The 57,671-nt window shown below is 61.8% G+C and carries 47 protein-coding genes (2 of these 47 cut by a window edge); 7 read left to right on the top strand and 40 right to left on the bottom strand.

The genetic code is table 11. The annotated features are described in order from the left end of the window. Positions 1–736, bottom strand: the 5' end (the start) of a protein-coding gene (locus SALLO_RS17245; RefSeq protein ID WP_169577934.1) for a SusC/RagA family TonB-linked outer membrane protein. The gene continues 2,306 nt to the left of window position 1, outside the view; only the first 736 of its 3,042 coding nucleotides appear in the window; its start codon is at positions 734–736; the stop codon falls past the left edge of the window. Between the two features lie 378 nt (positions 737–1,114). Between SALLO_RS17245 and SALLO_RS0113135 the strand changes: the two genes are divergently transcribed. Next, positions 1,115–2,098, top strand: a complete 984-nt coding sequence (locus SALLO_RS0113135; RefSeq protein WP_022836765.1) for an NAD(P)H-quinone oxidoreductase — start codon at positions 1,115–1,117, stop codon at positions 2,096–2,098. 70 nt (positions 2,099–2,168) lie between these two features. Continuing rightward, on the top strand, positions 2,169–4,367 hold the full coding sequence (ppk1, locus tag SALLO_RS17240; RefSeq protein WP_084696302.1) for a polyphosphate kinase 1: 2,199 nt from the start codon (positions 2,169–2,171) through the stop codon (positions 4,365–4,367). Here ppk1 and SALLO_RS17235 read toward each other — a convergent pair. From SALLO_RS17235 to SALLO_RS17215, 15 genes are all read right to left on the bottom strand, one after another. After that, positions 4,339–6,144 (bottom strand): hypothetical protein, encoded by a 1,806-nt coding sequence (locus tag SALLO_RS17235; RefSeq protein ID WP_051141394.1) that lies wholly within the window; start codon positions 6,142–6,144, stop codon positions 4,339–4,341. The genes ppk1 and SALLO_RS17235 overlap by 29 nt on opposite strands. Positions 6,145–6,597: 453 nt before the next feature. Continuing rightward, positions 6,598–7,008, bottom strand: a complete 411-nt coding sequence (locus SALLO_RS18985; protein ID WP_022836762.1) for a type II toxin-antitoxin system VapC family toxin — start codon at positions 7,006–7,008, stop codon at positions 6,598–6,600. Next, positions 7,005–7,229, bottom strand: coding sequence for a hypothetical protein (locus tag SALLO_RS17230; RefSeq protein ID WP_040605778.1), 225 nt, complete (start codon positions 7,227–7,229; stop codon positions 7,005–7,007). The genes SALLO_RS18985 and SALLO_RS17230 overlap by 4 nt, the downstream gene beginning before the upstream one ends. A 291-nt stretch (positions 7,230–7,520) precedes the next feature. Then, the gene (locus tag SALLO_RS0113110; protein ID WP_022836760.1) at positions 7,521–8,228 is read right to left on the bottom strand and encodes a DUF3775 domain-containing protein; all 708 of its coding nucleotides are present in this window, start codon (positions 8,226–8,228) and stop codon (positions 7,521–7,523) included. 146 nt (positions 8,229–8,374) lie between these two features. After that, positions 8,375–8,746, bottom strand: coding sequence for a type II toxin-antitoxin system VapC family toxin (locus SALLO_RS0113105; RefSeq protein WP_022836759.1), 372 nt, complete (start codon positions 8,744–8,746; stop codon positions 8,375–8,377). Positions 8,747–8,751: 5 nt separating this feature from the next. After that, entirely contained in the window at positions 8,752–9,009 is a 258-nt protein-coding gene (locus tag SALLO_RS0113100; RefSeq protein ID WP_022836758.1) for a hypothetical protein, read from the bottom strand. A 537-nt stretch (positions 9,010–9,546) separates the two neighbouring features. Further along, positions 9,547–9,774, bottom strand: a complete 228-nt coding sequence (locus SALLO_RS18310) for a DUF4926 domain-containing protein (RefSeq protein WP_084696301.1) — start codon at positions 9,772–9,774, stop codon at positions 9,547–9,549. 4 nt (positions 9,775–9,778) lie between these two features. Continuing rightward, the gene (locus SALLO_RS18980) at positions 9,779–10,108 is read right to left on the bottom strand and encodes a DUF6883 domain-containing protein (RefSeq protein ID WP_028567248.1); all 330 of its coding nucleotides are present in this window, start codon (positions 10,106–10,108) and stop codon (positions 9,779–9,781) included. Positions 10,109–10,722: 614 nt separating this feature from the next. Further along, a complete protein-coding gene (locus SALLO_RS0113080; RefSeq protein ID WP_022836755.1) occupies positions 10,723–11,148 on the bottom strand; it encodes a putative toxin-antitoxin system toxin component, PIN family in 426 nt (141 codons plus the stop codon). A gap of 433 nt (positions 11,149–11,581) precedes the next feature. After that, positions 11,582–12,208 (bottom strand): hypothetical protein, encoded by a 627-nt coding sequence (locus SALLO_RS0113070; protein WP_157621466.1) that lies wholly within the window; start codon positions 12,206–12,208, stop codon positions 11,582–11,584. Beyond that, a complete protein-coding gene (locus tag SALLO_RS0113065) occupies positions 12,208–12,438 on the bottom strand; it encodes a type II toxin-antitoxin system Phd/YefM family antitoxin (RefSeq protein ID WP_022836752.1) in 231 nt (76 codons plus the stop codon). The genes SALLO_RS0113070 and SALLO_RS0113065 overlap by 1 nt, the downstream gene beginning before the upstream one ends. A 196-nt stretch (positions 12,439–12,634) precedes the next feature. Next, entirely contained in the window at positions 12,635–12,991 is a 357-nt protein-coding gene (locus SALLO_RS0113060) for a type II toxin-antitoxin system PemK/MazF family toxin (protein ID WP_022836751.1), read from the bottom strand. Beyond that, positions 12,964–13,194 (bottom strand): hypothetical protein, encoded by a 231-nt coding sequence (locus SALLO_RS0113055; protein ID WP_022836750.1) that lies wholly within the window; start codon positions 13,192–13,194, stop codon positions 12,964–12,966. The genes SALLO_RS0113060 and SALLO_RS0113055 overlap by 28 nt, the downstream gene beginning before the upstream one ends. 914 nt (positions 13,195–14,108) lie before the next feature. Further along, a complete protein-coding gene (locus SALLO_RS17220) occupies positions 14,109–15,551 on the bottom strand; it encodes a DNA-processing protein DprA (RefSeq protein ID WP_022836748.1) in 1,443 nt (480 codons plus the stop codon). Positions 15,552–15,555: 4 nt separating this feature from the next. Next, positions 15,556–17,667 (bottom strand): RecQ family ATP-dependent DNA helicase, encoded by a 2,112-nt coding sequence (locus tag SALLO_RS17215; RefSeq protein ID WP_022836747.1) that lies wholly within the window; start codon positions 17,665–17,667, stop codon positions 15,556–15,558. 286 nt (positions 17,668–17,953) lie between these two features. Between SALLO_RS17215 and SALLO_RS17210 the strand changes: the two genes are divergently transcribed. Further along, complete coding sequence (locus SALLO_RS17210) at positions 17,954–18,529, top strand: phage integrase N-terminal SAM-like domain-containing protein (protein ID WP_051141392.1); 576 nt, start codon at positions 17,954–17,956, stop codon at positions 18,527–18,529. Positions 18,530–18,847: 318 nt separating this feature from the next. On the opposite strand, the gene SALLO_RS0113030 is transcribed toward SALLO_RS17210, so the two are convergent. The 15 genes from SALLO_RS0113030 to SALLO_RS0112945 all read right to left on the bottom strand — a co-directional run bounded on the left by SALLO_RS0113030 (position 18,848) and on the right by SALLO_RS0112945 (position 41,639). Continuing rightward, positions 18,848–20,158, bottom strand: a complete 1,311-nt coding sequence (locus SALLO_RS0113030; RefSeq protein ID WP_022836746.1) for a glycosyltransferase — start codon at positions 20,156–20,158, stop codon at positions 18,848–18,850. 69 nt (positions 20,159–20,227) lie between these two features. Next, entirely contained in the window at positions 20,228–20,629 is a 402-nt protein-coding gene (locus SALLO_RS0113025; RefSeq protein WP_022836745.1) for a hypothetical protein, read from the bottom strand. A gap of 286 nt (positions 20,630–20,915) precedes the next feature. Next, positions 20,916–21,287 carry a DUF4260 domain-containing protein gene (locus SALLO_RS0113020; protein WP_022836744.1) on the bottom strand — a complete coding sequence of 124 codons (372 nt, stop codon included), beginning with the start codon at positions 21,285–21,287 and terminating at the stop codon, positions 20,916–20,918. 547 nt (positions 21,288–21,834) lie between these two features. Then, positions 21,835–22,401, bottom strand: coding sequence for a TlpA family protein disulfide reductase (locus SALLO_RS0113015; RefSeq protein WP_022836743.1), 567 nt, complete (start codon positions 22,399–22,401; stop codon positions 21,835–21,837). Next, positions 22,398–22,757, bottom strand: a complete 360-nt coding sequence (gene ytxJ, locus SALLO_RS0113010; RefSeq protein ID WP_051141460.1) for a bacillithiol system redox-active protein YtxJ — start codon at positions 22,755–22,757, stop codon at positions 22,398–22,400. The genes SALLO_RS0113015 and ytxJ overlap by 4 nt, the downstream gene beginning before the upstream one ends. Positions 22,758–22,864: 107 nt before the next feature. Further along, positions 22,865–23,257: a cellulose-binding protein gene (locus SALLO_RS0113005; protein WP_022836741.1), complete on the bottom strand. Its 393-nt coding sequence runs from the start codon at positions 23,255–23,257 to the stop codon at positions 22,865–22,867. 51 nt (positions 23,258–23,308) lie between these two features. Continuing rightward, positions 23,309–26,929, bottom strand: a complete 3,621-nt coding sequence (locus SALLO_RS0113000) for an endonuclease (RefSeq protein ID WP_022836740.1) — start codon at positions 26,927–26,929, stop codon at positions 23,309–23,311. 148 nt (positions 26,930–27,077) lie between these two features. Beyond that, a complete protein-coding gene (locus tag SALLO_RS17200) occupies positions 27,078–28,655 on the bottom strand; it encodes a choice-of-anchor J domain-containing protein (protein WP_022836739.1) in 1,578 nt (525 codons plus the stop codon). 91 nt (positions 28,656–28,746) lie between these two features. Continuing rightward, entirely contained in the window at positions 28,747–29,766 is a 1,020-nt protein-coding gene (locus SALLO_RS0112985; RefSeq protein ID WP_157621464.1) for a choice-of-anchor J domain-containing protein, read from the bottom strand. 105 nt (positions 29,767–29,871) lie between these two features. After that, the gene (locus SALLO_RS0112980; RefSeq protein ID WP_022836737.1) at positions 29,872–33,234 is read right to left on the bottom strand and encodes a TonB-dependent receptor; all 3,363 of its coding nucleotides are present in this window, start codon (positions 33,232–33,234) and stop codon (positions 29,872–29,874) included. A gap of 221 nt (positions 33,235–33,455) precedes the next feature. After that, positions 33,456–34,166, bottom strand: coding sequence for a uroporphyrinogen-III synthase (locus SALLO_RS17195; protein ID WP_022836736.1), 711 nt, complete (start codon positions 34,164–34,166; stop codon positions 33,456–33,458). A 14-nt stretch (positions 34,167–34,180) separates the two neighbouring features. Continuing rightward, on the bottom strand, positions 34,181–35,146 hold the full coding sequence (hemC, locus tag SALLO_RS0112970; RefSeq protein WP_022836735.1) for a hydroxymethylbilane synthase: 966 nt from the start codon (positions 35,144–35,146) through the stop codon (positions 34,181–34,183). A 12-nt stretch (positions 35,147–35,158) separates the two neighbouring features. Further along, positions 35,159–36,562: a glutamyl-tRNA reductase gene (gene hemA, locus SALLO_RS17190; protein WP_022836734.1), complete on the bottom strand. Its 1,404-nt coding sequence runs from the start codon at positions 36,560–36,562 to the stop codon at positions 35,159–35,161. 335 nt (positions 36,563–36,897) lie between these two features. Further along, positions 36,898–38,568, bottom strand: a complete 1,671-nt coding sequence (locus tag SALLO_RS17185; protein ID WP_051141391.1) for a PKD domain-containing protein — start codon at positions 38,566–38,568, stop codon at positions 36,898–36,900. A gap of 164 nt (positions 38,569–38,732) precedes the next feature. Next, a complete protein-coding gene (locus tag SALLO_RS0112945; RefSeq protein ID WP_051141390.1) occupies positions 38,733–41,639 on the bottom strand; it encodes a TonB-dependent receptor in 2,907 nt (968 codons plus the stop codon). A 418-nt stretch (positions 41,640–42,057) separates the two neighbouring features. Here SALLO_RS0112945 and SALLO_RS17180 point away from each other — a divergent pair, with 418 nt between their 5' ends. Both SALLO_RS17180 and SALLO_RS17175 read left to right on the top strand, forming a co-directional pair. Next, entirely contained in the window at positions 42,058–43,572 is a 1,515-nt protein-coding gene (locus SALLO_RS17180) for a hypothetical protein (RefSeq protein WP_022836732.1), read from the top strand. A gap of 221 nt (positions 43,573–43,793) precedes the next feature. Continuing rightward, a complete protein-coding gene (locus SALLO_RS17175) occupies positions 43,794–45,272 on the top strand; it encodes a hypothetical protein (RefSeq protein WP_022836731.1) in 1,479 nt (492 codons plus the stop codon). A gap of 20 nt (positions 45,273–45,292) precedes the next feature. Here the strand turns inward: SALLO_RS17175 and SALLO_RS0112930 are convergent, their stop codons facing one another. The 3 genes from SALLO_RS0112930 to SALLO_RS0112920 all read right to left on the bottom strand — a co-directional run bounded on the left by SALLO_RS0112930 (position 45,293) and on the right by SALLO_RS0112920 (position 48,551). Beyond that, entirely contained in the window at positions 45,293–46,450 is a 1,158-nt protein-coding gene (locus SALLO_RS0112930) for an MFS transporter (RefSeq protein ID WP_051141388.1), read from the bottom strand. Positions 46,451–46,688: 238 nt separating this feature from the next. Further along, on the bottom strand, positions 46,689–47,867 hold the full coding sequence (locus tag SALLO_RS17170; RefSeq protein WP_022836729.1) for a FecR family protein: 1,179 nt from the start codon (positions 47,865–47,867) through the stop codon (positions 46,689–46,691). A gap of 123 nt (positions 47,868–47,990) precedes the next feature. Beyond that, positions 47,991–48,551, bottom strand: a complete 561-nt coding sequence (locus SALLO_RS0112920; protein WP_022836728.1) for an RNA polymerase sigma factor — start codon at positions 48,549–48,551, stop codon at positions 47,991–47,993. Between the two features lie 207 nt (positions 48,552–48,758). Here SALLO_RS0112920 and SALLO_RS0112915 point away from each other — a divergent pair, with 207 nt between their 5' ends. After that, positions 48,759–49,052 (top strand): hypothetical protein, encoded by a 294-nt coding sequence (locus SALLO_RS0112915; RefSeq protein WP_022836727.1) that lies wholly within the window; start codon positions 48,759–48,761, stop codon positions 49,050–49,052. Between the two features lie 171 nt (positions 49,053–49,223). Here SALLO_RS0112915 and SALLO_RS0112910 read toward each other — a convergent pair whose 3' ends face one another. Beyond that, on the bottom strand, positions 49,224–50,501 hold the full coding sequence (locus tag SALLO_RS0112910; RefSeq protein WP_169577933.1) for a hypothetical protein: 1,278 nt from the start codon (positions 50,499–50,501) through the stop codon (positions 49,224–49,226). Between the two features lie 366 nt (positions 50,502–50,867). On the opposite strand from SALLO_RS0112910, the gene SALLO_RS0112905 reads away from it, so the two are divergent. Then, complete coding sequence (locus tag SALLO_RS0112905) at positions 50,868–53,303, top strand: TonB family protein (protein WP_169577932.1); 2,436 nt, start codon at positions 50,868–50,870, stop codon at positions 53,301–53,303. A 67-nt stretch (positions 53,304–53,370) separates the two neighbouring features. Here SALLO_RS0112905 and SALLO_RS17940 read toward each other — a convergent pair whose 3' ends face one another. The 5 genes in view from SALLO_RS17940 to SALLO_RS17150 are tightly spaced (at most 6 nt apart) and all read right to left on the bottom strand, a layout consistent with a single transcriptional unit that may run on beyond the window. Then, positions 53,371–54,573, bottom strand: a complete 1,203-nt coding sequence (locus SALLO_RS17940) for a glycosyltransferase (protein WP_022836724.1) — start codon at positions 54,571–54,573, stop codon at positions 53,371–53,373. Further along, positions 54,570–55,466, bottom strand: coding sequence for a sulfotransferase family protein (locus SALLO_RS17160; RefSeq protein WP_022836723.1), 897 nt, complete (start codon positions 55,464–55,466; stop codon positions 54,570–54,572). The genes SALLO_RS17940 and SALLO_RS17160 overlap by 4 nt, the downstream gene beginning before the upstream one ends. Next, complete coding sequence (locus tag SALLO_RS17155; RefSeq protein WP_051141387.1) at positions 55,456–56,361, bottom strand: sulfotransferase family protein; 906 nt, start codon at positions 56,359–56,361, stop codon at positions 55,456–55,458. The genes SALLO_RS17160 and SALLO_RS17155 overlap by 11 nt, the downstream gene beginning before the upstream one ends. 6 nt (positions 56,362–56,367) lie before the next feature. Then, entirely contained in the window at positions 56,368–57,177 is an 810-nt protein-coding gene (locus tag SALLO_RS0112885; protein WP_084696297.1) for a glycosyltransferase family 2 protein, read from the bottom strand. 6 nt (positions 57,178–57,183) lie between these two features. Beyond that, positions 57,184–57,671, bottom strand: partial view of a lipopolysaccharide biosynthesis protein gene (locus SALLO_RS17150; protein ID WP_022836720.1) — the end only. Its footprint extends 991 nt past the window's final position; 488 of the gene's 1,479 nt are visible here — the last part of the coding sequence; the start codon falls outside the window, past its right edge; it ends in the stop codon at positions 57,184–57,186.

Raw genomic sequence — 57,671 nt, 5'->3', positions numbered from 1 at the left:
CGTTGGCCCCCTGCGACCCGTAGATGGCCGTTGCAGCTGCATCTTTCAGCACCTGAATCGACTTGATGTCGTTTGGGTTGATGAGCGACAACGGGTTCGATGAGGACGAGGCGACAATATCGCTGGGCGCAAGTCCCCCCGGCGTGGCATTCGTGCTCGTAATGGGCACGCCATCAATCACATACAACGGATCGCTGCTCGCGCTGAGCGATGTGGTGCCGCGGATGCGTACCTTAACGCCTCCACCGGGCTCGCCGTTGTTCTGCACGATGTTTACGCCCGACACGCGGCCCTCAATCAGGTCGGTAGGGCTCGAATTTTGCCCCACGTTGGCTTCTGCTACATCCACCGTCGACACCGCGCCTGAAATATCTTGCCGGCGCTGCGTGCCATATCCCACAACAACCATTTGCTCAAGAGCCTGCACCTGTGCTTCCATTGCCACGTCAATGGTTTCTTTCGTCCCGACCGGGATCTCCTCGGTCTGGAAACCAACGAAGGAGAAAACGAGCGTGGCATCGGGCCCCGGCACGGTGAGAGTGTATGTGCCCTGGCCGTTTGTAATGGTGCCAGTGGTGGTGCCTTTCACCGTAACGTTAACGCCCGGTAACGGATTGCCGGTGGCCGCTTCGGTTACGGTGCCGCTCACCTCGCGCTCTTGCGCCTGAACAGGCGCTACGCTGAACACAAGCAGCAGGAGGCTGCCCAAAGCATACGTTGTAAGTTTTCGATACATATCGCTTCGCTGCTCATTGTTGATAGAGGACAACGGGGTGCATCTCGCGCAACTTCTTTCTTCAACGATCGCCTGCATGACACGGCCCTGCGTGCACCGTGCCTCGGCATTGGGTGCGTCTCATGGCAAGGCGCGCTGCTGCAGAAAGCGCTTTCACCATCTGCCATGATATTATCCGTTCATTGTAATTGCAAACGAAGGCGGCGTCTTCGTGTCAATTATTTCACTTTTAGATCGGTCATCGTTTGGGGTGTTATAGACAACTGCCACAAGCCTTATGGGAATATTCCATGAGGGTGATGCTGCGGCTTTGGATCATTCGCCGGCCGCCCAAGGTGGTACAGGGCCCCCTTATCTTTTAACAAACGCCTCTGTTTTATGCGCGCCGTCCTTGTCTCCGAACCGGGTCCGCCGTCGAACCTCACCATCGGCCCGGTGCCCACGCCCGATCCGGGCCCCGATGAAGTCCGCGTACGCGTACAGGCCACGGCCCTCAACCGCGCCGACACGTTCCAGCGAAAGGGCCACTACCCGCCGCCGGAAGGCGCCTCAGACATCTTGGGGTTGGAGATGGCGGGCACCGTGGATGCGACCGGCCCGGGCGTTGTCGACTGGTCGGCGGGGGACCGCGTGTGTGCGCTCCTTTCTGGCGGCGGCTATGCCGAGTATGCCGTCGTCCACAAAGACCTGTTGATGGCTCTCCCGCCGGGCCTCTCGATGGAAGAGGCCGCTGCCATTCCCGAAGTCTTCTTGACGGCCTTTCAGGCCTTGCATTGGCTGGGCGATCTGGGAACGGGCGACCACGTCCTTATCCACGCGGGCGCGAGCGGGGTGGGCACCGCAGCCATTCAGCTGACCACGGCGGCCGAGGCGCATCCGTACATCACCGCTTCTGCCCCAAAGCACGATCTGTGCCGCTCGCTTGGCGCCGAGGCGACCATCGACTACACCACCGAGGATTTTGCCGCGCAGGTGCCGCGCCTAACGGACGGACAGGGCGTCAACCTCATCCTCGATTTCATTGGCGCGCCGTACGTACAGGGCAACATCGACAGCCTGGCGATGGATGGCCGCATCATTCAGCTGGCCACCCTGGGCGGTGCCACCGTTGAGCAGTTTAGCTTGCGCGACCTCATGGCGAAGCGCGCGCGCCTGATTGCGACGACCCTGCGGTCTCGATCGCTGGCGTACAAGGTGAAGCTCACCCAGGATTTTGCGAGCTACGCGATGCCGCGCTTTGTGGATGGCACCTTGCAGCCCGTCATTGATTCCGTCATGGATTGGACGGATGTGGCCGCCGCGCACCAGCGGATGGAGAACAACGAGAACGCAGGTAAAATTGTGCTTCGCGTTGCGCCGTAGCACGCGCAACCCACCCGCCGCATCGACGGTAAGACCCCTCGTCGTTTGTCTCCTGCTTTCTGTGCGCCCCATGCCTCGTTCGTCCGATGACGCGCCTTCGCCGTCCAACAACCACGCCCCTCCGCGGGCGGTCGTGCCGCAACCCGTGCCCGAGGGCGCCAGCGTTGACCACGCAAGCCTCTACTTCAACCGCGAGCTGAGCTGGCTCGACTTCAACTGGCGCGTGCTGCAAATGGCCCGCGATGAAAGCACGCCGCTTCTGGAGCGGGTGCGGTTCTTGGGCATCACCGCATCCAACCTCGACGGCTTCATCCGCAAGCGCGTGGGCGGCCTCAAGCGGCAGGCGGCAGCAGGCGTCATCACGCCCTCGCCCGACGGCCGCACCCCCGAGGAGCAGCTCGCCCTCATTGCTCAGGCCGTGCGCCCCATGTACCGGGCCCTGGGCACCACGTGGACGGAGGCCCTTGCGCCGGCCTTGAATGACGCCATCGGACTGCGCGTGCGCGCCTTCGATGCGCTCGACGAGGAGACGCGCGAGCGCCTCCACACCTACTTCCACAAAAACATTTTTCCCATCCTCACGCCGCTGGCGGTCGATCCGGGCCGCCCGTTCCCCTTTATCTCCAACATGAGCCTCTCGCTTGCGGTGGTGCTGCGGCACCCCGACCGCGGCACCAAGCACTTTGCCCGCGTGAAGGTGCCCACCACCAGCCGTCCGCGGTGGGTCCCGCTGCTTAATCCGTTGCAGTTTGTGCCGCTGGAGCAAGTGATTGCGCATCACATCGATGCCCTCTTTCGGGGGATGGATGTGGAGGGCGTGTATGCCTTTCGCGTGACGCGCAACGCGGATGTGCGGCGCGACGAGGAGGAGGCCGACGACCTGATCGAGATGATCTCCGAGCGGCTGCGCGAGCGACGCTTTGCTCCGGTGGTGCGGCTGGAGGTGGAGCGCGCGATGCCCGAGGCGGTGCGCTCGTTTCTGATGGACAAGCTGCGCGTGGGGGCCGAGGACATGTACGTGGCCGATCGGCTCATCGACTACAGCGACCTTACCACGCTGGCCGACCTCCACATTCCGTCGGAGCGATATACGCCGGCGTTGCGCTTTTCGAAGTGGCGCCCCCAAACGCCGGTGCGCCTGCAGCGCGACGCGAAAAGCCGCGCGCGCCCCGGGCTGTTTAGTACGATCCGCTCGGGCGATATGCTGGTGCACCACCCGTATGAGTCGTTTGAGGAGAGCGTCCAGCGCTTCATCGAAGAGGCCGTGACCGATCCGCAGGTGCTTGCCATTAAGCAGACCCTGTACCGCACCTCCGAGAACTCGCCCATTGTGGATGCGCTCATCGAGGCCGCCGAGCGCGGCAAACAGGTGGCGGTGCTGGTGGAGGTGAAGGCGCGCTTCGATGAGGAGAAAAACATCGCGTGGGCCCGACAGCTGGAGGATGCCGGGGTGCACGTGGCTTACGGCTTGGTGGGCCTCAAAACCCACGCGCAGGCGGCGCTTGTGGTGCGGCGCGAGGCCGATGCCGTGCGTACGTACTGCCACATCAGCACGGGCAACTACAACGCACAGACGGCCCGGCAATATACCGACCTCGGGTTGCTGAGCTGCCACCGGGGCATTGGGTACGATCTTACCAACCTGTTTCACTACCTGACGGGCTACGCGCCGGAGCAGCAGTACAACCACCTCCTGGTGGCGCCGCAGGATATGCGCGGGGCCTTCCTGGACAAGATCGAGCGCGAGATCGACCACCAGCGCCTGCAAGGTAACGGCCACATCATGGCCAAGATGAATGAGCTGGGCGACCGACAAATCATTGCGGCGCTGTACCGCGCCGCGCAGGCTGGGGTTACGGTTGAGCTGGTGGTACGCGGGCACTGCCGCTTGCGTCCGGGCCTTGACGGCTACAGCGAAACGGTACGCGTGGTGAGTATCGTGGGGCGGTTTTTGGAGCACGACCGCATCTTCTACTTCCACAACGACGGCGCGCCCGACGTGTACATCAGCAGCGCCGATTGGCAACGGAGCCGCCTCGACGACCGCGTCGAGATTGCCGCCCCCATCCTTGACGCCGATCACAAAGAACGCCTGGTTACGCTGCTACGCACGGCGCTCGACAGCCCCACCGGCTGGCGCTTGCAGTCCGATGGCCGCTACCTCCGCGCGTCGGCCGCGCCCGCCACCGAGGGCGTGCAGGAGCACCTGATGCGCCAGCACGAAAAAGCCACGCCCCGGCCTACGGCATCGTCGGTGCAGGCACCGTAAGGGAGGAGGAACTGCCCGGGGCGAGCGTAACCGGCGGCTGCACCGGCATCTGAAGCCGGCCCAGGGCCATCATGGTAGCATCGGCCAGGCGCTCAAACGGGCTCGACAGCCACAAGCGGCGATGCGTGGTGATGATGTCGAGCTGCCGGCGCCGGTACGGCGAGGGGTTCGCCTCGGCCAGCTGCGCAAACTTCTCGTAGAGCACCAGGAGCCGCTCACGGTTGGCCTGCGTGAAGCCAAACTGCTTGATGTCGTCCACAAGCGCCGCGTACTGCTCGTCCCACACGGTAACCTGCGACGGCGCCGGCGGACCGTAGGTGGTTTCATCGAACCGGAACGACGCGCGGGCTGCGAGCACGTCGAGGCCCGCCTCCGTCAACCGCTTCGGCGCACCAAGCGGCAGAAAGAAACGCACCGGCGCGCCATCCAGAAACGCCACGAGCTGTACGTTGCCGCCTTCCGGAATGCCGCCGTCAACTGTGGCAGGCGGCAGGTCGAAGTGCTTGTTCAGGGTGCGAAATTGCTCGTACGTCGTAGGCATGCCCGCGCGGTGCAGGGCCTGCAGCAAGGAATCCAGCCGCACCGTGCGCCCGCGCTCCAGCTGCACCCGTACGGCGCGCATGGTTTGGTCGAGCGGGATCGGGGCTTGCTCTGCTACTTGCAGCGTGCTGTAGGCCGTGGGGATGTAGCCCCGGGAGTAGTAACCAAACGTGGAGACTTCGTTGACGGCTTCAAAGCCCTTTGTGAGCCCCCAGATGTACGCATCCAGGACGTTCGTTTCTGTCGTGAAGCGATCGCCCTGCATGTAAAACAGCCGGTAGATGTTGAAGATGTTGCCCGGCCCGGAGTGATATGCCGACATGCCCGGCACCTCGTGGCCCACGGCGTTGGCGTACCCCTTTAGCAGCAGGAAGGCCGGCTCCATCGCCAACAGCGGATGGCGCTCCTCGTGCACCTGCACGGCTGCCCCATCGATGGTTTCCAGGCGATACTGATTGAGGCCGCGACGCCGGAGGATGTAGGGCATCATCTGGTACCGACTGCGCGCGCCCACCGAGGACACCAAGTGATCTTGGTTGAACGTTTCGACCGTTCCAATCTCCGTTGGCAGGAGGCTCAGCCCAAGCGCCTGCGCCAGGCGAATTTCGTAGGCCACGTACGGAAGGTCGCGCTGGTGTGCCAGCTCCACCTGATTGCGACGGCCCCATTTGACCGTAATGGCGTCACGCGGAATGCCCCGCGCGGCCCACTTGTCCACGAGGCGCCGCGTAGCATCGCGGCGGTAGGCATCGATCCGGCCCCAGTCGACATCGGCCCCGCGGCGGTACGCGGCGCGCTGCTCCTCAAGCACATACACCTCCAGCGTCTTGTTCGTGCGGCGATCGGTAACGCGCACGGTAAAGTTGTCATCGACCACCATGCGGTAGCGGTAGATTTCCAGCAGCTCCTGAAACGCCTCGGCGCTCGTCTGGAGCGAGTCGGGTGCCTCCGGAGCCGCCGCGGCGCGCCCAAAGTACGCGGCGTACCGCGCATCCGGATGCTGCGGCGATTGGCGCATGGTAAACGCCTCGTCCCCAACCGCGCTCGTCGTCTCGGGCACGGCGGGCGCCGTTACGGGCGCGAAGCGCGTAACCAGCGCCTGCCCCCACAGCGGCCACCGCAGCAGGCTGACGGCGAGAAGCACCGCGAGGCCCAGCAGCGCCATTTGGTACGTGCGCGGCCCGCGGGGGGACGCGAGCGGCTGATCCGACGAATGAAAGGGGCCAATGCGTTTCATGGAGATCAGGTACCAGCAAAAAAGAATGAGAAGCGACGGATGGATCAACCATCGGGGCGCTGCGCCCGCACATCGCATCATGACGCCGGTGGGGCACACACGCTGCAAATGCACAGTGCAGATTTCGTGTACACGTAACTTCAAAAGTAATGCCGCGCGTGCAAAGAAGAAAGTTGGCTGCCCATTCGTCAGGAGACGCCCGGGCTGCAGCAGGGCCTTTCCGTCATGCGCGGGCGCCGTGCCTACATCGCACATGAAGATGAGACGCAGAGCCACGGGCGAAAGCTCCCCGCCGGTGTAAGATTTACGCGATGCCCAAGCGCCGTCCGACAAAGCTCATGGCTTGGCGTGCCCGCGGCGGGCACTGAAAGGATACGGATTCAGCAGCGGATGCGCTACCGCCACCATCTGGCTTCAGCCCTTCGTCGGCAGCAGCGCAGGATTATGTGCCGCTCACGGAAGAAGCTGAAATCCTGCCTGCTGGAAGTGGTGATCAAATGCCAATGCGCGCTCGATCTGGCGTCGTTCCATGACGACAAAGGAAATGCAGTCGGTCAGCGAATATCGCTTGTCTGGTCGTTCCTGCAGCAGAAGCCATCCTGCATTGAAAAGCTTCCGCGTCACATGTACGATCTCTACCGCATCGCTCGCTTGCAGGCGCTGCCCGACCTCGACGGCTTTTTCGTGACGGTCGCGACCGTTGAAGAAGGTGACCACTTCATCGAAGACATACGATGTGGTGACAATCAGGGGTGGGGAGGCCAGGACTTCATCTCGCCAATGCCGAACGGCCGCGTCGTGGTGCTGATCGTCGGAGGCCTCAAGAGCAATGAGATAGCCCGTATCGAGAAAACAGGAGGTCATTTGCCGTAGAGGTAGCGGTCGTGATGTTCAGCCGCATCGGGAGCATTGCACTGCACAGGCTCACGGCCGAGTCCCTGAATCGGATCAGTTTCTTCGGGCTCCGTCTCGCCAACAGGTTCAACAATGATGCGGCCCTTTTCTTCTCGGATGGTAACCTCCTCCGCTCCATGGAGCATCCGCTTGGGCACGGTGACGCCTCGTTTGGTGACTTTCACCTTCATGGTCTGCGGTAAAGGATGATGAGCAAAAATGCATCTTTTGAATGCCGCGCCAGGCGATTGGGTTCAGACCAGCCTTTAGAGACAGGCAGTGCGGCATATAACGTGGAAGCTGAAGTGCGGAGGGCAGGAAAACGCCAGAAGAACTTGACTCGGCGAAAATATCAAGGCCAACCGCAGTTTCCATCCGCCAACTTCGTCACTCCCGGCGAGCGAAGGCGAGACCGTCTGCAAGACCTCGATTGATGACGGCAAAAGCCCTCCGTCGCCTCTAGCGACGGTTATGCGTTTTTCTTACTGCTCTTGATAATCTAGAAGATCGATCTCATCCTCTTCAACTGCCTTCCGGAGAACTCTGGCCATCTTAAGACCGTCCCTCAGATATCCAGTCATCATTTCCTTGATCCATTCGTGGGCCGACATTGGAGCACTGGGGACCACTTCGACTTCGTCATGGTCACGAATCCACATGTCCACCGCCCCTTTCGCACTATTCTTCAGCTGACTCGATTTCTCATGGTACCATCCATCCGATACTCGCGGGTTGTTGCCAACAGCTTGAGCTATCTCGTCTGAAAAAGCCCGGAGACGAAGCAGATTGGTAGACACCGATTCTGGTCTTTCACGGAATTCAACCAGGTATCCATCCAAGCCATTGAGGATTTCCTCAACTGCCTGGATTGTGGCGTCGAGTTTATCCGCAGCGTCGTTAACCACATTCTCCTTGACGCGGTGCGGCACCATGTCCCAGCCCTGACTGATGTACTGGGAGAGATACTGCTTTTCAGCAAGATATACAGCCATCCCAGACGGTAGAGTCACATTGGAAAGTGCTTCGTCCCAATCCGAGTAGTCGCCCCGTCCAAGGTAAACGATGGCCAGTAGTTCACGCTGCTTGTTTTTCGAGAGGCGGGATAGCAAATCCTTGAAACGAGTACGTTTCTCGGGCAATTGCTTAGCTGTGTCACGGATTTGGTTAACCTCACGCTGCATAATCCTCATAACGATGTATCATCGTCTGCAAAAGACATAGCGGATGAACTATGCCGCGAAGGACAATGAAAAGATACGGATTCAGCAGCGGATGCGCTACCGCCACAATCTGGCTTCAGCCCTTCGTCGGCAGCAGTGTGGGGTTCTGCGACCCTTTACGACGTGTTGGCAAGCGGATCGATAACGTCCAACTCCTCGATCCATGCAAAGTCCTCCGTGTTGTGCGTTGCCAGCAGCAGGCCGTAGCTGAGCGCCGTTCCCGCGATAAGCGCATCGCCGAGTGACATGCGGCGCTTTTGGCGTAGTCGAATCGCTGCGGTAATAGCCGACCCTGACACCGGGAGCACTTCGGCCGCGTCGAAGAACGCTTCCAGAACCCGCTGCTCGTTCTCACCAAGCTCATGGTAGCCCAGCGTCTCGACCTTGCTGATCACTGAAACGTAGGGTGCCTCACGGGCGATGAATCTTCGAAGGGCTCCGTGCTGGGGCTGACTGGCATAGATAATAAGATTGCTGTCGAGAAGCATATGCCTCAGTTGTCGCGACCGGGAAGCGGACGATCACGGCGGATGTCACGCTGCCACGCGCTAGGGTCCTGAATCCCGCTGAACGCGCCGGACTCCGCCACTTTGGAGAGTGCATCGGCCATCTGCTGGCCCCGCTTCTCCTTTTCGGCGTTGTCTTCAATCACGGTCACGTGCACGCGAAGCGGCCGATCGGTAGCAGGCACGTCGTCTCCCGCCCACCGGATGCGATCGCCTTCGAGGATGCCTTCGTACGTTCGAAGCATAGCGATTGGATCGCTGGGTGATGATTGGATCTCATCCTTTTGACTCGTCATCCCAGCGAAAAGTTTGGGCTGTATAACGGTCAAGTTCATTTTGGGCCTGCTCAGTGAGACGGACACGGACCATGCGGATTGGTGGCTACTGCTTCTCCTTAGAGCGACGACGCTTCAGCCGCGCTTCCACCTCGGCGAGCGGTACCGTCTTTCATTCCTCGACTCGCTTTAGGCCAACTTCGATCTTGTGCAAGAAAACGAGACGCTCGATGGTAGCGTCCTCCGGCAGTTCTTCAACAGCACGGACAATCTTTGCCTTCATGGTTCCTTGCGACATGGATGGCTTCACTCAAGTTGGAAGGGCGTCACAAGTCGTATGATCCGGGCAAGGCACGGGTTCGCAAACGGTTTCCGTGCCGTATAACGACTGTAGCTTGGCAGCGCAGAAAGGAGGATGGCGCTACTGCTAAGATGCAGCAAAACGGCTTGACACGCCACTCGCCGCTCACGAAGACGCCAGAGCCCTGCGTCTGCTACAGCGTATTGTTAGGCCGCCATACTGCGCACGCGCAGGATTTTCCGCTGCTTCATTGGACGCACAGCGTCCTTTCCCAGCGTGACCACAGCTATGGTAGCACCTTCTCCGGTCAGGAATTCCACTTCGTAGGCAGCGCCGTCAGCATAGACATGGACTACGACTCCTACATCACCTGGCGTCAGACCGTGCTCCGGGAGGTCATCTGCCAACACGACGGTATCCAGTTCTTGAATCATGTTTTCACCTCGGGTAGGCAGTGACAAAACGGGGAGCGTCTTCGGACGCTACGATCCACACCGTTCGGACACTGACGGTAGTTCCGCGCGGTGTCCTCAAGGTACCTTCAACGACGTACGTTGCGTCATGCGGTGACTCCGCTACTTCCACGACCTCGTTCTGATGGGCTACATTCAGCCGGTCGCGCGCAAGATGATCGGCTGTCTCCTCATCGTAGCCATGTGCACGGAAGAACCGCGCCTTTGACTTGCCAACGGCATGCGAGCGCGACAGGAGATCGCCGCTCAGCTTTTCCCGCGGCACGTAGGCTTTGTACCGGTTGGGGAGCCGCATTCATTTGAGCAGTGGTTGGAGGGGCGGCATATCGGTGAGAGCTTGGCAGCGCAGGAGGAGCTGTCGCTACTGGTGAACTACAGCGACACGTTTCGCCGCAGCACGCCAAGCAAGGTGAAACGCCAAAGCTCTGCATCTGCTACACCGTGTTGTTATACCTCGCTCTCTGCAGGGTCGCTTGAAAGCCTCAAAAGCCTCATCATCCATGGCCACACAATTGCAATTACCACGCTATTTGTCGATCCGTGCACCACTGCCTAGGAGAGAGTCTCGAACCTCGGCGGCGAAGTTTCAATGAGGGGAAACACGTATTGCAATAGCACTACTGTGATCGCAGCTGAGGGCACTCCAATGCTCCACCAAGCTTGAAAATAGTCGTTTAAGGAGGGGGCAGTCATGACTGTGTATGACTGGTAGCCAAGTATAACGAAAAAGCTCAGCTGAAATGGGCGCGAAAAGACTCGACAGAGTTTAATACGATCAATCAGCCTCGGTCTCCGGAGCTCTCATTCGCTAGTGTCGCCACTCTCGATCCGCAACGTCGGAATCGCTCGGCTGCTCTCGATTGCAAATGGCCCGCGCCCATTTTCAGCTGTAGCGGGTGGGTTATGGTGCTACTCATCTTGCTTGCTCTCTTCAAGGAAGTCTGCTGGTCTCATGATTAGAATTCCCCGAAACGGATTGAGCTCCAACAGGTCGGCGTCCCCGCTGACGATACAGGTTGCATTTTCGCTTACAGCAAGTTCCAGAAATTTGTTGTCATCTGGATCGCGACAGGCTCGTACATCCTCCGTTGGGTTGACGAATTGACTTCGATCAACCAAAGCTTCGATAAAGGCACCGCGTTCTTCAGGTGTGAGGTAGTCGTCAAATTTCTCCCGGGCGATCACCTCGTCGATTTCCTCAAACGTCGCCTCTGAAAGCAACACGACGCCCGTGTTCAACGCATAGCGGAACGCCTCCCCTGGCGTTCCCCCTCGGAATAGGGCAGCGCTGACGAGCGTATTCGTGTCGAAGACATAGCGCCGGTCACTCCTCATTCAGAATCTCGTCGAGCTTCTCTTGAGTAAGTCCACGCTCTTGAGCCCGTCGGCTCATTTCGTCCATAATCTCTTCGAGGGATCGACCTCGACCTCGATGCCGGACGGCTTCCCGCAACCGGCTACTGAGAAGCGCTTCAAGTTTCCGTTTCTCCTCGTCCGAAGCAGACTCGTACGCTTCTGCGACATCGGGGCTGACGCGAAGATTGATTGTTTTCGATTCCATGGCTGAATCCTCTTCTCTTGGAGGAGGGCACATTGTGCTACCCTAGCGACGTGAGTGCTGTTTCTAAAGCGCCATAACGGTGAAACTCTGCCGCGACGGGCACGAAAAGGTGCGCAAATAGCAGCCGAGGCGCTACCGCTGGAATCTGGCTCCAGCCCGTCGTCGGCAGCAGTGGTGGGTTATGTAGCCTGTAACCACCTTCGCGTCTTAGCGCCCGCGTCCCCTTCCATTTTGATACTTCTCAAGTGGACCGTCGTAGATCACTTTCCATTCGTCGGTTGTAATGGCATCACCAATCAGCGCCCCGCTGAGACCGCCCATGACAGTCAAAATGGCCCCGCCTCCCAGATACAATGCAGCCGCGAGGCCAGCCCCAATGGATCCCGTGTTACTGCTCGTTCCAAGGGTGATTCCACCGATGGTTATCCCCGTGAGTCCCGGAGCTGCTCCAATGAGAAAGCCCCAACCGCTTCCGGTATCGCCTCGAATTGCAATCTGGTTAAGGGAGTCTGTTGGAATGGATCCCTCTCTCTGTTTGAGCCGGTGGTAAAATCTCGTGCTGTCCACACCGATTCGTACCTCTTCGAGGTGTTCAATGAACGTATCATCTGTCATTTGAATCCGGGCCCATCGATTTTCGAGCTGTTGGTTCACCTGTTTCAGCGATTGAGGCTCAGTGGATGGCAGCCGGCTTGAGGCGCAGCCACTCACTAAAGCGAGCGCCAACAGGCAGATGACAATGGCGGATGCTCGGAGCATAGGATGTGGGGCTACATAACGAGAACGCTCACCTGCGAACCAGAGAAAACTGTGTGTATCGAGGAGTAATTGCATTACCTGTACTCCCGAAACTCGTCAAGCGGCTCATCGAAGTCCTCGCTCATCCAGATCTCACCTTCGACGCTTCCGAACTGGCGCTTGCGTTTCTTCTCCAGCGAGGGCGGAGCAGTGAGCCGCACAAACGGGCGGTCGTCTTTCGTAATCAGAACGTCCTCTCCGTGAAAGGCGCGTTCGAGAAGTTCGTCGAACCGACGACGGGCTTGGCCGATGTCAACCTGTGGCATAGCAGCGCACGCTGTCTATTGTAGCAACCATGGTTGACGAGCAAAACGCGGTGAACGCAGACTTGCTCCGAAAGCGCTGTAACGGAATAGCTCTGCCGCGACGGGCAAGAAAAGTTACGGAATCAGCAGCCGAGGCGCTACCGCCTGAATCGGGCTCCGGCCCGTCGTCGGCAGCAGTGGAGGGTTATGTGCAGGTTTATTCACCTTCTGATGGCATCTTACCTGCGCGCAACAACCTTACGACTTCCGATACGATCTCGGTACGCACCTCCTCGCGCAACAGGCCGACTTGCCCCTCAAACAACTCGGTGTTCGTCGTAAAGAGCTTCCCCGGCCGCGCGTAGCTCACCCGCTGCAGGCTTCCCTCTCGAAAATACTCCTCGGTCAACTCGACGGCATTAGGATCTGCATATGGATTGCTCGTTACCTGACAAAGCACGTAATCACCACGACTCACGCTTGCCAGCACGACGGCCGGACGGAGCTTCGAGCGAGACAAGTCCGAAAACGGAAACAAGATGAGCACTACAGCTCCGGCTGGAGGTGCTTCCATGCCTCGTCCTCTTCGTCTCGATTCCAGTCCTCGGCGAGTGCCGCCTTGCTAAGCAAAGCCGTTTCGCCCACGCCGCGCGCGTCGGCTTCGGGCGCGTCCTCCAACACGGTGACGAGCACGCGCTGCGAAGCGTGGAGCTCAAGCGGTTCTAAAAGGCGGATGTGGCCGTGCTCGTCGACCACCGCTTCAACTGTTTTCGGCATCTCTTTGGTAAGCGCTTTTCAATCGAATACGCTACAGTCCAACCCATTCAGAGGAGACTCGGTTCGCTGCACATAACGATGAAACTCTGCCGCGAAGGGCTACGAAAACATTCGAATCAAGCAGTCGAAGCACTATCGCTGAAATCTGGCGACAGCCCTTCGTCGGCAGCAGTGTGGGGTTATACTGCTCTTGCTTTTTATTCCATGTCGTCCTCCGTTGGCTCTGGGGACGACTGCGGCGATTGGGAAAAGTCGTACACCGTGCGTCTCTGCCGGATCGTTCCGACGGCTGCTCCTACGAGGCCTCCAGTTGCACCAAGGACGATGCCCGATATCACCATAACCTCAAGAGGCGAGTAGAATTCAATGCCCTCGTTGTCATCGGTTGCCCCCGAGACAGCTCCAACCAGCACGCCGACTCCGGCACCGATAGCTGCCCCCCAGCCAAGTCCTTCAAGGGCTCCACGTCCTCTGTTATCGAACCGAACGGTTGCAACCTCGCGTGTAGGAACAGAGCGGACAGCGCCGGTCGCTGGGTCAATCCATGTCGTCCTATCGGGAGCGACGCTGACGGATCGTGCGGAGACGCTCTCGCCCGTCTGTAGCGTGAGAGTGGTCGTTCTCCCTTCTGCACGTGCGTTGAGCTCAGTTCGTGCGTTCGACGAGGCGATGTTGAAGGTCCGTGTATGAGTACAACCTGTAAGGAGTAAGCCAAAGGCAATTGCGATCACCATGCGTTTCATAGCGAGCGTAGACGTGTGGGCTGTATAACGATTGAGCTCAACTGCAATGGGCACGCTCAAGATAAGAAAGTGGTAATGGAGGTGTCACTCATCGAATTTGGCACCAGCCCATCGTCAGTCGCAGCGTTGTGTTATGCCTCCCTCCAAACGTTTGAAATTTACCGCCACTGTTCATGCCTGATCGAACAGAGTTCGGGAACCTTCACCGATCTTCACTTCGCTACTTAAGTCTCGCTTTTTTGATAGGCTACCATCTCCCGCACCCATTGCACCGACTGTTTGATCCTGATTCAGTGATTTTCCGTGGCTACTGTTCGTATGATTTGAGGAATTGTTCTCGACTGATTCTTTCTTTGGGAGAACGTATCGGACTGGTCGTTCTTCACGCACTGCCAGGCCACGCTCTACAGCTTCCATTAGCCAGTCGCGGGCCTGTCCGAGATGCAGGTCGTCGAAGTATTCACGCACATCCTGTTCACTACGAGGCTCCTTCAAAAGCGTCTTAATGGCTGGCCATACCAGTGGGAATAGCTCTGTCATGGCCTCTTGCCCCGATTGATCTTCGGCACTCTCTTCTTGAATGTTCGAAATCTCATCTTCGGACGATGCGGATTGGAATCCAAACTGCGCGACAGCTGGCTCGATATCGTCGAGCGAAACAGATCCTTTCAACCAATCCTCCACGCGAACGCCATCACGGAACACTCTCCTATCAATGGGATGACCGCCCATTTCAATGAGCTTTCGATTACCGTCGGGAATAGGCGGCTCGGCCCGCACGAACAGTGGGACCCATTCGTGTTCGAGATTCTCCGTCGCACCAGACCAAGTTCCACCGCTCCCTACTGCTGAGTGTGCGACTACTGTTCCGTCGCCGAGGGCATAGATATGTTTATTTCGATCCATCGCCTTCCAAACCTGGAACCGGGAGTTGGGATGGTACGCCGAGATCAGCGTTAGCCGATTGTCTGTGATCGCCTCACGATACTTTTTCTTCCGCGAGGTTTTTGCTAGGCCATTGGCCAACGCTCCAACGACAATGCCTCCAGCCTCTAGTGCAGCGTCCATCGATGCCTGATCCACACCACGGGCACCGCCGGACACGACGGAAACGCCTTCCTCGGCACATTGCCAGGCCAAATCGCGTACGAATGCGAGAGAAGCGTCGTCAGAATCGCGCGATCCGACCATACTAACACCTCCATACTCCAGCAGCTTCGGATCGCCTACACCGTACAGAATTGGAGGGGCCAAGTGGCGGAGCCGCCTGCGAAATCGCTTCGGATAATTATCGTCAGATCGAGCGAGAATCCAGCCCCCCTTGTTCGTCCATTCCTCGACAGCCATCGCCATCGCTGTACCACGTTGCAGAAGTGCACGAAGCCGGTCTTCAGTCAGTTTACCGTCATTGCTGAACACTGACAACTGCTCTCGACCTTCTTCATTGAGAAGATCTCCAGGCCGCATGCCGTTGTTGTTAAGCCAGTTTGCCACCTCGTTATACTGGTTACGTGTAAGGGGCTTGGCAGCACTGTCGTCATGCGAGCCAAGACGACCACAAAGCAAAAAAATAGCTTGTGCGTCAGGCTCCAGAATGTGGGGGGAATTAGACATCGAGTTACGTTGAAGTTGGGGTTGTCTGGGCAAGGGCGAAGGGGTACACCGGACCGGCTCCAGCTTCCCTTAGCAGTGCTGTCACGACGGTCATCGTCCACTTCGAGTCCACAGTGTCGTCAACCAAGAGAACCGGCGCGTTCCGAACCAGGCTGGGCGTGACATCGAAAACACCATTGAGGTTCTGCGTTTGCTGCTCGGTGTTCTCCATGTCCTTCTGAGACTCGTTGTTTTTCACCTTTTGAACGCACGGCACGAACGGCAGGTTCAGTGCGTTAGCGAGTCGACGGGCGTAGTCGGGAACGAGTTTGGGACGACCGTTTGAGGGTACACAGGTCACCCACTGCGGAGCCGGATCCGGCTTCCACCGACCTTGGATCATGTCTTGGGCTGCCTCAACGAGGCGATCATCGAAGTGCCCGTCCCGGTACTTTCCCTGTTTGACGAGTTGTCCCCATCCGGCATCGCCCCATATTGATAGCGCACGGCCTTCTTCCATCCGCAGATGGTGCTCCATGGTTCCATATGGCCCACTGTTTTCCCAACCATAGGCATCCAGAGAATCAGTGTAAGGCCACTTTTTCCGTGGCTCGATGGACACCTCGCTACGCCGGAGAAACTGTGCAGCCTCGATGGCAACGCTCTCTGGTACGGTCTCCAGGAGGAGTGGTCCTCCTGTGCAAGATGCACAGATGCCGCACGGCCCGGCGTGAGGATCGTCAAGAGCGTTTTGCAGAAAGGCCATCAGGCAGCCGTCGTGTTGCATGTACCGCTGCATTTCCCGCTGCTCTTCTCGGCGGATCTGCTTGATGGCTTCTACTTTCTCCCGATTCGGCTCGTATTGGACGGGCGTTCGGACCCATCGCGATCCTTCCTTTACAACTGGTGAGCGATCTTGAACGGATAGGAGCTTGAGAACCTGACGGATGTCTCCCTTGCGAAGGTTGATTCGCTTTTCGATGTCTCGGACCTTCAGTCCGTTTTCTGATTCCTCTAGGGCGGTGAGTACTTCGTCAACGTGCGCTTCTGCTGGAAACGAACTGCGAATGAAGTAGTCGATGATGTCGTCATCCTCCGAGCCGTGGAGGAGAATTCCATACGCCGTATTGCCGTCTCGACCGGCTCGCCCTACCTGCTGGTAGTAGTGGACAACTGAGCCGGGACGCTGGTAGTGTATGACGAAACCGAGATCGGGCTTGTCGAACCCCATCCCCAATGCAACAGTGGCGACCAGAGCCTTGACATCGTTGTCAAGAAGTGCTTGCTCCAACTTGGCTCGCTCTTGATTATCATGGCGCCCCGAGTATGGATACGCTTCAATGCCTTGCGACTGAAGCCACTCGGCGACGCGGCGCGCATCCCGTACGGTAAGCGTATAAACAATTCCGCTTCCTGGAATGTCTGGCACGTGCTTGGCTAGCCATGCCATTCGATCCGTTGGGCTCCTCATTTTCACATTCTGCAGGCGAAGGCTGGCACGCGCCAATGGCCCACGAGACACTTCAACACCTGGTCCGATTTGCTCAACGACATCTTGAACGACGCGGTCGTTAGCGGTGGCCGTTGTGCCGAGTACAGGAACGTTGCCCGGCATTGCCTGCAGAATTCGGGTGATGCGCTGATAATCAGGCCGGAAATCGTGTCCCCAGTCCGAGATGCAATGGGCTTCGTCCACGACGAACAATCCCACCCGGTCAGCAACGCGGTTGAGAACGCGTGCCCGAAACTGATCATTGGCGAGGCGTTCAGGAGAGATCAAGAGAACGTCAACGTCTCCGTGGCGGGTATCCCGCTCAACTCGATCCCACTCGTCCTGGTTCGAGGAGTTAATCGTCTCTGCGTTGATCCCGATGCGGGCAGCGGCCTCGATCTGATTTCTCATAAGAGAAAGAAGCGGAGAGATGAGGAGCGTTGGCCCTGCGCCTCGATCCCGGAGTAGGCGAGTCGCCAGAAAGTAGACCATGCTCTTCCCCCACCCTGTGCGGCGCACCAAGAGAAGGGTTTTCTGTTTAGAAACGATGTCGCGGATAGCCTCCCACTGTCCGTCTCGAAATGTAGCGGAGGGATCGTCGAGCGCTTGGCGGAGATACTTCAGGCATTGGTTCTTCAAATCCATATTCTGATGTGGCTGGTCTGAAGGAAAGACTCGATTGGACACCATAGCGAGACATGCGACTCCTGGAGGCATAACCTATACTTATGTCAACACACTTGACATAGCACGCATCCATCATTTCGCGCAAACACCTGAACGTCAATGCGATAGGTGTATCGGGCCCGGTGCTATGTCAACAAAGTGAGCATAGCACGTTATGCGATGCGGGGCGAACGGGTCATGCGAATGAAGCGTGTGACGTCTGTGCACGTATAGGATATGCTTTCCATAACCTACATGCAAGTTGATGCCCAACCGCCCACCAACGCCTCGTCCGCCGAAGCTGCTGGACTGCGTGCGCCATGCGTGCCGACGGCTGCATTATAGCATCCATACCGAAAAAGCGTACGTGCGCTGGGTGACGCGGTATGTGCTCTTCCACGACACGCGCCATCCGAAATCGCTCGCCGCACGCCACGTTCGAGCGTTCCTGAACCATCTTGCGGTTGATAAGCAGGTGGCGGCCTCCACGCAAAACCAGGCGCTCAATGCGCTCGTGTTTCTCTATGATCGCGTGTTGGAGATCGAACTGGGCGCGATTGGTGACATCACGCCGCCGCAGCACCCGACGCGGCTTCCGGTGGTCTGTACGCGGGCGGAGGTGCAGGCGGTGTTGCAGCGCATAACGGGCACGAATCAGCTTGTGGCGTTACTGCTGTATGGGGCGGGACTACGCCTTTCGGAGGCACTGCGCCTTCGTGTCAAGGATGTGGATCTGGAGCGCGGCGAAATCACGGTGCGCGACGGGAAAGGTGCCAAAGACCGCGTGACGATGCTGCCGAATCGGGCCAAGCCGCGCCTCACGCATCAGATCAAGGCCTGAAAGATCTTGCACGATGAGAATTGGGCTGCGGGATACGGAACGGTGCATCTGCCCCATGCCCTCGCCCGAAAGTATCCGAATGCAGAATCATCCAGGTCTCTGCTCATCGACCACGGCCGCAACCGTTTTCGGCCTTGCTTTCCTCGAACGCTGTTCGATCAAATACGCAATGCGCTAACTTTCTCATAAGCAACTCGGTTCGCTGCACATTACGGGCTTAGTCACCTGTCCCGGTCCTTTCGGTCTGGGCGCTTTTCAGTCGGAAAACCATCTGACGAAACGGCAGCGAGTACGCGAGGGGACAGATGCAACTTCGGGTTATGTGGCTTGGGGTGCGGGTCGTACGGCCGTTCGCTCTATGAATGCAACTGCATTCGCAACCCCGTCCTCGCGTTGGATTTTCTCTCCAAGTGCTGCCGCGCTTTGGCGGATCTCTAGGCTTCCCGTTGCCTCACGAAGTGCAGCGGCCAGCCGCTCTGCCGTCAGGTTTTTCTGTGGAATTGGTGCTGGTCCCGCCCCGGCTTCATGGACGCGCCGGCCCCAGAACGGCTGGTCGCCGAAAAACGGGCAGATGACCGTCGTCCGCCCGGCGCGGAGTCCGGCTGCCGTGGTCCCGGCCCCACCGTGATGAACCACAGCGGCAACGCGAGGAAACAACCAGTCGTGAGGCACTTGGCCCAGAAGATACACCGATTCGGGCAGTTCACCCGCCGCGATCCCGCCCCAGCCGCTCGCGAGAACGCCTCGGAGTCCCGCCCGCCTCAGCGCGTCGAGCACGATGCTCGTCGTGCGTTCGGGATCCCGGCCTGCCATACTCCCAAACCCGACGTAGACGGGTAGCGGTCCGGCGGCTAAAAACGCTTTCAACGCGGCTGGTGGCGTCCAGTCTCTCGGGCGATCAAGAAACCAGTACCCGGTCGTCGCAACGCCGCTGCTCGGCCAATCAGGCGGGTCGGGGGCGACATGCCTGCTCCACGCGTTCAGAAAGGGCACCTGTGCGCCGCTACGCCTGTGCGCAATGTCTGTGCTGCGCGGTTGGGCGGGCAGCCCGTGCGCCTTGCGCCACGACGCATACAGCCACCGGCTCGCGGCGCTTACGACGGCAAGGACGAGGCGGTGCGTCGCGCGGTTGTACGCGGCCGTAAGCCGGCGGCCAAACTGGAATCTTGGGAAACCGGGATTGGGGTAAGCGCCGGTTGGGAGAAATATTGGAAAGAGGGGAGCCAGCACGGCAGGGATCCCAAGTCGCTCAGCGTAGTGAAGCGCGATAGCCATTTTCGGGTGGTACACGATGACATCGGGATTCGCTTCTTGAGCGGCTGCCCACCCGTCGCTCTGCAGATCGCGCTGGATCTTGAGCGACCGCTGGATCAGACCGATCAGCGCCCGTATCCCGTAGATCTCACCGCCCGCTCCTGCAATGGCAGTTCGCCCCTCAGGCGTTTCCACGAGCGCAACGAGATCATCACTAAGGCGCCCATAGCTCAGTCCACGCTCGGTGACGAGGGACGCGTAGCGCGTGCTCGTGCACACGGTAACGGCGTGACCGGCCCGGTGCAGGCCCTCAGCCAAGGCGATGTATGGCTGCACGTCGCCTCGCGTACCAATGGTAGCAACAAAAACATTCATTCGATCTTCGGCTGAAAGGTTCTACGCCTTTTTTGTGCTGAGGATGGCGGTACCCAGAGCTTAGAAACGTCAAACAGAGGTAAGAAGCAACGCGCGGTGGTGCCACTCCAAGACGGCCAGCCCGCCAACGTAGACCGCCTCGCCGACGAGATGAATGAACGCAAACGGCGTTGCGGTCGCGGAGAACGTCGCCACCAACCCCAAACACACAGGGACCCACGCCAGGTTGGCGCACACCAGTAATCTGATCAGCCGCATCGGTCGCTCTGATCGGATGGCTAGCGAGAAGGAAAAGGAGGCGTACAGCAGGTTGACCGCGCCGGTGAAGAGCAACACTTCCTGCGGCAGCCCCTCTAAGCGGCTGAGCCACCCGCTGAGCGCGAGCACCGTGCCGCCGGCCAGGGCGGCACCGATGCAGTCCACCCACAGCAACTTCTTGAAGAACAAGGCTCGTTTGATCGTCCGTTTCATAAGCCATACCCCCACCTACCATGGACGGCAGCGGCGTATGGCCGGCACCGGGCAGCGGCTAACAAGCGGTTTCAATGACATGCCGCCATATGCAATCGGGCAATTCCGGATGCCCTCCGTCGCTCTCTCATGCTGTCAGAACGAGGGGTTCGTTTCTATGGTTGCATACGTAGCTGCTGCCCGGGCAATCTATTCCCGGCTCCGACAAGGTGCAACGGCAGGATCTGCCGGGCCGGAGACCAGCGGCCGCCCACGCCATCGCGCGAGCGACGGAGATCCGTGGTGGTCAGGGCGCGGCAGCAGCATCGTCCGGCGCGCTCAGGTGCGTGTGATGGAAGCCCCTTGTTCGCTTGAGGCCGTAGCCCAGCGCACGGTCCAGGCCGATGTGGGCGGTCCAGATGAGCGCCCCGGCGAGGGCAAGGGAGATGTCCGCGGCAAACCCAACGGCGCCGAGTCCCAGCGGCGCGATGTACGTATGCCCGGTGTTGTAGAGGTGCGCGCCGAGACGCGGCCCGGCCAGGTAGCCGGCCATGGACAGGTCTGGAACGAGCAGGAGGGCAGCAAACATCCACCAGGACGCGTCGAGGGGAGCGTAGAGCGCGAGGGCGGCCATCAGGACAGCAAGCCCTTCCAGGCGGAGGAGAAGTCGGGGCGTCATAGCAGAGACGACAGGTAGAAACCACGGGCGGCGGGTGAGGCGTCAAGCTTAAGCGGCTCCAACAAGCGAATATGGCTCCGCCCGTCGAGCGTCAGATACCGCATCCGGCCAAGCGACGGTAGCGTTCGGCGTTCTTCGCCAAGACGTGTTGCGCTGCCTGTTCGAAGTCGTCGTCCAAGCTTTTGAACTGCTCCTCGACGCTGCGTCGCACGAGATCTTCAGCCGTAACATCAAGCCGCTGGGCGAGCGCCTCAAGGCGATCGGCCGTCTCGTCTCAAAGGTTAATGGTAAACGTCTTCATTGTCGTAGAGCAGCAGTTGGTGGATGTCATTTTAACGCAGAGCGACCACCGGGTTTCCTCAGAAGACGCTCCGGCTATGCAACGGTATACCACGACTCCCAACGTACGACTAAAGCAGAAGAGACGCTGCCTTATCTCGACGCAAAACAGTAGCAAGGAGCCTAGACCTTCGGTCCAGATTGAAGATACTTTTTGATCACACGCCGCCGCTACACCCCAGGTCACACGCTCGGCCCAGGCCGCTGCTCAGCGATCGTTGTTGAGCAGGCGCTGCAGGTCGTCGCGCATGCGCTCTACCGGAAACACCCCAAGCACGCGCTGCACGATCTTTCCTTCACGATTGACCACCAGCGTTGTGGGCAGTCCCATGATGGGGCCGAGTGGGTCGTCGAGCGCGCCGGTGGAGTCGATGACGATTGGGTAGTTGATCTCATATTCGCGCACGAACGGCCGGACCTTCGACGCCCCTTCGCGGTCGAGCGCTACGCCCACGATGGTGAGGCCCGCGGGGCCCATCGCCCGCTGCAGCTCCACAAGGTCCGGTATTTCGGCGCGGCACGGCGGGCACCAGGTGGCCCAGAAGTTGATGAGCAGCACGCCGTCATGACTGGCCAGGGCCAGCGAATCGCCCCGCAACGTCGCCACGGTGGTATCGGGCACGGGCTGCGGCGGCGTCACGTCGCGCACCAGGTCTTGCGTGACGGCTTGGGTGGTGCGCGGCGCCTCGGACGGGTCGGGCGCGTCCGACGATTTTCCGCACCCACTAAGCGTAACAAACAGGCCAATGAGTGCAGCAGACAATAGACGGGTCATGCGGTGGAGCCGGTGTGTTGAGCCAAAGCATTGCGGACGGCCTCGGCGGTCACGTCGAAGTGCGAGGCATGGTACACCACCGCGTCCCCATCCAGCAGGATAACCTGCGGCGTTTCGTGCCGGAGGTCCAGCGTGTCGGCAATGGCATCGGAGATGGCGCGGTCGGTTTGCACCGTCACCCGATACACGGGCGGATCCTCGTCGTTCGACAGCTGATCCATCGCTCGATGCGCCTTGGCGCTTACCGGACAGCTGTTGCTGTGCTTGAAAATAACGACGGGTTCCTCTTGCGCATGCGCTTGGGCACGCGTCCAGTCATCCAGTTCGTGCATGGTGCAGTAGGGTACGCAGGGCATAACATTGAAGGCCATTGGTGAAAGCATCCGCTACTACGGAAGTGCCACACGCGCCAAAAACATTACACGCCCCACCGAAGTGCCGTAAAGTCTTTACGAACCGGACCTCACGGACGGCTCGGCGGCGTGGGGATGGGCGTGACGGCCACCACGGTTGAGAGCTCGCTGGTGGCGCCGCCGCTTCCCACAGCCACCACGCCGTAGTAGTACGTGGTGCCGTTGGTTACGTTGGCATCGGTGTAGGAAGACTGAGTGACCGCCGCACTGTTCACGGGCGAGCGGCCCTCGACCGAGGAAAAGGACGACGTGGCGCGGTACACGTTTACGCCCTCCACCGCGGCGGGCACGCGCCACTGCAGCGTCACTTGCCCGTCGCCCGAGAGCGCTTGCACGTTGGTGGGCGCCGCCGGGGGCGTGGCACTACCGCCGCCGTCGCACGCACTGCCAGCCAGCCATAGCGCCAGCAAAAGACTTCCGAGGAGCACACGTCGCATCATCATAAAAAGCTGTTGGTAAGCACGAAGGGGGGAACGAAGCGGCGCAGCGTGACGCTACTGCACCACCATAATCTTGCGCGTGGCGGTGTCGGCGTCCGCCTGCAACCGGACGAGGTAGAGGCCACTGGCCAATCCCTTCGGCCGCCACGTCACCTCGTGATTGCCGGCCGCCTGCTGCCGCTGCACGACGCGCTGCACCGCGCGCCCCAGCACATCGTAGATGGTGAGCTGCACGCGCGCGGCCTCGGGCAGGCTGTAGCGGAAGGTGGTGGCCCGGCGCACCGGATTCGGGTACGCGGGCTTGAGCCCAAAGGTGGACGGCGCCGCGGCTTGCTGCTGCGCGTTGAGATAGGCGGGCGTGCCCACAAGCAGCGCTAGCCCGGCCGCGGGGCGGAGCGTCACGGGCGCCTGGAGCCTGTGCAGCTGTCCCGAGCGCGTGTCGAGCACCGCGGCGCGGTAGCCCTGCGGCAGGTTGCCGGATAGCTGCAGGCGCACAGCGGCCCCTTCCGGCAAGCCCTGAAGACTCAGCGGATACGTCGCGCCTTCCGAGGGCAGCGGGCGAACGTCGGTAGCGCGGTGGGCGCGCCGCGGCTGTGGGGTGTTGCTTTGCAGGCGGAGCGCAAACACGCGTCCGGGCGCGGCGGGCGCGTACACGTCGTAGCGGTCGGCGCCGGGTGCGGCCTCCGGGCGCCAGCGCAGCCGCACGCGGCTCTGGTGGGCGCCGTGCTGGGCCGTAAGCATCACGCCATCTGGCGACGCCGCTTCCTTCTGCGCGCGCAGCGCGTTGGCCGACGCGCCCGTAGGATACGGAATGCGCAGCGCCTCCAGCCCCGCGTCGTTCAGGAAGTAGAAGGCCTCACCGGTCACGGCACTTGCAAAGGTCGGCGCCTGCGCGAACGTCCCGTCGAACGCCCACAGCGGCTGTAGCGTGCCGCCGTTGGCCGTTTCCACCGCGCTCCAGGGCACCGGTACGCCCAACGGATTGGCGATGATGTTCCACCCGTCGTGCAGCGGAATTTCGGCGGTGCCGCCCTGCAAGGCGACCGTCGGTATGGTGCCGCTGAAGGTCCAATCCTCGGCGCTGATGAACCAAAACCCGCGCCCGGGCGCAAACTGGAAACGGTCGGGGTTCTCCTGGAAGCGGACAAAGTAGTTGCTGTCCTGGCCGTTGTCCCACACGGCTTGCCAGTCGACGCCGGCGTCACCGAAGAGCGTCTCCTGCAACGGCACCTCCACCTGACCGGGCAATGCAATGAGGCGATAGTTGGCCGCGTCGCCCAATCCGTCGAATGCACGCGTGATGGACGGCGACAGCTCGCTGGGGCGGGTGATGCCTTCGAGGTCGCCCTCGCGCAGCGCCATGAGCTGATAGCCTTCGTTCGGTGTCACGCTATCGGGGGCGTCGTTGTACTGCCCCAGGACACCGGTAAACGAGGCAATGGACGGGATGGAGGCGCCGGCATACGGCGATCCCTCGGGCACGCGCAGCTGCCCCGTCGCGCCTTGCGATCCGGTCACGGTGTAGTTTGTGGATGCGGCAAAGCTTCCGGTGGCTTCAAACGTGAGCCCCGTGACTTCTACGAGCTCACTTTCGTACGCCTCGCCGCCGCCGTTGGCCAGCTCGGCCAGGGTGATGGGCGTGGGTGCCGGCAGCGGTTGTCCGGAAGCCTGCACGGTGTAGCCGCTGCCCACTTGCGCAAGCTGCAGCAGCCCGGCAAACACATCCACGACGCCCGTCACGCGTACCGAGTCGCCCACGGCTACCCCGTCGGCCATGGCGCTCGAAAAGACGGCGATGCCCGCGTTGCCATCCTGCAAGTAGACGGTGTCGCTCCCGTCGATGCGCGTGACCAGGCCCTTGGTGGTCACGGCCGTCCCCAGCGGCTGACTCCGGGCTTCGGCCAGCGATATGACGTCGCTCGCGTCAATGCCAAACGCCCGCTCGGCGAGCGTCGGGTCTACAATAAACGGATTCAGCTTGTTGTCCTGATAGCTCGCAATGATGGCGTTGCGCCGCACCTCCTCGGCATCGGGCGCATCTTGGGCATTCCACTGCAAGAGCGTGGCGCGCTGCGTGTTGAAAAAGCCCAGATTGGCCCGGTCCGGATAAATGGCCCGAAAGTAGAGCGCCGCACGCGCGACGTTGCCCTTTACCACTTCCCGCGGTTCAAAGCGGTGGTCGTCGCGATCAGACGGCGACGTGTTTGCTTCGCTCCATCCGTCGATGTTCGATGCTGGAATCGTCGACTGGCTCTGCTCCAGGATGTACCACGTGTCCGTTGCGCTGTCGGGAATGTCGGCATACGGATAGTTGCTTCGGGCGCTATTGACCGCCCCGCGCGAGGGCCGCAAGATGTGAATGTTGCTGCGCGCCGGCTCTTCGCCCGCGCCCAGGCTCTGCGGCCAGGTATGCTCGGTGTTCATCCCCTCGTCGCCCACATCCTGGCTTGGGTCGCCGGTGCCGTCAATCGTGGCCTGAAGGCCGGTATAGATGCCCTCCACCTGTCCGTTCTCGTTGTAGATGCGCCCGTACAGCGTATCGCGGGCAATACCGTATCCCAGCGTCGTCGGGTCTCCAAAGTCTTGGCGGATCTGCGTGAGGAGCTCTGCCCCTTCCAGGCCCGGATACAACGTGGTGGTGGCCGTCGCGCTATCCAAAATCCACAGCGTAAACTGCTGCGGAAGGCCGCTGGCCACGTCGGGCGAGGAGACCGTAAGCTCCAGCCGCTCGACGCCTTCGTCGGTCCCGTCGGCTTGTGGGTCGAGGGTGAGCGTGCGCGCCGGGTTGGTGTCGGAGAGCGTGAACGTCTCGGAGCCGGCCAGGCCCGTAGCGTCGGTGCCCGCGGTGGCCGTCCCACCGGCCGACACGGTAACGGACGCGCTCTGCCCGCTAGCAAACGACTGCGCGCGGACCGTCACCGACACGGCGCCATCGGCTTCCAGCGCCACGTCATACAACCGGTTGAACGCCACAGACGGCGCGTCGGCCAGGTCGCTCGGGCGCACCGGGATGAGCTGGTATCCGCTGCTCGTCCCGCCATCGGGCGCAAACTGCCCGACCACGCCGGTGTACGTGAACGCCCCGGGCGGGATGGGGGTGCCGTCGAGCGCCGACTCGTCGGTGCCCTGCACACGGAAGTCGAAGAAGCGCGTGCCATTGTACGCCTGGTAGGTGGTGCCCGCCTCAAACGTGCCGCTGCTTGTAAGCGTCAGCCCGTCGATGCGCACCAGCTCGCTCTCGTAGTCTTCCCCGTCGCTGGCCAACGTACCGAGCGTAACATCTTGCGGCGCCGGCACGGTGCCCGCCCCTTGCACGGTGTAACTCGACAGGTCGCCGCCGTTGATTTGCAGCAGGCCGTTAAAGGCCGAGAGCGTGCCGCTCACGCGAAGCTGCGTACCGCGCTGGATCGTGCCGTCTTGAATGTCGCTGTTGAAGGTGCCGCTCGTCTGGCGGATGACCAACGCGCTCGCACCGGTCGGCCCGCTCGTATCTTGCAATCGTACGTAGGCACCAAAGGCCCGCGTGACGGTGCCCTCAACCGTCACCGAGGCGCCCACGCCGGCCGCGCGGGCATCGGCAATGGACTGCACCTGTGCGTGGGCGTCGGGGGTGAGGCCCACAGCCAGCAAGAGGGCAACAAAGCCAAGGGTACAGCGGCGTATCAAAGAGTGCATACCATCAAGAGAAAAACCAAAAGGGGGGGCGTTCCGCAGCACGCGCGAAGTGCTGCGGCCATTTAACGTACCAGTGCTGCATCAAAAAAGCAGGGATGACCCCGAAAGATCATCCCTGCTTAATTATCTCCTCACATCAACCGTCCGGTTAGTTGCCAAACTGAAGGCCGCTCACCCGGATGTCGTCCACTTGCCACAACGACGCGCTATCTGGCGCGCTGGAGCGATACTGGAACGCGATGTGAACACTCGCATCTTGAAACTCCGCGTCGGTCAGATCAATTGCGCCCGACGACACAAATTCGTATCCCCCAGTAGAGAAGTTCTGCACGCGATCCGTGATATCGGTCCAATCCGCGGTCGTCGGGTCGCCCGAGCCGCTGTAGTTGGTCGACACCCACACACGCAGCGGCTGTTCGGTGCCGCTGTCGCCGAAGTTCTTCGCGTTCTGGAAGGTGAGCGTTTCATCTTCCACGCCCGTCAGATCAAACGCCGGCGTAATGAGCCAGTCCTCGGAGGCTTCGTCAGCGCCAAAACCGCTGACTTTGGCATACGGCGAGAGCGGCTCTCCACTAAAGCTGTCGATGAACCAGTCCTCATTGCTCGCTACGCTGTACGCCGTCATAGGCGCAAGGGTACCGTCAGCAAAATCGACATCCACCAGATTCACCTGCGAGATGCTCTTGCCCTCTAGGTCGCTGGCAAGGAGCCCCAGCAACTGATAGCCGTCATCGGGCTCATCGGCGCCACCAAAGCCAAAGTTAAACTGGCTCAGGACGCCCGTGAACGTACCGCCGTCCGGAATAGACTGCCCGATGAGCGCGGAGCCGTCGGGAATGCGGAGGGTGGAGGAGCCCGAAGGATCCTGCACGGTGTAGTTGCTTCCGCCCTGGAAGGTGTTATCGCCGCCGTCGTCGATCACGAAGTTCTCAACGCGCACCAGCTCGCTTTCGTACTGCTCGCCGTTGGCGGTGATTTCGCCCAGCGATACAGACTGCGTGGCGGGAAGCTGCACGCCCTGTTCGAGCACGCGCACACCCGCCGTGCCGACATCGCTCACCTGAAAGAGTCCGCTGAAGTAGCCTGTGGTGCCCGTGATGAGCACGCGGTCGCCGGGTGCCACGGCGGCCTTTGCCTCGGAGTCGAAGACGTAGAGCGCGCCGGTGTCATCTTGCAGGAAGAAGCCGTCGCTGTCCTCACGCGTCACGATGCCATCGACCACCACCTCGTCGCCCGCAGCTTGCGCGCGGGCTTCTTGCATGGTCGCCGGGATGTCGTTCTCCTGGACGGTCAGCGTGAACGTGCTCGTCTCGCCAAGCGCGGCCCCCGCGTTGGGATTGCGCAGCTCAAACACGAGCGTTTCGTCGCCCTCAAGATATTCGGTGTCTTCTACCAGCTCGAAGGTGAACGGCACTGTCCCGTTCGAGGTGATACTCTTGGGCAGGCGCACCGTCATCGAATCGGGCAGCTGCACTTCCGAAGCGCTCAGTGTGCTCTGATTGGATACAGCCACTTCCACGCTCAGCGGCTTGTAGCCGGGGTCGTTGGTGCCAATCTCAATCGTCACCGCACCGGCTCCTTCCGAGACCGTGGCCTGGGGCTGTGCAAAGGAAATCGTCGTATTGCTCCCCAGTTCGTCTGGAACGCCTGTGCCGCTGTCGCAGCCAGTGAGCACCAGCCCCGCGAACAGGACAAGGGATGCAAGGATTTTGTAAGTGGTAGGCATAAGTCGTTGAAAGACGCAATGAGACATAGGGCGCAGTCCGTGCGACGCACGCGCCCTCGCGCACGTCGCCGAACCTCAAATCATGCAGGCGCTACTTGCCGGTGACCACGATGTTGTCGACCTCCCAGGCCTCAGACGTCCCAGGACCGGTACCGCTTGAGATGTACTGAAAGGCGATGTACACTTCCTCGCCCTGAAATTGATCGCCCCTGAGGTCGATCTCACCAGAGGATACAAAGTTGAAACCACCCTCCGAGTACGTTACCTGATCGGAGATGTCGATCCACGTGAACTCGCTCGCGGTGGGGTCGCTACTGCCGTCGTAATCGGTGGATACCTTCACGAGAAGCGCCTCTTGCACGCCCTCCGGAAGTCCGCCATCGTCAAAATTCGTGGCGTTCAAGAACGACAATGTCTCGCCCTCAAAGTTGTTGAAGTTAAGGGCTGGGGTGATCAGCCAGTCGTTGGCGGGCTCACTTCCTCCAAACCCATTGGCCACCGCGTACGGAACGTTATCCGCACCGCCGGCGGTGCTCGTCCCCCAGTCGTTGCTGCTAGCCACGCTTATGGCCGTCATCGGGTCGAGCGCATCGTCCGCGAAGTCCTCCGCGAAAATTTGAATCGCACCAAGTTTCACAGCAAGCTGTTCATCGGGCGATACGGTTGCTCCACCGGTTACATTCTGGAAGACAAAGATACCTTCTTCCTGGTCTTCTGTTGAATCTGCATCCTGAATGGGGAGGCTGATCGTTTGCGTAGCGCCGCTTTCGGCGCCCACTGGAAAGGTGACCGTTCCGGCTACGTAGGCCGTTCCATCGTCATTGACGGCCGCATCGGCCGGCAGGTTAAAGTCGGATGGTTCAGTAGAGCTCACTGAATCCCCGTTCGCGTACAGGATCTCTGCTGTAACCTCATTGCTCGGGGGATTGGTCAGTACCGCTGTAATCTCAACGGTGCCCGACTCCTCCGTGATGGCAATTTCTGGTTCCTGGAAGGAAAGGGTGGGCGGGGCCGGGTCTACCGCTTCCCCGGGGGCGACGCCGCTGTCGCAGGCCGTAAAGAGCCCGCCGGCCAGCACACACACCGCCGCAATTGCAAATAGTCGTTTCATGGAAATCATGGGTTGTCGTCGTCTAAACAGTGGACCGCGCAGATGCAAACACCCCGCGAGGCGATGGCCGGCGCATGCCCGCCACCGCCTCGTCGGGTCGGTTCATTAGAACGTGTACTTTACGCCCAGCTGAAGCTGCCAGCGGGAAGCAATGTCGAACAGGTTGAACAGATCACCCGTGATCTTATCGTAGACCACGTCTTCCTGGAAGGCCACAACGGGCTTGCCCACGTCATCCTGCGTCAGGATGCGGCCGCCCATGCGCGTGCCGACGTCGTCGGGCGTCACATAGCCTTCGAAGCCCCAAGCAAACTCGTTGTTGAAGCTCACCGTCTGCACCCGGCCCCAGTCGTCGTTGAGAGCGTTCAGGGCGTTTTCGAGGGTCGCCTCAATTTCAACCTTCTGCCCGGCAAACGTACGCACCGTCTGCGAGAACTGCAGGTCGATTTTGTGCGTCCACGGCGCAAAGTCCGAGTTACGCTCGGCGAACGTGCCGCGGTATTCGTTGAGGCCGGACTGGCTCTCGATGAATGCGTTCATCTGCTCCCAGTTGTTGGTGGTGAGCACGATGTCGTTTTGGTTTGCCGGCACGTACACGAGGTCGTTATCATCGCGCGTGTCGCCGTTGGCGTTGCCGTTGTACACCCAGCTGAACGGGTATCCAATGCGGCCCTCGTACACGAGGCCCACCGACGTCGCAAACCGATCGGCGTACTGAAAGCGGTAGGTGAGGTCACCAATGATGCGGTGCTTCACCAGGTAGTCGCTGTTGCCCAGTTGTGGGTTGTTTACGTCGAAGGTCTCGTTGTACTGCCAGTTGGAGATCGCCCGGCTCGAGCTGCCGCTGTTCACGCTTTCGTTGTCCGTGTACGTGTACGCGATCGACCCATTGAGGCCCTGCGCCACGCGGCGTTGCACCTGCACCGTCGCACTGTAGGAGTAACCCCTCGAGGTGTTCTCCAGCAACAGCGCATTGGTGAACTGTGGGCTGAGGCGGTTCACGACAGACGTCGTCGGGATGCCATAAATCGGACGGCCGTACTTCGAGGCGCTCAAGCCGTACGGCGCATCGGCGGCGTTCGGGTTCACCTGCTGCGCATTGAGGTTACGCACCACAATGTCACTCATCGTGTTCGAGTACAGGCCCTCAAGCGTCAGCACAAAGTCGCCCGGCAGCTCCTGGTCAATCGCGAAGTTTGTGCGCAGCACCTGCGGGTACTTGAAGTCGTCCGACATCAGGTTGATCTCGGTCGTCGCAATCGGCGACAGCTGATTGTTTCCGCCCGGTTTTGGTTGATTGGCAGGTTCGGTGCCGCTGGTCGTGGGCACAAAGCGCGCATCCGGGTTATAGCGGCAGGCGGGTGATGTTTCCTGCTCTTCTGCATCAGCGCACGCCTGCGGGTCCATCGTGTAATTGATGAACGAGAAGTCTGCATCGAGGCGGTTGAAGTCAGCTCCGGTGTTGCTGTACTGGTTCGAGACCCACACAAAGGGTGGGTTGCCGGCAAAGAGCCCAGCCCCGCCGCGCACCTGCGTCGAGAGGTCCCCAATGAACTCGTTGCTGTAATTAAACCCGACACGGGGCGAGAACAGCGGGTTGCCGCTGGCCACGTTGGCCGTGCTGCGACCAAAGGCCTCGAACGCTGTCGGGTTAAACGTGGGGTCGTCCGGAATAATCGGTACGTCCACGCGCAATCCAGCCGTCACCTGCAGGTTTTCAAGGGCCTGCCACTCGTCTTGCACGTAGGCCCCCGCCTGAAAGGCCGTAAAGCTGGCGATGGGCTTGTTCGAATCGGCTGCTTCCGTGGCGTAGCTGTAGAAGTACTCAATCGGCTGACCGTTGCGGTACGCCGTCACCGGGCTCACCACCTCGCCGTTCGGGAATTCAAGCGCGTTGAATTCATACGACCCAAAATAGTCCTGAATGAACAGGTTTTCGAAGTGCCACATCTTGTTGCTCGTGCCGAACGTCAAGGTGTGGTTCCCAATGGTGTAGCCAAGATTGTTGGTCACTTCCAGAAGGTCTTGATCGAGGCGATTGGCCTGGCTGAAGCGGCCCACGCCCACGTTCACTTCGCGGTCGGCTGAAAATTCGACCTCTGCGGCCGGAAAGCCGCCCCCGTCCAGCGCACGTTCATCACGGATGCGCGTGTACACGGCCCGGAACTCGTTGAACCACTGGGTGCCGAAGTTGCTGTTAAGTTGCAGCACCGTGGAGTTCTGCACGCTCTCGAACGTGTAGCCGCCGTTGCCAAACGAGAAATTCGTCTGCCCACGGCCAACGCCCTGATCGTCCGTTCCTTTCACGTAGTTATGACGCAGCGTGAGGCGATGGTTGGGATTTATGTTCCAGTCGAGCTTCGCCAGCACCTTATTGCTGTTTTGCTCTTGCGTCAGCGGGCTAATGCCGCCCGGGTTGTAGTTGTACACGTTCTGCGTGATGTCGGCAATGTCCGACAGTACGGCGCGTGTATCGGGATACCCGAATTGGTTCAAGAGATTATCGGACAGCTGGAACGAGTTGATGCCCCCGCCGCCAACGGTTGCGTTGAGCGGGTTGTCCTGGCGCACAATTTCGCCCGACACAAAGAAAAAGAGCTCATCTTCAATGATGGGCCCTCCAAGCGTTCCAACGATGTAGCGCTCGCTATAGGTGCCGGTGCCAATGCCGTTCAGGTCGCCCGTGAACTGCTCGCTGCGCGTCATATAGCGCAGCGAACCGGTAAATTCGTTCGTTCCGCTTTTGGTGATGGCATTGATCATGCCGCCCGTAAAACCGCTGTTGCGCACATCGAACGGCGCCAGGTCGATGTTGAACTCCTTGATCGCATCGAGGCTGATGGGCTGCGTGCCGGCCTGACTGCCCGGTACGGCTTCGCCCAGCCCAAACACGTCATCAAGCGTAGCGCCGTCAATCTGGATGCTGTTGTAGCGGTCGTTGGCACCGCCAAAGCTGCCGCCACCGCCGTACTGCGGCGTGAGGCGCGCAAAGTCCTGCAGCGACCGGTCGATGGTGGGCAGCTCGTCAATTTGAGCTTCGCTGATGTTGGTCGCCGCCCCCATCCGGTTCTCGTTGATGACTTGCCCTTGCTCGGCCGTCACCGTGACGCCTTCCAACTCGGCCGTCGCTTCTTGCAGCTCGAAATTAACTGTTTGCTTTTCGCCGAGCTGAAGGGTGATCCCGGTGCGTGTGACCGTTTCATAACCCACGAACGATGCGCGCACGGTGTAGGGGCCGCCCACTCGCATGTTCAGGATGGTGAAACGCCCGTTGGCGTTGGTCGCCGAGCCGTATTTGGTGCCGGTGGGTTGGTGGGTGGCCACCACGTTCACGCCGGGAAGCATTTCGCCACCGACGGTGACAACGCGCCCCGTCATCGATGCGGTGGTTCCTTGGGCCCACGCGGTGCCCGCTGGCATGGCCAGTAGCACCAATACGAAAAGCCATCGCGTAGCTGTCCGCCTCATATCGATCAGGTGTTAGTTACAAAATCAGATGGTTCGGATCGCCCAACAAACGGCCGCTGCGAAGCATGCGCTTGGGCATCCTATGGTATTAACCACTGCGAAACTACGTGCCCCGCACACCCACGTCAACAAAGATACGGTGCATTACCGTTTGATAACCCCGATATCACGCGCGATTCACGATTGCACGAGACACTCCTACGCCAATATCGCGTGGGGCATCATCGTTTGGCTTCCGCAGCCCCAACGGCTTGCTGAAGCGCGGCAGGAGATGGCGATGCGGCGACGGCGGCCACCGTGCACGAGGCTTCGCGCAGGGCCGCGGCCGTGGTGGGTCCAATCGCGGCGATCTGATAGGCCGAGGGGTCGATGCCGCTCGCGGCCAGCGCCTTGCGTCCGGAGGGGCTAAAAACCGCAATCCAATCCACGGTGTCGGGCAGCGTCACATCGGTGCGCAGGTGCGTGTGGTACACAACCTGCTCGGTGTACGAAAGGCCCTGCTCGCGCAACGCGTTGGGCAACGTATCCCGTCGGCGGTTTCCGCACAAGAACAAGAATGGCGCGTCGGTGGCCTTCAGGCGGCTGGCGAGCTGCCTGGCCGACCCCGCGTCATGTCCCACGGGCCGCAGGCCGAGGGCGCGCAGCGCCTGGGCCGTCTTGGGGCCTACGGCGTAGGCCGGCTTCGCGCGCCATGCCGATGGGGCCTGGCCCTCCCAGGCCTGCTCCAGTGCGCGCACCGCACGCGGGCTGGTGACGAGGAGCGCGCCGTACCTGGCTGCACGCGCGAGCTCCGCTTCCAACGCTTCCTGCTGCGGAAAGGTAAACCGGAGGACCGGATGGCACGAGGCCGTCCACCCGTCCTGGGCAAATGCCTGCACGTACGGGTCGCTGGTAGACGACGCCGCACTGCGCAACAGAGCAACATGCGGCATGCGGTCTCGTCGGCTTATTGATCTGAGTGTGGGCCCGGCGCGGGGTGCGCCCCGACGATGGTTTCGAGCACGGCGCGCCCGCCGGCCGCGAGCAACGCGTGGGCAAGCTCGCGGGCGACGCGGGCGGCTTGCTCTGGCGTGGCCGTACGGCGCTCGCGGTAGCACGGCGCGCCCTCCAATGCAGCAATACAACCGTCGATGACGACGCCGCCGTCGGGGGCAACGCGCGCCCAGGCCCCGGTAGGCACCTGACAGCCGCCGCCCACGGCTTGCATAAACGTTCGTTCGGCGCGCGCCGCGCGGCCCGTCTCCTCGTGGTGGAGCACCGCATGCAGGCGCGTGGCCAAGGCAGACTGATCTGCGGCGCATGCAATGCCCAGGGCGCCCTGCCCTACCGCCGGCACCATGATCGCCGTAGGTACCGGTTCGCGGATGCGATCGGCCAGCCCCATGCGCTCCAAGCCGGCCTGCGCTAGAATCATGCCGTGCCAATCGCTCGCATCCAGCTTTTCCAGGCGGCTATCCACGTTGCCGCGCACCGGCACCACGTTCAGGTCGGGGCGCCAGGCCTTCAGCTGCGCTTTGCGTCGCAGCGATGCCGTGGCTACCGTCGCGCCGTTGGGCAAATCACGCAGATCGCCTGCAAACGAGGGGTGGGCCACAAACGCGTCAAACGGCGCCGCGCGCTCGGCAATGGCTGCCAGCGTGAGGCCGTCCGGCAGCTGCGAGGGCAAATCTTTGAGCGAGTGCACCGCCACGTGGATGCGGCCGGCGAGTAGCGCACGATCCAGTTCCTTCGTAAAGACCGCCTCGTCGCCTATTTGCGTGATGGGCACGTCCTGCACGCGGTCGCCCTTCGTGCGGATGGTTTCGATGCGCACCGCGTGGCCCGCGGCCTGCAAGCGGCGGCGGACATAGTTCGCCTGCCAAAGCGCCAGCTCGCTGCCGCGCGTGCCGAGAATGAGAGGATCGGGCAGCATACCGCCGGAGACTTACGAAGAGGAGACGGAGGGTTGCAGGGCTTCGTTGAGCAGCTCGATACGGGGCGGCTGTGCGGACTGCTCGCCAAACGGACAAGGGCCCGGCGCGTCGTCGAGGCGCGGTTGATGCTCCGACGGCTTGCGATCGAGCTGTGGGGCCTCGTCGCCGGTTTGCCGCGCAAACAGGGCATGCAGCAGCTTGATGCCCCGCACAAAATCGATGCTGTCGGGGTCTACGTTTTTGAGGTGCACCACCGGTACGGCCAGCAGCTTTTGCATAATGGACCGCGTGAGGCGATCGACCGCATCGCGGCTCATGCCCTTGTCGTGCGCATGGCGCTGCATCTCCTGCTGCCGGATGTGCTCGAAGGTGTCGCGGATCGACTGAATCGCGGGCTGCAGCGCCTGTTGATGGAACACCCACGTCACGTAATCGCCCACCAGCTCGTCGCATAGGGCGCGGGCTTTCGGAAGTTCGGTGGCGCGCTCGGCCCGTACGCGCTGCGTCCAGGCATTCAGGTCGTCGAGGTCGAGGACGCGGTACCCGGCGCGCGCGTCGATGGCCGGGTCGATGTTGCGCGGCATCGCAATGTCCACTAGCAACGTGGCCGTATCGGTGCCCGCGCGCTCCGGGAGCAGATGGGCATGCAGCACGGGCTCCGGCGCGCCGGTGGCTACAATCACCATGTCAGCGGCTTCTACGGCCGCATGCCGCGCGGCCCACGGACAGGTGTCGGCCTCCACCGCCGCCGCCAATGCTTCAGCCCGCTCGGGCGAACGGTTGGTGATGGTGATGGACGCCGGCGCCTGCTTCCGCACAGCACTCAGCGCCAAGCGCCCCATCTGCCCGGCGCCCACAAGCAGTACGTGGCGGCCCTGCAGATCGTGCGTAGCGGTTTCGTCGAAGTGATCCAGCGCCATCGCCACCGCCGCGGTCGACACCGACGCAGCCCCGCTCGAAAGCGCCGTCTCGTTGGCCACGCGCTTCGCGGCCCGAAACGCCGTGTGCATCAGGCGGTGCAGCAACGTGTCTACGGCATCCGCGGCCACCGCGCGCTGGTACGCATCTTTAACCTGTGCGAGAATCTGCCCGTCGCCCAGTACCATCGACTTGATGCCGCTGGCCACGTGCAAGATGTGTTGCACAGCGGCTTCGTCTTCCAGCAGAAAGGCATCGTTGGGCCAGCGCATCATGGCGCGGGCGCTCAGCGCATGCTGCACGCGCGACACATCATCGGCGGTGCCGTACAGGTACACCTCGGTCCGGTTGCACGTCGACAAGAGCACCACCTCGGCGTTCGCGCTGAGATCGAGCATGCGGTACAGGGCGTCCTGTTCGTCGCTGCTCAAGGCAAATGCTTCCGTAGAGGCTACGGTGCTGTGTTCGTGATTTAGCCCAAACGCGTAAAACGTCATGCGGCGGGGAGTGGCTGCGGAGTGGATTGCTGCATTCAAACGTAACAAAATGGACGATCTGCGGTTCGTCGCGCGGCTCGAATTACACGTGAACGACGGCGCCGCATCCTCGCCCACCGGGACACTCCGCAAGAAGTGATCCAGCCCGGCGGCCTGCGCACAGCAATCGCCACCTCTGCGTGCGGGGCTTTTCCCCACGCGGCGCATTGCGCTGCTATGCGCGCCGATCTGTTAGGTGCAAAAAAACGCGCCGAGCCTTCCGAAGAAGACCCGGCGCGCGGCTTTGTGTATGCGCGGGTGCTACGCGAACGCAGCACGGCGCATGGTGGCGTCGCTTAGTTGGCGGTAAAGCCGGTTTGCGAGAGGGCCGTCCAGCCGTCGGTCCACAGCGGCTGCCCCGGAGCAAACGCGCCAAGGTAATTCACGTCTTCGATCGGCGTAAGGTCGGGCGCCGAGGTGCCTTGCGGCACAGCGTTATCGAAGTTCGCTTTGGCCTCGGGCGTCGGCAGGCCACTGGCCGTCGGACGCGGATCAAGGCCACCATCGGCCGTGCGGCTGATGCTAACGCCCGGGTCCTGGAACGTATTCGCTTGCGCGATGGCGCTGTCGAACTGCGTGCCTTCCACAATGGACGGAATGTCGCTTCCGCCGCCAAAGCTGAAGTACACGTTGTTGCGCAGCACGAGGAAGCCATCGTTAAAGTTATCCGCCGCAGCATCGTCGGTGTCGATGCGCAGGCCACCGGCCGGGAAGGACCCAATCAGCGAGTTGTACCACTCGCCGGCCCCGCCGTTACGGAAGCGCATGGCATTGTCACTCAGGCTGGAGGTCGTGCCCGAGCCCAGCAGCGTGGCGTTGACCACCACCGGATCCGAGAATAGATCCTGGTTGTCGTTGGTTACGGTGTCAAAGCCGTCAAGCTCTGCGCCGCGGCCGCCAGCATCGGGGGCCTGGATGGTGAACCAGTACTGGCCCGTGCCCCGGAAGCCGGTATCCCAGTCAAAGGAATCGTCACCGCAGAAGGCCACCGCAAGGTGCGTGGCGTGCACCGTGCCGCCGAACCACTCAATGCCGTCGTCCAGGTTGGCGAAGACCTCGATGTGGTCGATGGTCGTGCCCGATCCAACGGCACCAAGCGTCAGGCCGTTGATCTCGTCGCCCGAGACACCGGAGATCGAGAAGCCGCCGTGGCGGATGGAGATGTACTGCAGCGTACCGGAGTCGTCGGCGGGGTCGTCGCCACCGAAGCGCGCGCCCTCACTGTCCGGAACACCTTCAACCGTCGGGCTTCCGGGCTCGCTGATCGGCGCATTGCCCAGTACGATGAGGCCACCCCACAGCCCGCGATCGGACGGGCCCAGATCTGCGGGATCCTCCAGGTCGTCGGCCGTGCTCGTGAAGATGATCGGGCTGTCGGCCGTTCCCGCGGCTTCAATGTTGCCGTCGCGGCGAATGATGAGCGCGCTGGCGCCGTCATTCGTGGTGATCTGATTCTGGCTGCGGCCCTTAATGACCGTACCCGGCTCAATCGTGAGCGTAACACCCGGGTTCACGAAAATGAGTCCGTTAAGGATGTACGTCTTATCGGCCGTCCAGGTGGTGTTTGCCGTGATGTCGTCCGAGACCACGATCTGGTCAGGATTGACGGTGACGGTGCTGGACGATGAAGCGGTTTGGCCTTCATCATCAATCACTTCCAGCGTGACGTCGTAGTCGCCAATGGCCTGGTAGGTGTGCGAAACCGTGGCTCCGGTGCCGGAGGTGCCGTCACCAAACTCCCAGGTGTAGGATTGAATGGTGCCGCCATCGGGGTCGGTGCTGCCGCTGGCGTCGAACGTTACCTCAAAACCGTTCACGGTAGACGTGAACGAAGCCGTGGGCACTTGCTCTTCTTCGCCACCACCTCCGTTTTCACCGCCGCTGTCGCAGCCGGTGAGTACGAGAAAGGGCACGAGAAGCAGCGCAAGCAGCCGCCCAAACGGCGGGGTGCGTAGGGAATGAAACATAACTCAGGCTGTTGATTGTGAGAAGGTGCCTCAAGAGTCCGTGCAGCGTGCAGGTCGCACTGCCCTTTGCACGGATGCTTCACCCGTGGCCGTCTGCCGGTAAGCGATCGGGCCGCGGGATGGTACAACGCCTCATGTGTTTGCGCACATGAGGCGTTTGTTGGTTAGTACGGTTCGTAGGTAAAGCCCAGCGAAAAGCTGCGCCCGGCCTGGTAGCGCTGGTACACCACCGACCGGTTGTTGAAGGAATACGTCTGTTCGTAGGCACTATTCAGCAGGTTCGACGCTTCGAAGCTCACCGACCAGCTATCCAGCAAGCGCTGCGAGAAGGTGAAGTCGAGCTGCGGGCGCGGCTGTTCGTACACGTCGGGGGTTGTACCGGCGGAAACAACCGCGAGGCGCTCGCCAAAGATGTTGAAAAACAGCCCGCCCGACGTCCCGGTTTGCGGGTTGTCATAGCTCAGGTCGAGATTCACCAGGAACGGCGACTGGCCCTGCAAATCGCGCGTGCCGGGCTGATTGTTGGCCTGCCGGAATGCCAGCTCGCCACGGAGGCACGTTGTGCCGTTGGGAGCGAATTCGAGACAGGGTACGGAAATCTGTGATTCGGTAAATGACGCGTTGGCGCCAAACGTGAAGTGGTCGAGCGCGGCGTGGATGTAATCGAGACGCGTGCGGGCCTCGACCTCGGCTCCGTACACCTCGGCCTGCTCCACATTCTTCCAAGTGAGCTGCGAGCCGGTGTTTGACGAGCTCCCAATAAATGCCTTCTCAATCGGCTGGTCCATGTCCTTATAGTAGACGCTGAAGGCCAGCACCTCGCCAGGGCGCCGGAACCACTCCCACCGCAGATCCAGGTTGGTGATGAGGGTGCGTCGCAGGCTGGGGTTGCCAATGCGAATTTCGCCCTGAATGAAGCTGAAGCTAGGATACGGCGCAATTTCCCGAAACGTGGGACGCGCCAGCGTGCGCGTAGCCGCTGCACGCAAGTTCATATCCTCGCGCAGCGCGTACACAAGGTTGAGGGACGGCAGGATGTCCTCGGTGTCAATCTGCCCGATGCTGTCGGGCGTCGCTTGCACGGTGATCTCCGTCGTCTCCAGGCGCGCGCCGCCAATGAAGCGCAGCGCGTCGGTCAGTTGCAGGTCGACCATTGCGTAGCCCGCCTGAATGGTGCGGTCGCCGGTATAGTCGCTGAAGGGCGACGTCTGGTCGTTGATCGTCAGGCCCCAAATGGGATTGCCGTTGGCATCGGTGCCCACAAGGCCCTGGTTGGGGTCGGAGAAGTAGGACGCAGCGTCTCCGTTAAACTGGAGGTTGGCCTGCGGGTCGGGCCGGTTGAAGGAAAAGCCGCGCTCGCCAAAGAATCGGTCGCTGGTGCTGTAGGCGCCTCCGGCCTTGATCTCCGACTTGCGCGTAAGCAGCGTAAACGGCACGGCAACGTCGAGCTGGGCCGAGTACTTGGTCTCGTCCATGTTGCGGAAAATACGCGACGGCTCACGCAGCCCCTGGTTGAAGGCTTCATGCCCGCCGGGACCGGCGCGATCTACCGAGGCGAAGAAGCGCCGATCGGGGTCTTCCTGCGTGGTTTTCGCGCGCGCTGCCTGCCACTCGATCAGCGCATCGTTGAGCGATGGGAAGTAGCTCTTGCCGCGCACCTGCGTGGAAAAGACGCTCCGCTCGTTGTACAAGAGCGTGCGGTTGACGAGCTGGTCTTGAGCGCCAATCTCCGTCCACGTGCCCCGCTGAAAGCGCGTGGTAGAGGTTCCGGTGTTGGTGTAAAACAGGTTGACCCCAAACTCGTGGTTGGAGGTCACCTTGTAGGATACGTTCGCCAGGGCACCCACCGTGGCTTCGCTGGTGCCCTGTTCGTCGTCCAGAGCAATGATGTCGTCCAACGCCTTCTCGCCCGATCGGCTCACAATGGTATAGCGCCCGGTACGTCCGGCATCGTAGTACGACGACGAACGATCGTACGAGAGGCTGAAGACGTATCCGAGGTCGCGGCCAAACAGCCCGAGCTGGTTGCCCGCCGTAAACGAGTAGCCCATGTCAACCGGCGCGTAGCCCGCGCTGGGGCCCATGGTGTTGTTAAAGGCCTTCGAGATGGCATCGTACTGCGCAGCTTCGCCGCTGCCGTTTACAAAGGCCGGCCCGTCCGGAATTTGGTTGGGCGCCAAGCCCGCAAGCACACCGGGCATTGCGCGATCGCCGCTGCCGTACCCGAGCCAGTCGAGCGAGCCCCCCGGGTACTTCACAAAGTCATCGGTGAAGTGCACCTGCGGATTCACCTTTACCGACGTGGAGAACTTGACGTTGAGCTCGGTGGGAAAATCCTTCGTGGCAATATTCACGAGCCCACCGCTGAAGTTGCCGGGCCGATCGGGCGTAAACGTTTTTATGGTGGTCACATTTTTGAGCATGCCCGCTGGAAAGAGGTCGAACTGCACCGAATTGGTCTCGGGATCCGAGCTGGGGAGATCGACGCCGTTGAGCTGCGTATTGGAATAGCGCCCGCCCAGTCCGCGCACCACCACGTACTTTCCGCCAACGACGGAGGCGCCGGTCACCTTCTTCATGGCGTCGGCGGCGCTTCCTGCGCCCGTCTGACCGATGGCCTCGGCGCTGATGGCGTTGCTCATGGCCGCCGATTTTTGCCGCTCGCGGAGCAACCCTGCCTCGGTGTTTTGGGCCACGGCCGCCGTCACGGTTACCTGCTCCAGCTGCTTCGTCTCTGAGCTGAGGGCAATATCGAGCGTTGTCGTCTCACCGGCGTTAACCTCTACGCCGGTTACCGTTTTCTGCTGGTAGCCGATGAAGGAAAACACGAGGTCGTATTGTCCAGGCGCCAGCCCCGTGAGCTTGTAGCGGCCGTTGAGGTCGGTAGAGGTGCCGGTAGAGGTGCCCACAACCGCCACGTTGGTGCCGGGCATCGGGTCGCCGGTCTCGCTATCGACGACTACCCCGGCCATGGCGCCCGTATCTTGCGCGTGCGCCGCGGGGGCCGATACGGCCACGAAGAAAACTGCAAACACCGTGCACCAGAAGGCACGGGATAAGGAGGTAAACATGCTCTGGCCTTCAATTCCACAATCATAACCGATTTGTGCCTGCATGACCTCGGCGGCGATTATCACGACACCGTAGGGCGGCACTATTCTGCGGTTACAAAGGTAGGGCTGCACCGTTACCCCTAGATTATCGGGGTATTACGCTTGTGTTAGCCACGCCATATTCTGGTTTCCTTTACATCGTGGTCACGCTATGTTTACCGATTCACCGTGCTAAAACGCTGTGTCCTCATGCGGCTGTGCAGAATTGCGTGGGGCGGTGCGATTGGGTTACAGAACGATAACCGGAGCTTTATCCTGTGCTCACGCACAGCGCTGGATGCGACGGTTGACGAGGCGCATATTGTGGTAGGTGCGGCGCTGCAACGTTGCGTTGCCCCACCACGCGTCGGTCTGTTGTTCTCCTACCTGCTCTGCTATGTGTTTTCCTGTATCCGTGCTGCGCTTGCTGTTTGTTGCCCTGCTGCTGTGCACGCTTGCGCAGCCCGCCCGCGCTCAAACCGTTTATGATACGACGACCGTGCAGGGGCAACCGGCCGTGGTGGTTACGGAACGGGACCAGGCTGGCATTGCCGCCCGCCCGGGGCAGCAGGCCATCACGTGGTCGAGCGACTACCTGTGGGTGCTCGACGGCCTGGTCTTCGTCAACGACGGGCAGCAGCTCACCATCGCCCCCGGTACGGTGATTAAAGGCCGCCCCGGCAAGGGCGCGCGCCCCGCGAGTGCGCTGGTGGTGGCCCAGGGCGGGCAATTGTTTGCGCGTGGCACCGCCCAGCGCCCCATCATCTTCACGGCCCTGAAGGACGACCTCTCGCGCACCGACGACCTACCGCCCAACTTCCGCGGCGGGTGGGGCGGCCTGGTGATCTTGGGACGGGCACCGCTCAACACGTACCCCACCGTGCTGAATACCGAGGTCATTTCGCTCAACGACCGGCGCAGCATTTACGGCGGATCACGGCCCAACGACAACTCCGGCGTGCTGCGCTACGTCTCCATCCGCTACGGCGGCACCTCGGCCGGCAGCGCCGACGAGAGCAAAACGGCCGAGTTCAATGGCCTCACCCTTGCCGGGGTGGGCCGCCGCACAACCATCGAATATGTGGAGGTCTACAACAACAATGACGACAACTTTGAGTGGTTTGGCGGCACCGTGAATGCCAAGTACCTCGTGGCTGCGTTCGCCACCGACGATTCGTTCGACATGGATCAGGGCTATCGCGGCCGCGGCCAGTTCTGGCTGGCGCTGCAAAACAGCATCTATGCGGATCGGGCCTTTGAGCTGGACGGCGGTGATGCCGATTTTGGGGGCGAAGACCGCCGGCCCTACGCGACGCCCATCATCTACAACGCCACCATCATCGGCTCGGGCCTTGCCGGAAAGGGCAGCACGGCGCTCTACATGCGCGACAACTTTGCGGGCGCTTTCTACAACTCGATCATCGCCAGCTTTCCCGAAGAGGCCCTCTGGATTGAAGACAAACCCGGCGCGGCCGACAGCCAAACGCGGTTCGCTGAGGGCACGCTGCAGCTGAAAGGAAATCTGTTTTATGCCATTGGCGGTACCATGATGGCTGGATCGGGCAGCGCTGTTGAAGGCCTTGTTGAAAATGATGGGCCGCTCCGGCGTCGGCTAACGAAGTACCTGGCACGCCACAACCGTATCCCCGAAGCCGCGCCGCTCCGCACCATCGGCCGCGACACGTACGGCACCCTCACCGCGCTCGACCCAACGGCGACCAACGCAGCGCGCACATTTCCCGGTCTGCAAGAGCCCGCTACCTTCTTCAAGGATGTAGATTTTATTGGCGCGTTTGGCGAACGGAATTGGGCCCTGTCTTGGACGTACATCGGACAAGGCGGCGCGCAGTATCCGGGGCTGGAGCTCCTTCAGTCTTCAAACGACGGCACCACGACCAGCACCACACGCTGAGAGACAATACACGCTGTTTGGGCATATGCCTGTGCCTTCTGGATGCACGCCTTCTGAGGAGGCACGAATGCGGGGCGCAGGCTTTTCTTTTTTACACCTCTCATCTCAAGATCGTATCAAAAGCACGGGCACCGGCGCACCTGGCGCACTCTTTGATTACGGAAGTGTTATGTAATTGGCAAATGCCGCAACCGCTTCCGTTCTACCAAGCCCTTCGTTTTATGACCCGTCGCTACTGCTGGTCGTTGCTCCTGTTGATACTGTGCGTTGCCCCGGCAACGGTGCGCGCCCAAACGGTCTACGACACCACCCGCGTAAACGGTACCCCGGCCGTCATCGTAACCGAGGCAGCGGGTGCAGGCATCTCGCCGAAGGGATCGAGTGCCTCATCGGTTACGTGGACGAGCGATTACACCTGGATTCTTGACGGGCATGTGTTCGTCAACGAGGGCCAGCTCTTGATGATTGAGCCCGGCACCGTTGTTAAAGGACGCCCCGCCACCGATACGCGGCCGCCGAGTGCCCTCATCGTCGCACAGGGTGGGCAGATTTTTGCGCGCGGAACGGCCGAGCAGCCCATCATCTTTACCACGACGAAAGACGACCTCACCACGACCGACGACCTGCCGTCCACCTTCCGCGGCGGATGGGGTGGGGTGGTGCTGCTTGGGCGCGCCCCGCTGAACACCTATCCGAACGTGCTGAACGTCGAGCTTCTATCCGTGGGCGAGCCGCGCAGCGTCTACGGCGGCCAAAACCCGGACGACAGCTCCGGCATCCTGCGGTACGTCTCCATCCGCTACGGCGGCACGTCGTCTGGCAACCCCAATGAGAGCACCACACCGGAGTACAACGGCCTTACCCTTGCCGGCGTGGGACAGGGCACGACCATCGAGTACGTTGAAACCTACAAAAGCCGCGACGACGGGGTCGAGTGGTTTGGCGGCACGGTGGATGTGCGCTATCTCGTATCGGCGTTTGCTGAAGACGACGCACTGGATATGGACCAGGGCTACCGCGGCCGTGGGCAATTCTGGCTCGTCCTGCAGGGCAGCGTCTCGGCCGATCGGGCCGCAGAAATGGACGGCGGCGATGCCTCGTTTGGCGGCGAGGATCGCAAGCCGTATGCTACCCCCATCATCTTCAACGCAACCCTGATTGGCTCGGGGCTTGACGGGGCCGGCGGCACCGCGCTGTTCTTCCGGGATAACTTTGCGGGCTCGCTGTACAACTCGATTGTGGCGAGCTTTCCGGAAACCGTGGTGCGGATTGAGGACGTTCCCACGACGCGATCGGGCGACAGCTGGGCGCGATTTAGGCAAGGGACGATCCGGATTGCGGGCAACCTCTTTCATGAAGCGGGCGGTGCGTTTTCCGCGGGCACCGGCAGTGCAATGCGTGGCCTGGTGGGCAACCAAGGCACCCTGGGCGATTCGCTTGCGGCCTATTTGCAGCGCAACAACACGGTCGCAACGCAGCCGCCGTATCAAAACCTCTCGCGCAACAGCTACGGGCAGCTTACCAGCCTCAACCTGCGAGCCACCGGCCCGGCCACGTCGCTTCCGGGCATTGAAGAGCCCAGCGGCTTTTTCCGCGACGTGAACTACGTTGGCGCGTTTGGCTCCAAGGATTGGGCGGCGGGGTGGACGTTCATTGGAACGGGCGGCACGGCATACCCTGGGCTCCAACTTCTCGAATAGGCTGTGTCTGAAGTGCGCGCTTACGCCCGCGAGGCGGCCTGATCCATGGCGGGCTCAGGCAGCCGCTGTTGCACCAGGAGGGCCATGGCGAAGGCTGAACAGGCGGCCCCGATGGCGTTGCTTACGTATCCCAGCGGGCCGAAGGTAAGCCCTGCGACAAAGCTTCCAAACCCAAAGCCCCCCTGACCGGCCCCCACGGCGAGACCCATCAGCAGCCCCCGCTGCCGGTCGGGGACGAGCGCCGTGAGCAACGATTGCAAGGGGCCGATGCGCATGCCCACCGTCGCCATCGCGCCGAAGAACAGCACCGCCACGCTATAAAAGCCGCTAACCATGTACGGGGTGACGAGCATGATCACCCCAAGCAAGGCGCTCGTCCACACGATGATGGGCTTGCGTCCGATGGTGTCCGACAGGCGCCCGGCCGAGGGCGCGGCCAGGATGTTGCCCAGCCCGCCAATGGCAAACAGCAGCGCCACCTCGTAGCTCGACAGGCCGATCGAGGTTTCGAGCCAGGTGGGCAAGAAGGTGGTTAGCAAGCCAAAGCCAAAGAACATGAGCACGTAGCTGCCGACAGCGGCGCGGGCTGTGGCGTCGTTGAGTACGCGCCGGTACTTGCGGATGCCGCGCCGGAAGGTGACGCGCTCGGGATCGAGGTCGGCCTCGGGCGAGGGCACGTAGCGCCAAATGAGCACGGTGGCCCCGGCCATGGTAAGGGCAAACCCTAAAAACGGCCATCGGTAGCCAAATGCCGTGGCAAGTACTTTCCCCAACGGCACGCCGGCCACTTGGCCCAGGGCCGTGCCGCTCATCACCCAGCCGTTGGCCCACCCCCGCTGCTCGTAGGGAAAATAGTCGCCGATGTACGCCACCGACCCCCCGCTGAGCATTCCGCCCCCGATGCCCGCCAGAATACGCATGATGAGCAGCAGCTCGTAGTCGGCCGCCACGGTGTGCAGCGCGAGCGTTACCGTCATGAGCCCGGTGCCCAGAAGCAGCACGCGGCGGCGCCCGATCCGATCGGACGCGGGCCCCACGAGCAAGGCCGAGCCGGCAAGCGCCACGGCGTACGACGTCAGCAGCATGCCCCGCCAGAACTGATTGACGCCCAGCGTTGCACCAATCTCCGGCAAGATGGGAACCATGATGATGAGCTGGCTGCTCGTGGAAAACATCATGAGCCACAGAGCCAGCAAGATGAGGTACGGCGATGTCTGCTGTGCGCGAGGAGTTCCCACGGAGGCAACAGGGCGTCAGGAAAAGGGACGAAGCAGATAGACCTGTAGAACGGAGGCGCTTGTTCGTTCCAGCAGGGCGGGCTGTTGCCACGGAATCAACACACCGAGTGCAACAAACAGCGCCCGCGCCTTTGAGCAGACGCAGGCGCCATCTGAACAGTGCGTTGGGCAACTGCGCTTAGGGCCGAATCGTGGCGCGATTGTTTTCGAGCAGAAGCTGCGCGCTCAACGACTGTGCCAACGCCTGCAGCACCTCCTGTGCGGGCTGCGACCGGCTGAAGGTGCCCGTTACCGTTTCGGACTGCAGCTTCGGGTGCACCGCAATTGGCATCTTGTAGTGCTGCGACAGCTGCTGGGCGATGGTAGCCAGCGGCGCATCCTGGAAGATGAAGAGCCCCGTCCATGCCAATGCGTCGTTAATGTTGACGCGCTCGGGGGGCACCGGCTCGCTGCCGCGTGCCACCACGCTGCGCTGCCCCGGCTGTAAGGTGACGGCGCTGTTGGGGCCTCCCGTACGTGCCTTCAGGCGCACGCGGCCCGTTGCCAGAATGACCTCGGTGCGGCGCTCTTCGGCCGTCACCGCAAACTGGGTGCCCAGCACCGTGGTTTGCGCCGTGGGGGTGGTAACGGTAAATGCGGTGCGGCCCTCTTTCACGTCAAAGAAGGCTTGTCCGGCCGACAGGGTAACGGCCCGATCGAAGCCGTCGCCCGGCACATACTCCAGCATCGCAGCCCCTTGCAGGCGCACCGTCGATCCATCGGCAAGCGTCACCATTTCTTGTGCGCCCTCGGCCACGCGCACGGTGGTGGTATCGGGTTCCCACGGTGCCACATACAGCACGGCGAACAGCACCACCAGCATCGCCACACCGGTGCCCCAGCGCACAAGCAGGCGCCGGTTGGCCGACGTTTCGTTGCGGGCGATGGGCGCACGCCCGGCGCGCACACCATCGCGAGCGGGCGCTTGGCCGTTCGCCCGATCGGGAGCATTCGCGGCATGCGTAGCCCACATTTCTTCGAAGTCGGCGCACGCGCTGCGGATGTCGCGCACGACGTCATGCAGGGCGGGATGCGCCGCGAGGGCCGCTTCAATCGTGGGGCGGGCGTCGGCCAACGCGCCGCGCTCTGCTTCGCTCAGCAGATCGCCCTGCCCGGCCGCGTCGAGGGCATACAGCACCAGCAGCGAGCGGTCGGGGAGGTCGTCATTAAACTGCGTCGCGATGCGCTCGCGGGCCGCGCGCCACGCAACGAATGCCTGCGCAAGGGCGTCATCCGCAGCCAAGCGCTCGCGCAGCTCGTCTTGGGCCTCCGGCGAGAGGGCGTCGTGAAAAAGTAGCGTTTCGTACAAAGGATCCATTGCTCAATTGGTCAATCAGAAGGCCGTTCGCGTCGATACGCTCGACGGTCGGGGGGTTCATCTGTAGGTCTGCATAGGGAAGCCGCATGATGTTCAGGATAAGTAACACACCTGTCGCCTATGCTATGCACCCCCAAGCAATACAAAGAGCAACAGCCCCGCTAAGGCATCGCGGAGCTTGTCGAACGCCCGCTTCACCTGCATCTTAATCGCCGCCTCGGTGGTGTCAATCATCTGGGCAATCTCCCGGTATTTGTACCCGTACTCACGCAGCTCCAAAATGCGCTGGGCCTTCGGCGAGAGAAGCTCCATGGCGCGCTCCACATCCACGCGGGCGCTTCCATCATCGGGGGCCGTGGTGCGGTCGAGCGGCAACTCCGGATCGTACAGCCGCTCTTTCATGTCGTAGCGGCCCCGGTAGTAATCTTGCAGCTCAAAAAGCGCCGCCTTCATCGCAAACGCCTTAAAGCTGCCCGGCTTGTTGATGTCTTCGATGCCGTTGTGCACCCGCAGCAGCGTGTTTTGGATCAGGTCGTCCACGTCGGGCGTTTTCCCAATGCGCTTAATGAAGTAGCCCTTCAAGATGGGTTGCAGCGCATCGAGGAGCACCGAGCGCGCCCGGTCATCGCCATCCTGGGCGCGGCGCACGCGATCGGGGTCAAACGGAGAAGCAGCGTCAGCCATACGGCCTTGCACACGGTTCGATGAACAGAAGATGACAGGCTACGAAAAAATAGGCGCAGACTGTCAATAGTACGAAGGTCATCACGTGGAAGCGAACTGTTTTGTATTCGTTCCGTATGAAAGGGGTGATGACACAAACGCAGGCGTCATTCTGGCGCAATGGGTAGTACGCAACCGCGTGATTTCAATCAACAACTTTGAGACATCATGAGCCTGTACGATCTCCACGAGGCCCAGTTGAACGACATGGAAGGGCAGGGCTTCGCTTACTCGCAGAAAACGGTTTACGGAAAGGCGTACAAAGGCGTCTTTTTCGGGGAAGACGCCGATACGATCGAACAGCTTGCTGAGGTAGAAGAGGGCGAAGACGAGCCGACCTTCACCGGCATTCTGTACGACCGGAGCCGAGAGCGCGAGAAGAGCTTCTCCATCAACATCACCAAAGTGATTAGCACGCCCACCGGAGAGCGTGCGGACTTCGTGGCAACGGAAAAGCCGTAGCGTTCTGCTTCGCGTTCGAAACGCCCCCTGATTCAGGGGACCTCATCAGCCCACCAGGCGGCCCTGCCGCTTGGTGGGTTTTTTATTGGGGTATGGCCTGAAAATCTTTCGGGGCTTGTGCCCCGGCGGGCTGCCGCGGGCACGCTTGGCCCCTAACGGCTCCCCCAACGCTTAGCGGCCGCTGCGGAGGTTGACGGCGAGCCCCACCATGGGCGTCGCGCCGACAAGGTCAACGCCGCCAAAAACCACGACGCGCGACGCGTTAACGACCAGCCCCACCGGCACGGCAGCCCGCGTGCTGTACGTATCGTCCTGCGTTTCCACGTGCACCCCAAGCCCCACCGCCGGCTGCACCACCGACCGAAAGACGTTGCCAAAGCCCAGCATCTGTGCCGTAAGGTGCTGCCGATCCTCGCCCGTGAGCACGCGGGCGTTGATTGACGTTTGCAGCAAAAAACCGCCCGACGGCTGCACGTAGCCCGCCATAAGTCCGAGCGGCGCCTCGCCGGTGCCGTAGTACCCCACCGTACCGCCCACCAGGGCGGTAAGGCCCACGGCGGCGAACGCCACGGTGGCCGCGGGCCCCAACGAAACGTCGTCCTCGTCGTCGCCCGCATCATCATCGCCCGACGCCCGCGGCTCCTCATCGGCGGCGCCTCGGCCCATGGTGGTGCGCGGAGCGGCGCGGCCCGCGGCGTCGTCGCGGTCCACGTAGTACGGATCGGGGCCCACGCGCCACCCAATGAAAATGCCAATCCGCGGCGTAAAGATGGTGGGCACCGGCTGCTGACGTGACGCCCGATCGGAACGCCCGGAGCGGCGAGCGGCCGTCCGCCCGGCTTCCACAAACCCGACGCGGAGCACGGTGGGCCGCGCCAGCGTGACGCCGGCCTTCAGATACGACAGGGCCGCTGCGCCCTCCGTGTCCAGAAAAACGCGCGACGCCGACACGTCCACCGTAAACCGGTAGCGCGCCGGGTGCGGAGCCAGCCGAAAACTGTCGACCGCCACAATCATTTCGGCCACCTGCTGGCCCTCCACCAGCACATCGTACTTCACCTCCACCTGCGTCATGCGGAAGCCCTGCAGCACCGAGCGCGCGGCGGGGCCGGGCCGGCCGTTCACCCACAGGCTGTCGCCCGGCTGCCACGACCACGTGAAGGTCCACTGCGCCGCCGAAGCCTCCGGCTGCACCCGGTAGCGGTAGTCGAGCGCAAGCGCGGCCACTTCCGGCAGGCGCTGCACCGCTGGATCTGACGGAACCGCCGCGGGCGCCGGCCAATCGTTCAGGACCACGCGGCCTTCGCGGGCGGGCTGCGCCTGCGCCCCGCTGGCCAGGCCAAGGGCATGCAGGCAAAGGATGCCCCCCACAACCCAACAGATACCACGTACATACAGCGAAACGGTGGCTCCTACGAGGGGCCGCAGCGAGGTTTTCCAAGGCATCATGACAAGCGGAACCAACGGCATAATTTATGCGGGGATGTTTGTACGTGTAGTCGCCCCAAGCGATGCATCCGTCACACGCCTGCGCAATGTAACATACAAGAAACAGCCCGTTGGGGGATACGTATTGACTTCTGTCTGGCTGTAGTCTATGTTGGAAAAGCAACTGTAATGCCCTACGATCTGGTCCCCGTAGCGTGTGGTGTGCAGGGCTTCCGACAGCGCCGTTTTTGGTGCCGAGCCCCGGTACAGCAGCAGGCAAGTAGATCCGCCGCAGCGCCCTGCAATGCACGCGGCCCTCGGTTGTATACCGACGGTTAGGCGCAGGGCGTCGGCAAGCGTTCGTTTATAACAAAGGTCATGTCGATCATGGAGTTGGCTCCGCTCACGGTATTGAACAACCAGTATACGATTAAACGTACGCTGGGCGATCCTGGGCCGTTTGACATCAAATACCTGGGACAGCACATTGAAACGGAAGAGCAGGTTATCATCCGGGAGTACTTTCCGACGTTCCTTATCGAGCGCGCCTCGGGAAAGACGTCGGTTGAGGTAACCGGTGGCGAGAAAGAGGGATCGCTCTACCAGTCGGGGATCGAGTACTTCCAGAAAGAATCGGAGGTGCTTGGGGAGCTCTCGCACGAAGCTTTGCCATCGTCATACGACGTGTTTGAGGCGAACGGCACCATCTACCGGGTGCGTCCCTACGAGCCGAGCATGTCGCTGGCCCGTGGGCTGGAAGACAAAGGCGCCCTGTCGGAAAAGGCCGCGCTGACCATCATGGTGCCGGTGCTAAAGGCGCTGGAGGCCGCGCACGAAGCCGGCTTGTACCACGGCGGCGTATCGCCCCTGACGATTCGGCTGCGCGAGGGCGGGCAACCGATGGTTACCGGCTTTCGCGGCTCGTTCATTCAGCTTGCCCGCCAGAGCGGTCAGTTGAACAGCTTGGTGCAACCGGGTACGAGTGCGATCGAGCAGTACACCCCGCGCGGCAACCAGGGCCCGTGGACGGACGTGTACGCGGCCGCTGCAACCATCTGCACGATGGTGACCGGCCAGGACATGCCGAAGGCTTCAGACCGTCTCGGCGACGCGGACCCGCTGCTTGAGCTCTTGGAGGACGCGGCGTCGTTCTCCTCGCCCGGCGTTCGCGATGCCCTCACCCAGGCGCTCGTGGTCGATCCCTCGAAGCGCATGCAAGAGGTGGAGGAGCTGCGCAGCACGCTTGAAGACGAATCGGTGCGCTACGAGGGCGACGGCGAAGGCGAGGAGGCCTTCGAGATTATACCGGTTGAAGCCGACATTGCAGCGCCCGCCGACGACGATGACGATGCTTCCACCGGCGAGATTGAGGTGCTGTCCACCGGCGACTCCGACCGCCCGTCGCGGCCCCGGCGTACCGGCAAACGCGGCACGCTGCGCCGCAACCGCACCGCCTTGTTCATTGTTCTGCCCCTGGTGCTGTTGGCTGCTGGCGGAGGAGCATGGTACTTCACGCTTGGGCCGGGCGCTTCTAATCCTGTGGCCACAAAAACGTACCAGGAGTATCGCCAAACGGCTGACTCGCTCTTTGCCGAGGCTAACTACAACCAGGCCGAAACCTACTACCAGAACGCACTGAATGTGCGCCCCGAGGACCAATACACCATCCAGCGGCTCAACCAAATCAGCGAGCTGCAACAAGAATCGAGCGCACGGCAATTTCAGCAGCAGATGGATCGCGGCTTACGCCTGAAGAACAAGGCCGACTCACTCGCTCAGCTCGATCAGTACAGCGAAGCCAACCGCCTGTATTCCCGCGCGATGGCCGCGTACTTCCGCGCCCTCGACATTCGTCCGGGCAACCAGCAGGCCCTCGACATGCGTGCGCAGATTGACCAGCGCCAGCTTGAGCTTGCGCGTCAGCAGATTGGCGGCATGGGCGGCGGACAAGCAAGCGTCGGCCAAATCGCCTCGTTCTTTCAGCAGCAAGGCAACCAGCAGCTGCAAGCGGGGAACTTGCGCGTAGCACTGAGCAAGTTCCAGCAGGCCGCCAATTACAAACCCAACGACCCCAACCTGCAACGCATCATTAATGACCTGCAGCAGCAGATCGAGCAAAACCAACAGCAGGACCAGTACCAGGAGTACTTCAGCCGCGGCCAACAACTGCAACGCCAGGGCAACTACGCGGCTGCGCTAGAAGCCTTTCGCAACGCCGCGGAAGTGCAGCAAACGACCGAGGTGGAAGCCGCTATAGCCACCACCGACAGCCTCCGCCAAACGTCCCAAGCGGCCCAGGCGCAGTACAATCAGTACATTTCGCAAGCCGATGCCGCGTTCCAGCAAGGCAACTTTGAAACGGCTGTCGAAATGTACCAGAACGCGCTGGAGGTGCGCCCAGGCGACGACTATGCTGCGCAGCAGCTTGAGAAGAGCCGAAGCGAATTAGAGATGCTGCGGTTGGCGCGGGCCAAGCAGCAACAAAACAAGCAGCAGAAGGAAGCCATGCAGGGCGAGCAGGGCATCTACAACGTGGTTGACCAAGCCCCCAAGGTAAAAGGCGGACTGGCGGCCCTGCACGAAGACGTTCAGTACCCGCAACAGGCCGCTCGCCAGGGCATTGAGGGCAAGGTGTACGTGCAGGCTGTCGTTAACGCGGATGGCACGGTGCGCTCGGCACAAGTGGTACGCGGCATTGGCGGCGGCGCCGACGAAGAAGCGCTTGAGGCCGTGCGCGAAGCGGAGTTTATCCCTGCCAAGGTTGATGGCAAACCCGTACCGGCCAAAACGGTCGTCTGGGTCCGCTTTAGCCTGGACAATTAGCAGTGCAACTTGTGCGTTGCCACCACCCACCACAAGCGCCGTCGAGCTTTTGCCTGGCGGCGCTTGCTTATGCCGTAACGCGCCGGTAGCACGCCTGGTGCTTCGCTGCAGTAGCAGCTAGCGATAGCTCGTCCTGGAGCTGGGCCCGCGCGGCAGCGCCTGCCGCCGGTGCTTCTAAGGTGCGCCTAATCGCCTGTGCAAGGGCTTGGGGGCGCGACGCGTCCGCAATGCGAAGAGCGCCTTCCACGTGCGCATTGTATGCCAAAAAAAGCGGCAAACGAGACGTTACGATGGGCCGACCGGTTGCTATCCACGTGGCAAGCGACCCCGACGCCGACGCCTCTCGAAAGGGACAGGCCGCCACGTCGGTGGCTGCCAAGTACTGCCGAAGCACATCGTCCGGAACGTATCCTGTAATGCGGAGCCGACCGGCGCACCCCAACGCTGCAGCCTGCGCGCGCAAGTGCTTGGCGAACGCCGGACTGTTCTTCCCGGGGGCTCCCGCACAGACCACCATCACATCCTCCGGTAGATGAGGAAGCGCGGCAATGAGCCGGTCGTGGCCCTTGCGACGATGAATGTACCCCAGCACCGTACACACCCGATAGTCTTCGAGTCCTAAGGCTGCCTTGGCCGCCTTGGCTTCCGGCACGTCGATGCGCTCCACAAAGTGCGGAATGACCGTGGGCCGTGGCATGAGCGCCTCCGCGCGCCGGGCCTCTTCTGCCGTACACACCAACACCTCCGCAGCCGACCGCGCGATGTCCCGCGTCGCCCGCGCATTGTCATATTCGCGATGGAGAAAGTCGAGCGCCTTGCCGGCTGAGGCCCGCCAGGCGTCCACAACGGTACGTGCCGATGCCGTCGTTCCGGACGCATCCGCGACCCGTTGCCGCCGCTGCCGCCCCGAAGCCCGCTGGGCCCACAACCGGCGAAGCATGCCCCACGGGCCGTAGCCATCGCGCACGTCGTGCAGCGTCACCACATACGGCGCGTGTAGGTGCGCTGCCAGGTACTGTACGTTTCGCCGAGCGGCATGCGCCCCCCCCCACACCCGCGGGTTGTACTGCACATGCACCACATCGGCCGGTGCCATCGCTGCAAGGGCTGCATCCAACGCGTCGGCGTGACGACCTGCATCCTCGGGCAATACGCACGCCGCCTCAACCACGCGGCCCGGCTGATGCGCGCGCACCGCTGCGGCCAGCAGGCGCCCGTACCGACACACGCCGTGCGACGCTTCTCCCATGTGGATGTATCCAACCGTCATAACCAACCGCTCTCCGTTCGCAAGACATCCATTTTCCATCGCAGCCGCTGCCACCGGGCCCGCCATTGCGCGCGGCGCCGCATCGATTGATTCGAAAGCAGCGGATACCGCCAACGCCGCATTTCAGTCCCCGCCACCGCCTCAACCACGCATACGTCGCGCCACGGCAGCTCCGTACGCCACCGTGTGGCCACCGATGGGTCGATCGGACGCGTGACGCGCTGCTTCCACGGCTCGCGCTCGACGTCCACCGTGTCGGGCGGCGTTTGGTGGAAATGCACCATCGCCGGATCAAACGCAAGCCCCACGGCACGGCATAGCGTGCGAAGCGTCGCTTCCGGACTGCGCACGAGCGCTTCAAAGCGGACGGTGTGCACCGCCGCTGGGTGCGTCGCGGCTGCGGCCCGTCCGGCGGCTACATGCTCAACCCAGAGCTCCGCATCGCGGGCAACGTATCCCGAGCGCCAGGGCACCGTGCGCCACGAGTTGACGACCGCACGGGCGTCGCGCACCACGTGAATGACGCGCGCCCTGGGAAACCAGTCCAGCAACTGAGGTATGTGGCGCACATGGTCGGGCGTTTTTTCGCCGACTACGGACGCGCCCGTGTGCGCCGCAAACGTGCGCAGCAGCGCTTCAAAGATGGCTTGCGGGTCGTGCGCTGCGCGGGCCGCGCGGTGGAAGGCATCGGGGGCGCCCATCGCCGGAAAGAGGGGGCCGGCCGCCAATGCCTCGATGAGGGCAGGCGGGCTGTGGCGCCGGGCCTTCTGCACGAGGAAGGTTTCCGGCGCGATGGCCACTTCAGGGTGCGCATTGAGCAGGCGCTGCACCAGGGTCGTGCCCGAGCGCGGACAGCCCACCACAAACAACGGTTTGAATGCGCTAGCGGACATGTGGTGGAGTGGCGTATCCCAGGGTCTTTAGCAAAGCGCCTGCTTCCTGCGCCGCCACCTGCTGCTGTGCAACCGTCAGAGCTGTTTGCCAGGCTCCTACCGAATCGTCGCGTGCTTCCGCGAGCGCCTCAGCAAACCCAGCGCTGACGGGCGCCTCGTATCCGAGGAAGCGGGCAAGCGCCGCCCCAGTAGCCGCTGGTTCCTGTACCAGTGCCTCGTACCGCAGCGTGTGCTGCTGATGCGTTGGCACATGTGCAAGCCCCGCCCGGGCAGCCGCCACGTGCCGCCGCCACGTCCAGATACACCGATGAAAGGTGGTGGTGGCGGCAAAGGCTTCGCGCCGCTCCGGTGCCACCCAAAACCGCGCCGTTGTCCCGAAGGACTGCCCATCGTCGTCTGCCCCAGCGCCCTGCGGCTGCATCCACGGCTTTTGGCTGTGCGAGAGCGCTGCGTCCCGCCCGTCGCGCACAATATGCACGAAACGGGCATCGGGAAACGTATCGTAGAGGAAGGGGATGAGGAAGCAGTTGCGCGGCGTCTTTTCCGCAAAGCGCTCATCGCCATCGGCCCAGGCCCGCAGCAACCAGCGATACACCCGCCGATAGTAGCGCGCGGCGCGCTGGGTAGACCAATTGCCCCGGTACACGTGGCGGGCTGCTGCTTTCGTAAAGGGCGGCTCGAAGTGATACGAGAGGCCGGGCAGGTGCGCAATGCAGCGTCCCAAAAACGACGTGCCAGACCGCGGCGCGCCCACAATGAACACCGGCTGGCGCAGCCGCGGACGCACCGAGGCGACCACCCGCTGCAGTGTAAGCGGGCGACGCACGTAGCGGTGCTTTCGCTCGCGCCGCCACGTGCGGTACAATAGATCAACGAACGATAGCGATTCAGGCATAGCGTATCAGCTCCAGAAGCGACGCACCTTGTGAAGCACGCGCTCCCACAGCGTGCGTTGTACCCCGCCAACACTGCCAATGGGCTGCAGGCCCCACTTCTCGGCAAAGCGCTCTTTATCCACCTCGGTGTCGCTGCGCTGGCGCTCGGTCTCGTCCAGGTACGCCACCGGCTTGTGGTCGAACACGGCCTTGCGTACAGCCTGCACGTTCATGCCCGCGCGCTTGCACTGCATGAAGAAGTCGTACAGCTCGTAGTAAAAGTCGTAGCGCGGATCGAACTGGACCGCCTCCAGCACCTCGGCGCGCAGCAGCATGGTGGCAAGTCCGCCGTCGACGCGCGCGCTCGAAAGCCCCACGGCATCGGCAGCCTCCACCGTTAAGAATTTCTTGGTGACGATAGGCGTTTCGCCCTGCTCGCCCTCCACAAAAAACTGCCCCATCATGCGGTACTGGTCGTACTCGTTCCACACGCCCGTGGCAATATCCACCCCGTCGTGGGTGTCCAGGTAGGTCATCAGCGCCTCGACGGTGCCGGGGCGCACCTCGATGTCGTCGTCGAGGTAGAGGAGGCGCGGCGTTTCAAGCGCCTCGGCGATGAGGCGCCGGGCCGCCGACGGCCCCACCGGACGCGGCGCGGCGCGGTACGTGACGTCCTCAGCCGCCGCCCACGTAGCCTCCAGCTCGGGATTGGCAAGGCTGTCGAGCACCACCATGTGGTGTGGCGTCGTCACGTGCGTTCGCACGCTGCCAATGCAACGCTCCAAGCAGCCTGGGCGACCGGCAGTGATGATGCCAATGGTGAGTGGAACAGCCATGAATGCTTAGGAGGTTGAACGCGACGGACGAAACGGTGCGGTGAGGGCGCGCGCCAGCCGAAGCGCGCGATACACCAGCGGGCGCTGCAAAAGGTAGAGGGCGCCGGCGTAGGCCAGGAGTCCACTCCCGACGCCCGCGGCAAGGTGCACGTACAGATTGAGTGTCGGGAGGCTCCACCGCACAACCGCGCTAAGGCCAATGCCCACCAGCGCCGCAGCCGCGACAGGCGCCAGCGCGCGCAGATACGCGCCCACCGGTAGGCCCACGAGCCGATGCACCATCCACCAGCCCAGCGGCGCTACCAGGTACCCGCCCGCCACGTACGCCACCGCAATGCCCATCGCCCCGGCCGAAAAAGCCAGCGCCAGCGCCATCAGGCCGAGGCGCACGCCCCAGTACAGCGCCACCTGCACCAGCGTCCACGACGAGCGGCCCATCCCTTTGATGACCGCTCCATTGAACAGCGTGATGCCTTGCAGCAGCCCCATGGCTG

This window comes from Salisaeta longa DSM 21114 (assembly GCF_000419585.1).
Lineage (GTDB): Bacteria > Bacteroidota > Rhodothermia > Rhodothermales > Salinibacteraceae > Salisaeta > Salisaeta longa.
This window is presented reverse-complemented; position numbering and strand designations above follow the sequence as displayed.

Bases quoted from the DNA above. Each gene is read 5' to 3' on its own strand.
- SALLO_RS0113080 (WP_022836755.1), bottom strand. From the start codon at position 11,148: ATGAGGAGTGACCGGCGCTATGTCTTCGACACGAATACGCTCGTCAGC.
- SALLO_RS0113030 (WP_022836746.1), bottom strand. From the start codon at position 20,158: ATGAATGTTTTTGTTGCTACCATTGGTACGCGAGGCGACGTGCAGCCA.
- SALLO_RS0112920 (WP_022836728.1), bottom strand. From the start codon at position 48,551: ATGGCTGACGCTGCTTCTCCGTTTGACCCCGATCGCGTGCGCCGCGCC.
- SALLO_RS18985 (WP_022836762.1), bottom strand. From the start codon at position 7,008: ATGACCTCCTGTTTTCTCGATACGGGCTATCTCATTGCTCTTGAGGCC.
- SALLO_RS18310 (WP_084696301.1), bottom strand. From the start codon at position 9,774: ATGATTCAAGAACTGGATACCGTCGTGTTGGCAGATGACCTCCCGGAG.
- SALLO_RS0112930 (WP_051141388.1), bottom strand. From the start codon at position 46,450: ATGATGTTTTCCACGAGCAGCCAGCTCATCATCATGGTTCCCATCTTG.
- SALLO_RS17200 (WP_022836739.1), bottom strand. From the start codon at position 28,655: ATGCCTACCACTTACAAAATCCTTGCATCCCTTGTCCTGTTCGCGGGG.
- SALLO_RS17170 (WP_022836729.1), bottom strand. From the start codon at position 47,867: ATGGATCCTTTGTACGAAACGCTACTTTTTCACGACGCCCTCTCGCCG.
- SALLO_RS17185 (WP_051141391.1), bottom strand. From the start codon at position 38,568: ATGTTTCATTCCCTACGCACCCCGCCGTTTGGGCGGCTGCTTGCGCTG.
- hemC (WP_022836735.1), bottom strand. From the start codon at position 35,146: ATGCTGCCCGATCCTCTCATTCTCGGCACGCGCGGCAGCGAGCTGGCG.
- SALLO_RS0112945 (WP_051141390.1), bottom strand. From the start codon at position 41,639: ATGTTTACCTCCTTATCCCGTGCCTTCTGGTGCACGGTGTTTGCAGTT.
- SALLO_RS0113110 (WP_022836760.1), bottom strand. From the start codon at position 8,228: ATGAGGATTATGCAGCGTGAGGTTAACCAAATCCGTGACACAGCTAAG.
- SALLO_RS17160 (WP_022836723.1), bottom strand. From the start codon at position 55,466: ATGTCCGCTAGCGCATTCAAACCGTTGTTTGTGGTGGGCTGTCCGCGC.
- SALLO_RS17210 (WP_051141392.1), top strand. From the start codon at position 17,954: ATGCCCAACCGCCCACCAACGCCTCGTCCGCCGAAGCTGCTGGACTGC.
- SALLO_RS17940 (WP_022836724.1), bottom strand. From the start codon at position 54,573: ATGACGGTTGGATACATCCACATGGGAGAAGCGTCGCACGGCGTGTGT.
- SALLO_RS0113020 (WP_022836744.1), bottom strand. From the start codon at position 21,287: ATGACGCCCCGACTTCTCCTCCGCCTGGAAGGGCTTGCTGTCCTGATG.
- SALLO_RS17235 (WP_051141394.1), bottom strand. From the start codon at position 6,144: ATGAAACGCATTGGCCCCTTTCATTCGTCGGATCAGCCGCTCGCGTCC.
- SALLO_RS0113005 (WP_022836741.1), bottom strand. From the start codon at position 23,257: ATGATGATGCGACGTGTGCTCCTCGGAAGTCTTTTGCTGGCGCTATGG.
- SALLO_RS0113000 (WP_022836740.1), bottom strand. From the start codon at position 26,929: ATGCACTCTTTGATACGCCGCTGTACCCTTGGCTTTGTTGCCCTCTTG.
- SALLO_RS0112985 (WP_157621464.1), bottom strand. From the start codon at position 29,766: ATGAAACGACTATTTGCAATTGCGGCGGTGTGTGTGCTGGCCGGCGGG.
- SALLO_RS0113105 (WP_022836759.1), bottom strand. From the start codon at position 8,746: ATGCTTCTCGACAGCAATCTTATTATCTATGCCAGTCAGCCCCAGCAC.
- SALLO_RS0112905 (WP_169577932.1), top strand. From the start codon at position 50,868: ATGGAGTTGGCTCCGCTCACGGTATTGAACAACCAGTATACGATTAAA.
- hemA (WP_022836734.1), bottom strand. From the start codon at position 36,562: ATGACGTTTTACGCGTTTGGGCTAAATCACGAACACAGCACCGTAGCC.
- SALLO_RS0113015 (WP_022836743.1), bottom strand. From the start codon at position 22,401: ATGACCCGTCTATTGTCTGCTGCACTCATTGGCCTGTTTGTTACGCTT.
- SALLO_RS0113135 (WP_022836765.1), top strand. From the start codon at position 1,115: ATGCGCGCCGTCCTTGTCTCCGAACCGGGTCCGCCGTCGAACCTCACC.
- SALLO_RS17180 (WP_022836732.1), top strand. From the start codon at position 42,058: ATGTGTTTTCCTGTATCCGTGCTGCGCTTGCTGTTTGTTGCCCTGCTG.
- SALLO_RS18980 (WP_028567248.1), bottom strand. From the start codon at position 10,108: ATGCGGCTCCCCAACCGGTACAAAGCCTACGTGCCGCGGGAAAAGCTG.
- SALLO_RS0112910 (WP_169577933.1), bottom strand. From the start codon at position 50,501: ATGATGCCTTGGAAAACCTCGCTGCGGCCCCTCGTAGGAGCCACCGTT.
- SALLO_RS17195 (WP_022836736.1), bottom strand. From the start codon at position 34,166: ATGCCGCATGTTGCTCTGTTGCGCAGTGCGGCGTCGTCTACCAGCGAC.
- SALLO_RS17175 (WP_022836731.1), top strand. From the start codon at position 43,794: ATGACCCGTCGCTACTGCTGGTCGTTGCTCCTGTTGATACTGTGCGTT.
- SALLO_RS17215 (WP_022836747.1), bottom strand. From the start codon at position 17,667: ATGGATTTGAAGAACCAATGCCTGAAGTATCTCCGCCAAGCGCTCGAC.
- SALLO_RS0112980 (WP_022836737.1), bottom strand. From the start codon at position 33,234: ATGAGGCGGACAGCTACGCGATGGCTTTTCGTATTGGTGCTACTGGCC.
- SALLO_RS0113065 (WP_022836752.1), bottom strand. From the start codon at position 12,438: ATGCCACAGGTTGACATCGGCCAAGCCCGTCGTCGGTTCGACGAACTT.
- SALLO_RS0113070 (WP_157621466.1), bottom strand. From the start codon at position 12,208: ATGCAATTACTCCTCGATACACACAGTTTTCTCTGGTTCGCAGGTGAG.
- SALLO_RS0112885 (WP_084696297.1), bottom strand. From the start codon at position 57,177: ATGGCTGTTCCACTCACCATTGGCATCATCACTGCCGGTCGCCCAGGC.
- SALLO_RS0113055 (WP_022836750.1), bottom strand. From the start codon at position 13,194: ATGCCGAAAACAGTTGAAGCGGTGGTCGACGAGCACGGCCACATCCGC.
- SALLO_RS17230 (WP_040605778.1), bottom strand. From the start codon at position 7,229: ATGAAGGTGAAAGTCACCAAACGAGGCGTCACCGTGCCCAAGCGGATG.
- SALLO_RS17155 (WP_051141387.1), bottom strand. From the start codon at position 56,361: ATGCCTGAATCGCTATCGTTCGTTGATCTATTGTACCGCACGTGGCGG.
- SALLO_RS17220 (WP_022836748.1), bottom strand. From the start codon at position 15,551: ATGTCTAATTCCCCCCACATTCTGGAGCCTGACGCACAAGCTATTTTT.
- SALLO_RS0113025 (WP_022836745.1), bottom strand. From the start codon at position 20,629: ATGAAACGGACGATCAAACGAGCCTTGTTCTTCAAGAAGTTGCTGTGG.
- SALLO_RS0112915 (WP_022836727.1), top strand. From the start codon at position 48,759: ATGAGCCTGTACGATCTCCACGAGGCCCAGTTGAACGACATGGAAGGG.
- SALLO_RS0113060 (WP_022836751.1), bottom strand. From the start codon at position 12,991: ATGGAAGCACCTCCAGCCGGAGCTGTAGTGCTCATCTTGTTTCCGTTT.
- ppk1 (WP_084696302.1), top strand. From the start codon at position 2,169: ATGCCTCGTTCGTCCGATGACGCGCCTTCGCCGTCCAACAACCACGCC.
- SALLO_RS0113100 (WP_022836758.1), bottom strand. From the start codon at position 9,009: ATGCTTCGAACGTACGAAGGCATCCTCGAAGGCGATCGCATCCGGTGG.
- ytxJ (WP_051141460.1), bottom strand. From the start codon at position 22,757: ATGCCCTGCGTACCCTACTGCACCATGCACGAACTGGATGACTGGACG.